Consider the following 56,338-nt stretch of genomic DNA (forward strand, 5'->3'; position numbering starts at 1 on the left):
CTTCTGGCGAGTCTCATGCGGTTAACTTCGGTTCTGGTTCTCCTTGCGGCAATTGCCGTCTCTGCCGCCCCCGTTTGGGCCGATGCCCCGGGCCGGTCGCTGCGACCGGTGGCCCGCCCGCTGACCGCCCCTGCCGATCCAACCCTGCCCGAGGCCCGCGCCGAGCGGGCGATCGTGGCGCTGTCGCCGCTTGCCGTGGCCCGGTCGTATCGTCCGGCCCGCCGCCCAACCGCGATAGAGCGCCGGGCCGAGGAGGCGCGTCTGGCCAGGCTGCGCGGACAGGTCTGCGGTGATCCGGACATTCAGGGCGAAGAGATCGGCACGGTCAGCGGCGCCGGGGCCTGCGGGGTAGAGGGCGCGGTTCGGGTCCGGTCCATCCTTGGCGTCCGGCTGAGCCAGCGCGCGGTGATGGATTGCACCACGGCGCGCGCGCTGAAGACATGGGTGGCGCGTGGCGCGATCCCGGCGGTCGGGAACGAAGGCGGCGGCATCGCGCAGTTGCAGGTCATGGGCCATTATGCCTGCCGGGGCCGGAACAATCAGCAGGGCGCGCGCCTGTCGGAACACGCCTTTGGCCGGGCGGTGGATGTGGGCGGCATGACCCTGCGGGACGGATCACAAATCTCGGTCCTGCGGGGCTGGGGCACAGGGGATGACGGGGCGCAACTGCGGCAGATGCACCGCGCGGCCTGCGGCACCTTCGGCACCGTGCTGGGACCAGAGGCGAATGCCTATCACCGGGACCATTTCCATTTTGACACGGCACGATATCGCAGCGGAAGCTATTGCAGGTGAGCGGGCACACAGAGGCCCTGACAGAGTTTGCGCCGGGCCTATGGCTGGCCGCGGGGCCCGTGGTGGACGGCGCGATGGGGTTCCGCTTTCCGACCCGCATGGCCGTCCTGTCGCTGCTGGACGGTGGGCTGCTGGTCTGGTCGCCGGTGGCCCTGACGCCCGGACTACGACAGGCGGTCGATGCGATTGGCCCTGTTCGCCAGATCGTTGCACCGAACGGGCTGCATTTCATGTTCCTTGGCGACTGGGCGGATGCCTATCCAGAGGCGGCAGTGATCGTTGCGCCCGGCGTCCGGGGCAAGGTGCCAGACCTTCGTGCCGCGACGGAGTTTGGCGCCGAGGCGCCAGAGGGGTGGGCCGGGGCAATCGACCATGTGCTGATCGAGACGAAGATCATGACCGAGGCGGTCCTGTTTCAGCGGCACAGCGGCACGGTTCTGTTTACCGATCTGCTGCAACAGCATCGACCGGGGTGGTTCCGGGGATGGCGGGGATTGGTTGCCCGGCTGGACGGGATGGTTGGGGCAGCGCCCGCCGTGCCGAGAAAATTTCGGGTGGCGTTGCGCGACCGGGCGGCCGCGCGGAATGCGGTGCGCCAGATCCTGAACTGGCGCACAAAGCGGGTCGTGATGGCGCATGGCGCACCTGTCACCCGGGACGCCCCCGCCTTTCTGGCCCGTGCCTTCCGCTGGCTGCGTCCCTAGCGCAGGCGCGGCGCGGGGCCTAGCGGGAAGGGACCAAGGCTCATCCTGCCGTTCTGAAAGATCAGGGGCAGGGTCACGGTTGGCCCGCCATTGGCCATGCTGCGGCCCATGTTGACCCACGTTGGGGCGACGCCGGGGTCGATCGCCCCTGCCGCGACGGCAAGGTCGATCATCCGTTCCCAGCCCGTCGCGCCAATCTCGATCCGCCCGTCGGGGGTGCCATCCGGGGCGATGGTCAGGTCACCCGTCGCGGCCAGCGTCATATCGGCCCAGACGATCCGCGCATCCCGCAGGGTGATCGCCTGAAGCGCCGGTGCCGGACCTGACCCAAGGTGCCGGTCCAGCGGGCGGTCAAGGGTCAGGGCGCTGTCGGCCCGGACCATGGCCACGGTGCCGGGCAGAGTGCCCTCTGGGTCGATCAGGGCCTTGACCGTCTCCGGCAGGGCGATGGCCTCCAGATCTGTGAACAGGTCATAGGTCGCGCCATCCTCTGCCGGGGTCGGGCGCAGGGCGGCAAGGCCGCGTGCGGCGGCCAGCGCGGTCCCATCGGGCAGCGCCAGACGGATCGGCCCGGTTTCTGCGGTCAGCGCGGTCAGGGGCAGATCGGTTGACAGATCAACCGACCCGCTGGCCCGCAGCCCGTCCGAGGTGACAGTGATCGACTGTCCGGGGGCGAGCGTGATCACCTGTTCGGGCGCGAAGGCGGCAATGACGTGATTGGGCCGGTAGGACAGGGCCAGGACCTGCACCCAGGGCGCGGACCAGCCTGCACCAGTGGTTGGATCGGCAATGGTGAAATCGGTCAGCGTGGTGTCGAACCGGCTTGGAAACCCGCGCGTGGTCAGGCCGGCATATTGCACAGTCAGCCCCTCGGCGGTCATCCCGTCCAGCGCGGTCTGCGCGCCGCCGCGGATCTGATTGGCACCAACGGCCCAATACCCGCCATAAAGCCCGGCAAGGACGAGGGCGAGAACGATCAGTTTGCGCATCGGGGCAGGGCCTTTCCCATTGGGTTCGAAACGTGTTTATAGGGGCCACTAAGCAAAGGGCCAGAGGCATGTGGGTTTTCGGATACGGATCGCTTTTGTGGAACCCCGGGTTCGACCCCGTGGCGCGGCGCCGCGCGGTTCTGGCCGATTACCACCGGTCGTTCTGCATGTTGTCGATCCATCACCGGGGAACGGTGGATCATCCGGGGCTTGTCCTTGCGCTGGATGAAAAGCCGGGCGCGACCTGCACCGGCGTCGCCTTTCAGGTGCGCCCGAGCGAGGAGGACACGGTTCTGTCCTACCTGCGAGAGCGGGAGTTGATCTCTTCCGCCTATGTCGAGCGGCATGTGGGCCTGACCCTGGACGACGGTGCCGAGGTCGAGGCGCTGGCCTATGTGATCGACGGCGCGCATGAGCAATATTGCCAGTTCCCGCTGGAACAACAGGCGCGGATGATCGCCAGCGCCGTGGGCGGGCGGGGGCCGAATACGGAATACCTGTTCAATACCGCCGACCATCTTGCGGAAATGGGCATCCGCGACGCGGAAATGGAATGGCTGACGACCCGTGTCCGGGGCCTTCTGGACGGCAAATAGCGGCGGAGGCCCTACACGATATTTTGGTTGGGTTTTGGGGGCATCCCCACTATGTTGGGGCCGAGCAGAAAAAAGCCGAGGATAAAGTCCTGTGACGGACATCCGCGAGACCGAACCGGACACCAACGTCTATTTCACCCAGCCCGTGCGGCAGATCATCTCGATGCTGGTCGCCCTGGGGCTTGTCGGTGCGGGGGCCTATGTGGCCTTTGGCGCGATTGCGGCCGTATTTCTGTCGAACGTCTATCTGAACGGGCTGATCCTTGCGGTCTTTGTTCTGGGGGTGCTGTCCTGTTTCGCGCAGGTGGCGCAGCTGATGTATTCCGTCCGCTGGATCGAAGGGTTCGCCCGCGCGCGCGATGTCAACGCGGCCCCGTCGCTTCTTGCGCCGCTGGCCACGCTGATGCGGTCACGTGGCGCTCGGGCGCAGATCTCGTCGACGTCCAGCCGGTCGATCCTTGATTCCGTCGCCAGCCGGATCGACGAGGACCGCGAGATTACCCGCTATCTGGGGTCGACGCTGATCTTCCTTGGCCTGCTTGGCACCTTCTACGGGCTGGCGACGACGGTTCCGGCGCTGGTGGAAACCATCCGGTCGCTGACCCCGGTCGAAGGGGAAACCGCGACAGATATCTTCGTGCGGCTTCAGGCGGGGCTGGAAAGCCAGCTTGGCGGCATGGGTACGGCATTTTCCTCATCACTCCTCGGGCTGGCGGGGTCCTTGGTTGTGGGGCTTCTGGAACTTTTCGCGGGGCACGGTCAGAACCGGTTCTATCGCGAATTGGAAGAATGGTTATCGTCGATCACCCGGCTGGGCTTTGCCAGCGGGGAAGAGGGCGGCGGTGCCGATACCAGCCTGCTGGCGCAGGTCGTGGACCATATGGCCGAGCAGATGGAATCCCTGGCCCAGATGTTCACCCAGTCCGACATCAGCCGCGCCGCTGTGGATGACAAGCTGGGCGAACTGGCCGGGGCCATGACGACCCTGTCGCGGAAGCTGGATCAGGATGACACCCGCGATGCGCTGGCCCGCGTGGCCGATGCACAGGAACGTCTGGTGGACAAGTTGAAGGACAGCGGCATGGAGGGGATCGACGCCGAAAGCCGGATGCGGCTGCGGTCGATCGACGTGCAATTGCTGCGGGTTCTGGAAGAAATGACCGCCGGGCGGCAGGAAAGCCTGACCGAGTTGCGCGGCGATATTGCAGCCCTGACCAGTGCCCTGCGCGCCACCGCGGCCGCGCCGCGCCCCGGCCGTCCGCCCCGTCCGAAACCCAGCGAAGAGGGCTAGGCCATGGCCCTGAGCCGCAGAGGGGCGAACCGGTTCAGCGCCGCCATCTGGCCCGGTTTCGTCGATGCCATGACCGGCCTCTTGCTGGTGCTTACCTTCGTGCTGGCCATCTTCATGGTGCTGCAATTTGTCCTGCGGGAAACCATCACCGGGCAGGAAAGCCGCCTGACCCAACTGACCGAGGAAATCGCCTCGCTCACCCAGGCGCTGGGGCTGGAACAGGCCCGATCCTCTGCCCTTGGCGGCCAGGTGGCGACGCTGACGACCGATCTGAACGCTCTGACCAATCAGGCCGACGCGCAGGCGGCGCTGATTGCCGCGCTGACGGCCGAGCGGGATGCGCAGGCGGTGGCGCTGGCCGAGGCGGAAAACCGGATCACCGGATTCGAGGCGCAGGTCGCGGGCCTTCTGGCGCAGCGGTCGGACCTGCAGGCACAGGTGGCCGGGCTGGAGGGGCGCGAGGCCGCGCTCTTGTCAGAGCAGGAGGCGCTGAACCTTGCCCTTGCCACCGCGCGGGACGAGATTGACGCCCAGACCGAAGAGGCCCGGCTTGCCGCTGCCCGGCGCGAGGCGCTGGAGGCGCTGGTCGCGCAGTTGGAGGCAGAAGGCGCCACCGACGCCGAGCAGATTTCAGAGCTAGAGGCCGCCCGTCTGGCGGACGCTGCCGCGGCAGAGGCCCTGCGCGACCGGCTGGCCAATGCGGATGCGGAACTGACCGCGATGACATTGGCGTTGGAACAACAGCGGCGCGAGGCCGAAACCACGCTAACCCTTCTGGCCGCTGCACAGGCCGCGCGGGATGAATTGGACCGCAACCTTGCCGCCGCCCTTTTGGCCCGGCAGCAGGCCGAAAACGAACTGACCCGCGCGCTGAACGAAGGCGACGATCTGGATGCGCGGCTGGTCGCGGCGCTGTCCCTGCAGGATCAGACAGCCGCGGAACTGGCCGAGGCGCGCGAGGCGTTGGCGCTGGCCGAGAGCCAAAGCGAGGATCTGGCAACACGGTTGGCCGCCGCGCTGGCCGCCCGCGACATCGCGGCCGGTGATCTTGAAGCTGCGCAGGCCGCGCTGGAGGAGGCGCTGTCAACCTCAGCGCTTGAGAGATCCGAGATCGAGGCGCGCCTTGCCTCGGCGGTTCTGGCGCGTCAGGCGCTGGAGGCCGAACTTGAGGCCGCCCGTGCCGAGGGCGGCGAGGCTGAGGCGGCGCGTGCCACGCTTGAGGAACGTCTGGCAGAGGCGCTTCTGGCGCAGCAGGCGCTTGAGGCGCAGGTAGCCTCCCTTTCTGAAGCGCGCAGCGAAACCCAGCAGGACCGCGCCACGCTGGAGGCCCGTCTGGCCGAGGCGCTGGCCGCAATCGCGGCCGCGCAATCGACGGCCGAGACCCAAATGACCGAGGCCGAGCGGCAAGCCGCGCTTTTGGCGCAGGCCAATGCGGCGCTCGCCGAGGAAGAGGCCCTGTCGGCGGAAAGCCAGCGGCAGGTGCAGGCCCTGAATGCGCAGGTGTCCGAACTGCGGCGGCAGGTCACCAACCTGCAATCGCTGCTGAACATCGCGGACGAGGCCGACCGCGAGGCGCAGGTGCAGATCGAACAGCTGGGCGCACAGTTGAATACCGCGCTGGCCCGCGCCGCCGCCGAGGAACGCCGCCGCCGCCAGTTGGAAGAGGCAGAGCGCATCCGGTTGGAGGAAGAACGCGACCGTCTGGCCGCCGAGGCGCAGGACCTTGCCCGCTACCGGTCTGAATTCTTTGGCGAATTGCGGTCGATCCTTGAGGACCGCGACGATATCCGTGTGGTCGGCGACCGGTTCGTCTTTTCGTCCGAGGTGCTGTTCCCGCTTGGCTCTGCCACCCTGTCGGAGGCCGGGCAGGCGCAATTGTCCAGCGTCGCCGGGGTGTTGCGCGATATCGCCGCCGATATTCCAGACGGAATCGACTGGGTGATCCGTGTGGACGGCCACACCGATGACACGGGCCCGGCAGAGCTGAACTGGCGGTTGAGCCAGGATCGGGCGCTTGCCGTGGTTTTGTATCTGATCGACGCCGAAGGGATCGCGCCCAACCGGTTGGCGGCGAACGGGTTCGGGGAATATCAGCCGATCAATGCCGAGGACAGCGATGACGCCCGCGCCCAGAACCGGCGGATCGAACTGAAACTGACCGAGCGTTAGGGCAGGTCTGACTGCACGGTCATTTGACCAAGAACCTGCGCGCCCCGCAGATGGGTCACCGTGCCGCTGTAGGTGCCGGGTGCCCAGCCGCCCGCGGGGGCGCGGCGGCCCGAGGCCCGGAACATCTGGGCTTGCGCCCGCTCCAGCGTTTCCTCGTGCAGGTGAACCCGGCCGTCCGGCCCGTCGATGACGATTTGCAGAATGTCACCGGGCCGGGTGGCAAAGGCATAGCCCCACAGGACAATCGGCGCATCCGCTGCAAGGCTGCGGTCGGCGGTTCCCGCCTTGACCGCGCTGTAGTCCGGAACGTCGGTCGAAAACCCGACGGCGATCAGCCCGCCGGCGGCGGGGTCTGCCGGCGTCAGCCAGAGCGTGTCCTCGGGGTCGAGCGTGCAGCTTTCGTCGCTGTCGGGGTCGAAGGGATCGACCCGCGCGCCGTCGCGGCGCAGTTCAAAGTGAAGGTGCGGGAATTCGGATTGCCCCGACAGGCCGATCCGTCCAAATGGCTGGCCCATTGCCACGCGGTCGCCTGGCTGGACCGTGATGCTTCCCAGCGCCATGTGGCAATATTGGCTTTCCCAGCCGCCGCCGTGGCGGATCACTACGCCGTTGCCGCATTCGCGCCCCGTGGTGTCCGGTGCACCGGGCTGCCCTTGCAGGATGTCCGGCATGTCGTCCCGCACGGCCCGCACGGTGCCGGGGGCGGCGGCCAGAACCGACACCCCCGCCGCCTGCGCCCGCAGATCAGGCAGGGCGATGTCGGTCCCCTTGTGCCCATCATATCCCTGCGCGCCGCAGCGGAAATCGGCGGTGCCCGGCCCGGGATCATGATCGACAAGGTTCTGGACATAGCAGGTCTGGTCCAGATTGCAGTCGACCGGCCAGCCGAACAGGGGCGATTGCGCGACGGCGGGCAGGGCCGTGGCCAGAGACAGAAAACAGGATAAGCGCAGCATTTTTGTCCATCACACAGGAAAACGGCCCCGCGTGGGGGCCGTTGCCGTTTCGATCAGTCCGCGGTCAGCAGGGGCGGCTTTTTCGACTTGCCGATCTTGCCCTGTTCCGGCGCCTCGATCCGCAGGTCAAGCGCGCCGTCCTTTACGCCCACCTTCACCAGACCGCCCTTGGTCAGCTTGCCGAACAAAAGCTCTTCGGCCAGGGGCTTCTTGATGTGCTCTTGGATCACGCGGGCCAAAGGCCGCGCGCCCATCTTGTCATCATAGCCCTTGTCGGCCAGCCATTCGGCGGCGGGCCGGGTCAGTTCGATGTGCACGTTGCGGTCCATCAACTGCGCCTCAAGCTGGAGGACGAATTTCTCGACCACCTGCAGGATCACCTCTTTGCCAAGCGGCGCGAAGGCCACCACCGCATCCAGACGGTTCCGGAATTCGGGGGTGAAGGTCCGTTCGATGGCGGCGGTATCTTCGCCCTCGCGCCGGTCACGGCCAAAGCCGATCGCCTCTTTCGCCTGTTCCGCCGCCCCGGCGTTCGAGGTCATGATCAGGATCACGTTCCGAAAATCAGTTGTCCGGCCGTTGTGGTCGGTCAGTTTCCCGTGGTCCATGACCTGCAGCAGGATGTTGTAGACATCCGGGTGGGCCTTTTCGATCTCGTCCAGCAGAAGCACGCAATGTGGGTTCTGATCGACCCCGTCGGTCAACATGCCGCCCTGATCGAACCCGACATAGCCGGGAGGGGCACCAATCAGGCGCGAAACCGCGTGTTTCTCCATGTATTCCGACATGTCAAAGCGCAGAAGTTCCACGCCCAGCGTATCGGCCAACTGCTTGGCCACTTCGGTCTTGCCAACACCGGTCGGCCCGGCAAACAGGTAGTTGCCGATGGGCTTTTCCGGTTCACGCAGGCCCGCGCGGGCCAGCTTGATCGCCGCGGAGAGGGTTTCGATCGCCGCATCCTGCCCGAAGACCACGCGCTTGAGGCTGCGTTCGAGGTCCTTGAGAACCTCTGCATCGTCCTTCGAGACGTTCTTGGGCGGGATCCGGGCGATCTTGGCCACCACGGCCTCGATCTCTTTCAACCCGATGGTCTTGCGCCGCTTGCTTTCGGCCACAAGGTGCTGCGCCGCGCCGGCCTCGTCGATCACGTCGATGGCCTTGTCGGGCAGCTTGCGGTCGTTGATGTAGCGGGCCGAGAGTTCGACTGCCGCCTTGATCGCGTCGGAGGTGTATTTGATGTCGTGGTGTTCCTCGAAATAGGGTTTCAGGCCCTTGAGGATTTTCACGGTATCTTCGACCGAAGGTTCATTGACGTCGATCTTCTGGAACCGGCGCGACAGGGCGCGGTCCTTTTCGAAATGCTGGCGGAATTCCTTGTAGGTTGTGGAACCCATGCAGCGCAGTTTGCCGCCCTGCAGCGCGGGCTTGAGCAGGTTGGAGGCATCCATCGCCCCGCCAGAGGTGGCCCCGGCGCCGATCACGGTGTGAATCTCGTCGATGAACAGAACCGCGTCGGGGTGGTCTTCCAACTCGGTCACCACCGCCTTCAGCCGTTCTTCGAAATCGCCGCGATAGCGGGTTCCGGCCAGAAGCGCGCCCATGTCGAGCGAGTAGATCGTGGTTTCCGACAGGACATCGGGGACCGCGCCGTTGACGATCTTATAGGCAAGCCCTTCGGCGATGGCGGTCTTGCCCACGCCGGGATCCCCCACCAGAAGCGGGTTGTTCTTGCGGCGGCGGCACAGAACCTGAATGCAGCGTTCCACCTCGCTGTCGCGCCCGATGAGCGGGTCGACATCGCCCTTGCGGGACTTGGCGTTCAGGTCGACGCAATACTTGCCAAGGGCGCTTTCCTTTTCCTCGACCTCGGTGGCGGAGGAGGTCTCGGACCCATCCGCGCCCGCCTCGGCCCCGGTGATCGGCCGCGCCTCGCCATAGGCGGGGTCCTTTGCCACGCCGTGGGCGATGAAATTCACCGCGTCATAGCGGGTCATGTCCTGTTCCTGCAGGAAGTAGGCGGCGTTCGATTCCCGTTCGGCAAAGATCGCGACAAGGACGTTCGCCCCCGTCACCTCGGTCCGGCCCGAGGACTGGACGTGGATCGCGGCGCGCTGGATCACCCGCTGGAAGGCGGCGGTCGGCACCGCTTCGGACCCTTCGACGTCGGTGATCAGGGTCGACAGGTCATCCTCGATGAACTCTTCAAGGGTGCGGCGCAGGTCATTCAGATCCACGGCGCAGGCCTTCATGACGCGTGCGGCGTCGGGTTCATCGATCAGGGCCAGAAGAAGATGTTCAAGCGTCGCCAACTCGTGCCGTCGCGCATTCGCAATGGCGAGGGCTGCGTGGATGGACTGCTCGAGCGTGGTCGAAAAAGACGGCACGTTGCGTGCTCCTTTCGTGTCGGGGTCGGGAAGGGACTGGCCCCGTCCTGACCGTGGCCTCATACCTCTTAAAGTTTGGTTTTCTGACCGAACCTTCAAGGAGTTTTTTCGAAAATCTGGTCACAAATCACGACAACGGCACCCGATATCGTGATTTGACCCAAGAAATCGCCTAGAAATTGTCCTTCCGGGTCCGAACCTCGGCAAAAACATCCGCCGGGTCGGCCCCAACCATGCCAATCGCGGCCTGAAGGTCCGGCGCATCAGCGCGAAGAAAGGGGTTTGTCGCCTTTTCTTCGCCGAGGGTGGTCGGAACGGTCGGGCGGCCCTCGTCTCGGGCTTCCTCGATTGCGGCGGTGCGCAGTTGCAGTGCCACGTTGTCCGGGTCGACGGTGAGGGCAAACCGGGCGTTGCCAAGGGTGTATTCATGGCCGGAACAGACGGTCGTGCTGTCCGGAAGCGCCCGCAGTTTCAACAGGCTGTCCCACATCTGCGCGGCGGTGCCTTCGAACAGGCGGCCGCAGCCCAGGGCCATCAGGCTGTCGGCCGTGAACACCAGACCGGAGGCTGGGAAATGCACGGCGATATGGCCGACTGTGTGGCCGGATACATCGAACACCTGCGCTGTCTCTCCGCAGACCGTCACGGCGTCGCCGTCGCGCACGGCCAGATCAAGGTGCGGCAGGCGGTGCGCGTCCGCCGCAGCACCGATGACGCGGGGGGCGAAGGCCTCGACAATCGGGGGCAGCCCGTCGATGTGGTCCCAATGGTGATGGGTCAGGATCACATCGGTCAACTTCCAGCCACGTTCGGCAAGGGCGGCAAGGATCGGGCCGGGTTCGGGCGCGTCGATCAGGGCGGTTTCACCAGTTTCCGCGTCGTGGATCAGGTAGGCGTAGTTGTCAGCAAGGCACGGAATGGTCACAAGGGATAGCGGCATGGCTTGTCGTTCTCCGGTCTTGAAGGCAGGGTAAGGCCAAACTTGGCGCAAAGGACCGGCAAGAGCAATGCATCTGGACGTGCTCGACCTTCGGAACTTCTACTATCGCAGCGCGCTGGGGCGGGCCGCGCAAAAAGTTGTCCGCGACGAATTGCTGAAATTCTGGCCCGAGGCCCATGGGCAAACGGTGGCTGGATTCGGTTTTGCCGTGCCCCTGTTGCGGCCCTACCTTGGCGATGCCCGGCGGGTGATCGGGCTGATGCCGGGGCCGCAGGGGGTGATGCCCTGGCCCGCGGGTCTGCCGAATGTCAGCGTGCTCTGCGAAGAAACGCTTTGGCCCTTGTCCACCGGGCTGGTGGACAAGCTGGTTCTGATGCACGGGCTCGAAACCTCGGAACAGCCGACCGCCGTTCTGGAAGAATGCTGGCGGGTGCTCGGGCCGGGGGGCAAGATGATCGTCGTGGTGCCGAACCGGGCCGGGATCTGGTCCCGCTCGGACAAGACCCCCTTTGGCTATGGGCGGCCCTATTCGCTGGGACAGTTGGAAACTCAGCTGCGGCGACATGGATTTGTGACCGAGCGGGCGATCTCGACCCTGTATCAGCCACCGTCGACCAGCCGGTCCTGGCGCAGAATGGCCGGGATGGTGGAAACGATGGGACGCCATGTGCCGTTCTTCCGGGCCGGGGGCGTGCTGATGATCGAAGCCTCGAAACAGGTGCTGTCCCCCCGACGGCCAGGTCTGCCCGAAGCGGTGAAACGGCCGCTGCAGGTGCTGGCACCGCCGCGCGTCGAACCGGCGCACCGGGGCGTCGAACCGACCAAATAAAGGTAAGGTGGGTCAAGACCCACCCTACAACATCGGCATGCTCCGAGACCTCGTGGCCAGCCTTGGCCCAGATCCCCAGACGGTCGTAAGGTGGGTCTTGACCCACCATGGCCCTCTCCGGTCTCAGGCCGCGTCAAGCGACCGTGCAAGGGCGCAGAAGGCCTCCAGCCCGATCTGTTCGGCCCGTTCCGTGGGCGGGATGCCTGCCGCGGTCAGATGCGCCTCGATATCTGGCGACACGCCCTTGAGCGAGGATCGCAGCATCTTGCGCCGCTGATTGAAGGCGGCGGCAACCACGCGCGACAGCGTCGCGGCGTTGGCCGGGAACCTCGGTTCGGGCAGTGCCTTGATATGCACCACGGCAGACCAGACCTTTGGCGCGGGGTTAAAGGCCTCGGGCGGAAGGTCCATGACAATGCGCGGATCGGTGCGCCATTGCGACAGGATCGCAAGACGGCCATAGGCCTTGCTGCCCGGTTCCGCCACGATCCGCTGTGCGACCTCGCGCTGGAACATCAGGGTCAGGCTTTCCCAGACCGGGGGCCAGTCTGGCGGGGTCAGCCAACGGACCAGAAGTTCCGTGCCCACATTGTAGGGCAGGTTGGCCGCGATCTTGATCGGCGGCGTCAAATGAGCCAGCGGGTTCACGTCCAGCGCGTCCGCATTGATCACCTCAAGCCGCCCCGGGTAGGCCGCTTCGATTTCGGCCAGCGCGGCCATGCAGCGGGCGTCTTTTTCGATCGCCAGAACCTTGCGCGCGCCTTCGGCCAGCAAGCCGCGGGTCAGACCACCGGGACCGGGGCCGACTTCCAGCACATCGGCCTGGGTCAGGTCGCCCGCCATCCGGGCGATCTTGGCGGTCAGGTTCAGGTCCAAAAGAAAGTTCTGCCCCAGAGATTTCTTCGCCGAAAGCTGATGGGTCGCGATTACGTCGCGGAGAGGCGGGAGGCTGTCAATCTGGCTCATGGGATTCAATTTATGAGATGGGTTGAGATGACAAAGACGGCCAGTGTCGCGATCGGCGCGGCAACCAGCCCGAAGACCGTCCAGGCCAGCATCGCGATCCGTCGAATGTCTAGGGTTCTCAATACCCAGATCGCCGCAGGCCCCTGAAGCAGAAGCCCGCTTGCCGCACCCGGCATGATGCTGCCCCGTCCGGCAGAGACGAGGATCTGGGTCACCGAATTGGCCAGCAACATGGCTGCCGTAGCAATCAGCAAGAGCCGTGTAATCGGCCCGCCCCGAAAGCAGGCTGTCGCGACAAGTGCTGCGACCAGCCCAGTCAGGATCAGGGTAGCGAGGGTGAATTGCGAAGCGGTTACTGGCAGTCCCGGTGGGATGAAGCGCCTCATCCAGGACGGCAGAAAAAGGATTTCTTCGATGTTTTGAATGGCGAATGCCAAAAGCAGAGCGAGGGCTGGTTTGCAGATGTCGCGGGTCATGGTCTTGCTGCCCCCATTTTCGCGGCCATGCGGAGGGCGGCGATCATCGACGATGGGTTGGCGATGCCCTTGCCCGCGATGTCGAAGGCGGTGCCATGGTCGGGCGAGGTGCGCACGAAGGGCAGGCCCAGCGTCACGTTCACCCCGTCGTCAAAGGCCAGCGTCTTGATCGGGATCAGCGCCTGATCGTGGTAGGCGCAAATCGCCACGTCATAGCGGGCCCGGGCGGCGGCGTGGAACATGGTGTCCGCGGGCAGGGGGCCAGCGATATTCAGCCCCTCGGCCCGCAGCGCGTCCAGCGTGGGGATAATCAGGTCGATTTCTTCCTGCCCCATGCGCCCGCCTTCGCCCGCATGGGGGTTCAGACCGGCCACCGCGATCCGGGGTGCCGCAATGCCAAAGTCCCGGCGCAGGGCCGCGTGGGTGATCAGGATCGTATCGGTCAAAAGCCGGGCGGTCAGCGCGTTTGGAACCTCGGCAAGGGGGATGTGAATGGTCGCGGGCACGACCCGCAACAGATCTGAGGCGAGCATCATCACGACCCGTTCCACTCCGCCCAGATGGGCCAGAAACTCTGTATGCCCCGGAAAGGCAAAGCCGGCCCCATCGGCCAGCGCCTTCTTGTGGATCGGCGCGGTGCACAGGGCTGCGCATTGTCCGGTTAGCACCAGATCGACAGCGGTTTCGATTGCAGCCACGACCCCCGCGGCATGGGCGGGGTTTGCCGTGCCGGGCGTCACATCCGGCCCGAAGTCACGGGCGAGGACGGGCAGGGCACGGGGACTGATCCTTGTGGCATCCGCCGGGGTGTCGACGGCGTCCCACGGCGTGCCTGCGGGCAAATGCGACGGGTCACCGATCCAGAGAACCGGCACTTCGTCCCGCAGCACGGCCCAGGCCCTGGCCGCGACCTCGGGTCCGATCCCGGCGGGTTCGCCGCAGCTGATCGCGATGGTCATTGTGTGACGATGGTCGCCGAGGCCCTCAGGTCCGCGATCAGCGCATCGGCCAGACCGGTCAAACGCTGGCCGCGCAACTGGTTGCGGATCGCGCCACGGTCCACTTCGCCCTCCAGCACCGGGGTCCGGCCACACAGCATGAGGAAGACAAGCGTCTGCCCATCGGCGCTGGTCAGGGTGGTCGACACCTCGCCCGGATCAAGACGCGCCAGTTCGATGGCCACGTCGGACGGGATTTCAGCCGGGGGTAGGGTGATCCGCTCCAGCGCCTCTTCGGGCATGTCTTGGGCAATGCCATAAAGGTCGTCGCAGGTATCGGCGGCGTCGCGCACGCGGGCGGCGGCGGCAAGGCCCGCCTCGGTCCGGCCGCCCGGCAGGTAGAGGGCGGCATATTCGATGGCGCCGAACTCCGGTGCGGGGCCTGTGACCTCGCGCACGCCGCGCATCTGGAATAGGGCAATGCCGTTGGGGATCGGCAGCGGGGCGGTCACAGCGTTCTGGTCCAGCGACAGGATCAGGCCACGCAGTTGCGGCGGGTAGTTGGTGATCGGCAACCACCCCAGCCGCCCGCCGTTTTCGCGCGTCGGCAGCGCCGAATATTCGCGGGCCGCGGCAGAGAAGGCCGCCGTGGACGTCATCTGGGCGATGTCATTTGCAATCGCGGCGGCCTGCGCGGCCATCTCGGGCCGCTCTTCCGGGGCGGGAAGGATAATCTCGGACAGCAGAACCTGGATCTGAATGCCGTTGCCCGCCGACTGGCCAAGGGCCCGGTCGATATCAGCCTCGGTGATTTCGACCCGGGCGCCATAGCGGGACCGGATGTATTCGCGCCAGGCCGCGCCCGTGCCGACGAAATCGCGGATGGTCGCCTCGGCGATGCCGGCGCTGGCCAGCTGGGCGATGAATTGATCCAGCCCAAGGTTGGCGCGCTGGGCAAAGGCCGTCATCTCGGTCTCCAGCGCCTCTTCGGAAAGGCGCAGACCTGCGCGGTCCAGTTCCTGCGCCTTCAGGCGATCGTCGATCAGCTGTTCGCGGGCCAGTTCGGGCAGGTTTCCGGGGGTGCGGAACAACTGCAACAGCAGCACCCGCTGATTGATCTCGTAATTCGTGACGACCTTGTCGTTCACCGTGATCGCGGGCGAAAACAGGCCCTGCGCCATGGCCGGAACAGGCATGGCCAGAAGGCCGATCATCAGGAGGCGGGGGAACCAGTTCATTTTACCCTCGTCGTCATCGTCGTTCAGTTCGTACAGGACCGGGCCGGGATTGCCCCCACACCCTGCGCCGAGAAACCGGCCAACCCGATGGTCAGGCCGAAATCCGTGGATGGTTGCACCGTAGTCGAAGAAGTAAAGCGGCGCGAGGCCGAAAGCTCGACCGTGACACATTCGTTTTGCCAATTTACGCGCAGCCCGGCTTCGGCAGGTTCGTCGGCGGCCACGTCGTAGCGGCTGGTCAGTCCGACCTCCCAATTGGTGTTGATCCGATAGGCCCCTTCGATTTCCCATTCGGATACCGCTGTTGGCCGGTCTTCTTCGGTGTCAGCATCAAGCCAGGTATAGGCGGCGCCCAGATCGAAGCGCGGAGCCTGCCAATCCACCCTGACTTCCGACTTGGTCGGGCGGAACCCGGCATCGAACAAGGCCCGGCCATCAACGGACAGCCCGTTCGGCAGCGCAAGCTGACCCGCGATCAGGAAGTCTGAATACATTCCGTCCAGCCCGGATGACAGCGTGTAGTCATCGGCCGGCGTGTCCTGCCAAAGCTTGCCCAGTGTAAGGCGGGCCGACCAGCCATCCGGGGACAGCCGGCTCCAGCTTCCACCGGCGGCGATCCGGAACCCTGTCTCGGACCGGTCCTCCCCGCCGAACCGGGACAAGGCGATCAGATTGGCCTCGTCGAACTCGCTTCGGGTGCCGTCTTCGTTGATCGGGGTTCCGCCAAGGGACTCGGACCAGCTAAAGGCAATAACCGGTTCGATGACCTGCGTCGCGCCGGTGGCCTCGGTCCGGGCAAGGGGGAAGGACACGACCGTGGTTGCCCAGGGCGTTGCCCGGCCGATAAATTCCTCTGCCGACGGATCATCCCAGGTGGCATAGGCATCAACGGCAAGGCCTGCCCCATACCTGAAGGCCAGTCCGGATGAGGTGGTCCGGCTTCCCGTCCAATCCGCGCCGATCCCGAAACGCGCCACATCCCGCTCGACGCCGACATCGTCGGTCCGGATATGGGTTTCGAAATCCCATGACAGCGTCGCCCGACCGCCCAAGCCCGGATAGATCGCCCGTTCATAGTGCAGATCGCTCAGGACCTGTGGTGTGCTTTCCGACGTCGTCAGCGGAATGAGGCCCTGATAGGTGACGCCCTTTCCCAGGAACATGTCATTCTGGCGAACCCGCGAGATGGTCGCGCCGCTTTCAAGCCGGTCGGCGGAGGAATAGCCGTAATCCAGAAGGTAGCCGTCGTCCGACACGTTCTGCACCGTGAAATCCAGACGGAAGTCGTTGCCAAGGTCAAAGGTTCCATCGGCGAAAAGGTAGTAGCGGGTCTCGTCCGGGCGCAGGGTGTCGTCACTGATCGCCGCATCGACCTGAATATTGCCTGCCGCAAAGGCCTGACGGTAGCGCAGTTCCAAGGTCCGGGTTTCGGGCGATAGGAAGGGGGTCAGGGTCAGGTCCCGATGGTCGCCCAGCGTGATGAAATAGGGCAGTTTGATCCCGATCCCCAGAAGGTCAGAGGACCGGATCTGCGGGATCAGCAGCCCGGTGGCCCGCTCTAGCGTCGGGTCGGGCAGGCGCATCCGCGGCAACCAAAGGATCGGCACGCCGCGCACCCGGAACTGTGCATCCTCGAAGTAAAGCTGCTGTTCGTCCTGATCGTGGATGACCCGGCGGGCGCGGATCTCCCACAATGGGTCTTCCGTTCCGCAGACCGCGCAGGACGAGGCCGAGGCGCGGGTCATCTGCGTATAGCGGCCATCGACCCGGTCGATCCGGTTGGCGGCGATCTGCAACTGGCGGTCAAGGATCAGGCGTGCGCCCAGCAACAGGCCGTTTTCCAGCCTTGGGTCAATCTCGGCCCGGTCGGCGATGAAAACTTGCCCGTCGGCGGTTTCGATCAGGATCGGCCCGACGATCTGCAGCGTATCGGTGGCCGGATCATACATCACCTGGCTGGCGGATAGGCGGGTTCCGTCAAAGAAGACCTCGACATTGCCCGAGGCGATCAGCCGGTCGGCAGCATCCACCGTCAGCGCATCGGCGACCATGGTGGCGGGCGGCTGGGTCTGGGCGCGGGCGGCGCCAAGGGGCAGGGCAAGGATCAGCAGGGCGAACAGCAGGGCGCGCATTATCCGTCCTCCAGATGCAGCAGCAGGCCCAGCGACAACCCGATCCCGACCAGCGGCGGCGCCCATGCAGCCAGCGCGACCGGCAATTGTCCGTTTTCACCAAGAACGGCGGTGAAGTTCCGGAGGAAATACAGACCGAAGGACAAGAGAATGGCGAGAAGCACCATCAACCCGGTTCGGCCGCCGCGCTGGTGGCGCATCGTGAACCCCGCCGCGATCAGTACCATCGCCACCAGAAACAGCGGCTGGGCCAATTCGGAATGGAACCACATCAAGTGCCTGCGCGCGGCGAACCCGGCGGTTTCCAGCCGGTTGATGAACCCCGGCAAGTCCCAGATCGCGATAGAGGAAGGCGTGCCGAAACTATCGCGGATCTGGTCCGGGGTCAGGGTCGATGGAACGGTGAAGCTGGCATGGGTCTCGGCGACGGCCTCGGGGTTCGGGGTGTCGCCAAGGGGCCAGATTTTCACATCGGTCATTTCCCACGCGCCGTCGGTAAGGGTTGCGCGGGCCGCTTCGATCCGACGAATTGGGCCGTCTTCGAAGGTGATGAACGTCACCCCGCTAAGCTGGGTTCCGTCGACATTTGTCGCCACGGCCCGAATAACCGATTGCCGTTCAGCGCTGCCCTGACGCAGCCAGAACCCATCGGACGAGATGCGCAGAACGCTTGAGACACCGCGCAGGCCATCCACGCGGCGGTCATATTCCTTGCTGGTGGCCGCGACGATCGGGTTCATGACCGCCACCCCAAGGATCCCGATCACCAGCGCGACAGCCAATGGCGCCAGCAAGGCCCGCAGCGCCGACCGCCCCGCCGCCCGCGTCACGACGAGTTCCGATGTCCGCGCAAGGTTCAGGAAAAGCGCGATGGTGGTCAGGATCATGATGAGCGGAAGCATCCGATACAGCGCCTGCGGCGCCGACAGCAGTGTGAGGCTGAGAACCTCCCGAAACGAGGCGTCCGCCGAAAAGCTGCGCAGCTGGTCGATCAGGTCCAACAGGGTCAGCATGACGATGAAAACCCCCAGCACGCCAGCGAAGGTCATCGCGAACCGTTGGGCAAAATACCGGTGCAGGATCATGCCGTGTCCCCCTCAACCGGGGCGAAGGGGCGGTAGCGGCGGAACAGGTAGGGACGCCCGGCCCAAAACAGCTGGAACCACGAAATGCTCAGACCCACGACCAGAGTGACGTAGCTGAGCGGCCAAAGCGATGGTGTGGCGCGGATCGCGGAAACAAACGCGGTTTCCACCACCTTGACCGCGATCATCAGCAGAACCGCGATCAGGATTTGCCGCCAGACCCCGAACCGGCTGAACCCGCCGAGAACGAGCGTGGAAAACCCGATGAGGACGGCCACGATGGGCAAGAGCGCCTCAGCGATCCGTTGATGGGCCGTCGCAACCAGCGTCGCGCGATCCTGCGCGGTTTCGGCGATGATCTCCTCGGACGGTGACAAGAGGAACCATGTGGGCAATTCCCGTGGGGCCCGCGAAATCGTGGCGTCTGTTTCAATGAAATCGCTGATATCATACGAAAAATCATCGAACCGGGTAACGATCAGCCGCTGGCTCGGGTGGCGCAGGGTCTGGGCGGTCCCCTCGATCATGACAAGTTGCGGACCGGCCTCGGCATTCACGACAAAGGCGCGCGAGGCCATGTAGGTCACGCTTTCTTTCGGATTGCGGGTGTCGGACAGGAATACATCCAGCAATTCGTCCTGCGGGGTGATATCGCGGATATAGAAGGTCACGCCTTCGGTCGGGTTCAGGAACTCCCCAGCGCTGAGCAGCCGGGCGATCAGGTTCTGGCTCACCTCGCGGTAGCGTTCGGTGTAGACTTTGTTCGACAGCGGCACGAGGTAATGCGCGAGGATCGACATCAAGACCGCGACGATCACGCCGAAGACCACGTAGGACCGGGCCAACCGGAACCCTGAAAACCCGGTGGCCTGAACTACGGTCAGCTCAGATTCCACGCTCATCCGGTTGGTGACATAGATGGCCGCCACCGCCGCCGCGATCGGCAGGACAAGGCGGATGATGCCGGGCAGCGACAGGGCGGTGAATTCCAGAAAGACCCAGGTGGACTGCCCGTCGCCGATCAGCCGGTCGAACAGGATCACGGCCCGGTTGACCCAATAGACAAGAATCAGCACGAGCGAAAAGAACCCGAACAGGACCATCAACTGCGACAGCAGATATCTGTCGAATCGCGACACCCCTGTTGATCCCCCCGAAGACATACTAAATCTGGTGGGACATTAGACGATCCCGACAGGGGATTGAACTGCCAATCACAGGCTGGCAGGCTGCCGCCGATCCGTCCTCACTGCCCGCCGGGCCGCCATTTCCAAAGGAACCGCACCATGACCAGACCGACCCCGATCCAGTTCGAAGAGGCCCGGACAGACGACCTTGCCCAATTGGCCGGGCGCGTGGCCATTTTCGCCAGCGAGGATGGCAGGATCGGGCCGGACGGGCGCAAGCTGAACAGCCTGACCCGCAAGGCGGTAGAGCGGATGATCGACTCTGACCGGTTCGAACGGATGAAAGCGGGCGAGGTTGTCGAAATCGCCGTGCCGGGCGGCATGCAGGCCGGGGCCGTGCTGATCGTGAAATTGCCGCGCCGGGCAAGCGTGGAGGACGGGCGCAAGGCCGGTGCCGCCCTTGCCGCCGCACGGGGTAAAGGGGCGCTGCATGTGTTGTGCGCCGGGGTCCGCGCGCCTGAGGAGGTCGCGCTGGGGCTGGTGCTGAAATCCTATACGTTCACAAAACGGAAATCCGCCCCCGATGCCGGGCCCGACGGGGCCGTGACCTTCCGGGTCAAGGATGTGGAAGAGGCACAGGCGGCCTTTGCGCCGCTGTCCGCCATTGCCGAAGGGGTCTATTTTACCCGCGATCTGGTCAACGAACCGGCCAACGTCCTGACGACGACCGAATTCGCCAAGCAATTGAAAGGGTTGGAATCCCTCGGTTTGACGGTCGAAGTGCTGGAAGAAGACCAGTTGGAAAAGATGGGGATGGGGTCGCTTCTTTGCGTGGGGCAGGGGTCGGCCAGCCCGTCCAAGGTTGTCGTCATGCAATGGAAGGGCGGCAAGAAGGACGATGCGCCCTTTGCTTTTGTCGGCAAGGGGGTCGTGTTCGACACCGGCGGGATCAGCCTGAAACCGGCCGCCGGGATGGAAGACATGACCATGGATATGGGCGGCGCGGGTGTCGTCGCCGGGGTGATGAAAACGCTGGCCCTGCGCAAGGCCAAGGCCAATGTCGTGGGGCTTGTCGGGCTTGTCGAAAACATGCCGTCGGGCACGGCGACCCGGCCCGGGGACGTGGTGACCTCGATGAAGGGCGATACGATCGAGGTAATCAACACCGATGCCGAAGGGCGTCTGGTTCTTGCGGATGTGCTTTGGTACGCGCAGGAACGGTTCAAGCCGCGCGGCATGATCAACCTTGCCACCCTGACCGGGGCAATGGTCATCGCGTTGGGCCATGAAAACGCGGGCGTGTTTTCCAACAACGACGATCTGGCAGGGGACCTGATCAAGGCGGCCGGGACCGAAGGCGAAGGCGCGTGGCGTCTGCCGATGGGGCCCGCCTATGACAAGCTGATCGACAGCAACATTGCCGACATCAAGAACACGGGCGGCCGGCCCGCCGGGTCGATCACCGCCGCCCAATTCCTGCGCCGCTTCGTCAAGGATGAAACGCCTTGGTGCCATATCGACATCGCCGGGGTTGCCTCGCTCAAATCCGCGTCGACCCTTGCGCCCAAGGGGGCGACGGGCTGGGGCGTGATGACGCTGAACCGGCTGATCGCCGACACCTGCGAAGGCTAGGGGCATGGGGGCCGCGTTCTTCTACCACCTGACCGAAAGCCCGCTCGAGGCGGCGCTGCCGCTGTTGCTGGGCAAGGCGCGGGAACGGGGCTGGCGGATCGAATTGCGCGGCACCGACCGGGCGCGGCTGGACCGGCTGGACCTGATGCTGTGGGAACGGCCCGAAGACGGGTTTCTGCCGCATGGGATGGCGGGTGGGCCGCATGACGCCGACCAGCCGATCCTGTTCACACTGGGACAGGGGGCGGCGAATGACCCCGCCTGTGTCATGGCTGTTGATGGGGCCGAGGTCTCGGCCGAGGAGACGCAGGCGCTGGAGCGGCTTTGCGTGATCTTTGACGGAGCCAACCCGGATGCCGTGGCCCATGCCCGCACCCAATGGAAGGCCCTCACCGATGCGGGCTGCGCCGCGCAATATTGGGCGCAGGACGGCGGGCGCTGGGTCAAGAAGGCCGAAAAGGGCGACAGCTGACTCCGGAAACGAAAAAGGCGCGCCAGACCGGCGCGCCTTTCCCAATGGGGTTTCCGCGTGGTTTAGGCGGTTGCGCCTTGGTTGTGCTTGCGGGCCACCAGCGTTTTCGCGGTTTCCACAGCCACGGCGGCGTCACGGCAATAGGCGTCGGCACCAATGGCCTTGCCGAATTCTTCGTTCAGCGGCGCGCCGCCAACCAGCACGATGTAATCGTCGCGCATCCCCTTTTCGATCATCGTGTCGATCACGACTTTCATGTAGGGCATAGTGGTGGTCAGCAGGGCCGACATGCCAAGGATATCCGGGCCTTCGGTTTCCAGCGCTTCAAGATAGTTCTCGACCGGGTTGTTGATGCCCAGATCGACCACTTCAAAGCCTGCGCCTTCCATCATCATCGACACGAGGTTCTTGCCGATGTCGTGGATGTCGCCCTTGACGGTGCCGATGACCATCTTGCCGACGCGCGGGGCACCGGTTTCGGCAAGAAGCGGCTTGAGGATGGCCATGCCACCCTTCATCGCGTTGGCGGCCAGCAGCACTTCGGGAACGAAAAGGATACCGTCGCGGAAGTCCTGACCCACGATGGTCATGCCGCCAACCAGCGCCTCGGTCAGAACCCGGTAAGGGGCCCAGCCACGCTCCAGCAGGATATTCACGCCCTCTTCGATCTCTTCCCTGAGACCGTCGTAAAGGTCGTCGAACATTTGCTGCACAAGCTCTTCGTCGTTCAGTTCGGAGAGGATGATTTCATCTTCGTCGGACATGGGTCGTGATTCCTGAAAAGTTGTAGGGCCGGGGCCGATTAATCCGGGTTTGCGCCCGTTTGCGCCATTGGTCTGAACCGATTGCGACACTGCCTGCCCCTGAACCGACGAAGGATCAAATGAAAAATTCGGGCTTTGAACGTGAGGCCTGTTCATATGTTCTTGTTATGTTCTATATTGGGGCATGGTGGAAAAACACGTTGAACATTTGCTGGGCGCGCGGGCGCGGGGCCGCGCGGCGGGGTCGAACCCACAGGTCCGCTTTGATCCCCTGGCGCGGGTCTGGGCGGATGACGGCTGGGACCGGGCCGAGGATGATCTGCCGGTCTTGCGGACCGAAGTGTCGGACGAACGGATCGGCCGGGTGATTACCCGCAACACCTCTCCGGACTTGAATTTCGACCGCTCCATCAATCCCTACCGGGGCTGCGAACACGGCTGCATCTATTGTTTTGCACGGCCCAGCCACGCCTATCTTGGCCTGTCGCCGGGGCTGGATTTCGAAACCCGGCTGGTGGCGCGTCCGGGGGCGGCGGCCCAATTGGAAAAGGAACTTCGGGCCAAGTCCTACCGGGTGGCGACCATTGCCATCGGCACCAATACGGATGCCTACCAGCCGATTGAAAAAGAACGGGAAATCATGCGCGACTGCCTGAAGGTTCTGCGCGATTTCCGCCATCCCGTCGGCATCGTGACCAAGGGCAGCCTGATCGAGCGCGACGTGGATATCCTGTCCGAAATGGCGGCAGAGCGGCTGGTTCGGGTGGGGATTACCGTCACCACGCTTGACCCCGCCATATCGCGGAAAATGGAACCGCGCGTGCCCGGTCCGGCCCGGCGATTGCAGACCATCCGGCGCCTGACCGATGCGGGCATCCCGGTCCGGGTCATGGTGTCCCCCATCGTCCCGGCCCTGACCGATCACGAGATGGAGGCGATCCTAGAGGCGGCCCGCGATGCGGGCGCCATTGCGGCGTCGTCGATCGTGTTGCGCCTTCCGCGCGAGGTGGCGGGCCTGTTCCGCGACTGGGTCGAGGCAGAGTTTCCCGACCGCGCGGCCCGGATCATGGGCCGCGTGCGGGACCTGTACGGCGGGCGCGACTATGACCCGGAATGGGGCACCCGGATGCGCGGGCAGGGGCATTGGGCCGCGTTGATGAAATCCCGCTTCGATGTCGCGGTGCGGCGGTTGGGGCTGAAAACGACCTTGCCACCCTTGCGGACCGATCTGTTTCGTGCGCCACCCCGCCCCGGTGATCAACTCTCTCTGCTTTGATCCGCGCGGCACAGGGTTCGTGGCCCGAACCCTACCGCGACCACGGCCACGGTTGCGCCCATCAGAATGAAATAGACCAGCCCGCCTGTGTCGGTTTCCAGCGTCGTGAACAGGTAGTTGGCGAAGTTGAACGAAGTGTGCATCAGCATCGCGGCAAACAGGCTGCGCCCGGTGTTTAGGTAGACCCAGTAGATCAAGACGGACAGCAGCGCGGTCGACCCCATCAGGCCGAACATGGGTCGGTTGTAATAGATGTCCTCGGTCGGGATGTAGAACAAGGGCAGGTGCCAGAGGCCCCAAAGGACGCCGGTCAGTAGGCTGGCACCCAGCGCGCCAAGCCGGGGCGACAACCCTGCCGCCGCGATCCCGCGCCAACCTGCTTCCTCCTGAAGCGGCCCGCCAAGAAAGAAGATCCAGAGGAAAGCGAAGGGTAAGGTCGCGGGGGCATCAAGCGCGGGCGAGGGGGGCGGCGCATCACCAAGGGCCGTCGCCACCAGCCCGGCCAGCCCGATGATTGCGGGCAGCAGTCCCAATGCGACAAGATACCAAGCGGCGCTAAAGCGCAGGCGCACCAGCCGCGACAGAAGCGACCGTAGCCCGGCTGACCCCTGATAGGCCCAGGTCACGACGAGGGCGGCGATCAATGGCCCCCAAGCGGCCGGGGTGGACCCGGATAAAAAGCCTCTTGCCGCGTCCGGCAGGGTGATCACCCCTTGGGCCAAGAGGGCGGCAGGCCCCCAGAAGGCCCAGGAAAACCCAAAGGCGATGGCATAGAACAGGATGATGCGGGACAGGCCAGAACCGTGATTGGTCGTCATATCTTGCCCGTCCTCTGGTTGCGATCTGCGCAATCCAACGGCGTCGGCACCTATTCGTCCTTGATCTGGCGCAACCGCAGCGCCCGCCGGTCAGCCCCGGCCGCGTCGCCGGCCACCGCCACGCCGGGCCGAGGCGGTCGCGTCGTCACCGGTCCCGTCCGAGGCCGAGGAGAAGCCGCCGAGCGCTGCCGCGATCGCCTCGAGCGTGGGGCGGTCGCCGCGCGGACGGGTTTCCAGCGCCTCGCGCATGGCGCGCAGGTGATCGGCGGTGGTGCCGCAGCAGCCGCCGATGATCGTCGCGCCCGCATCGCGGGCCAGAATGGCGTATTCGGCCATCAGCTCGGGCGTGCCGTCATAGTGGATATGCCCGTCGTGATATTTCGGGATGCCGGCGTTGCCCTTGGAAATCAGCGGCAGTTCCGGCCCGGCGGCGGCAAACCCCATGACCGTGCGCAGAAGGTCCGCCGCGCCAACGCCGCAGTTGGCGCCAAATGCAAGCGGCTGGTGGTCCAGTTTGCCGACCATCTTGACCATATCGGCCGAGGTGACGCCCATCATGGTGCGCCCGGCGGTGTCAAAGCTCATCGTGCCGCACCAGGGCATATCGGCGCGCCTGAAGGCCTCGGCGGCGGCGGCGAATTCCTCGGATGCGGAAATGGTTTCGACCCACAGCACGTCGGCGCCGCCCTCCTTCAGGGCTTCAGCCTGTTCGTGGAACATTTCGACCGCGATGTCGTGGGTCAGGCTGCCCATGGGCGCCATGATTTCGCCGGTGGGGCCGACCGATCCGGCAACCACGACCGGACGGCCCGCCTTATCGGCCACCTCGCGCCCGATCTCGGCGGCGATGCGGTTCAATTCGCCGACCCGGCCCTCGGCCCCGTGCAGTTTCAACCGGCTTGCATTGCCGCCAAAGCTGTTGGTCAGGAACAGGTCCGAACCGGCATCGACCGCCCCCTGATACAGCGCGGTAATCCGGTCGGGATGGTCGATGTTCCACATCTCCGGCGCGTCGCCAGAGCTGAGCCCCATGTTGAACAGCGTCGTGCCGGTGGCCCCGTCGGCCATCAGCCAGTCGCGGGTTTCAAGAAGGCGGGAAAGGGCGTTCGACATGGGGGTGTCCTGCGCGTTGCCGGGCGGTGGCCCGAAGGTCATGGTCATCAGCCAGCACATCGCACGAAGCGCGGTCGGGATCAAACTGAAAACCGGGGGCAGGACGGGGGCGCGTCGCGGGCAGGGGGCCGGGGCGGTGGATCGCCCGGGCAACCGCAATCCCGGCCCGAAGCAGGTCAGCGCGGGTCGGGGCGGCAATGTAGCGGGGCGCCCATTCGGGGCCGAAACTTTGCTTGAACTGACGCAGGCCTGCGCTGCGGCGGTTGGCGATCTGGCCGGCCAAGCCCGGGAACATCTGCACGGCGGCCAGCGAGACGACTGGCACCCCCTCGGTCTGGGCGGCCTCGAGCCCGGCGACGATCAGCGCGTGCATGGTGCCGTCGGGCAGGTCGGCGCGGTGCCGCATCAGGTCGAGCGTCCAGTCGGACCGGCCCCGGTGAAAGCTGACAAAGCCCAGAAGTTGCCCGTTGCGGCTGGCCAGAAACACGGCCTGACCGGCCAGAAGCGCAGGATCGAACAGCCCCATCGACCAGCCCCGTTCGCGGCCCTGCGCGCGGGTCCAGTCCTGATGAACGGCGGCCATCTGGGCGATGGGCAGCGGGCTGGCCGCCCGCAGCACCCGGATATCGGCCTTTTCTGCGTGGCGCAGCTTGCGCCGCAATTGCCGATGGGCGGGGCTGCAAAGGTCGAACCCCGACAGGTTCACTCGTGCCTCATCCGCGCAATGCAGGACCGCCCAGCCAAGCGCGCGGGCGCGAGCGGCCTCGGCCCGGCTGCATTTGTAGAGGATCGGGGATAGCCCATCGGTCCCGGCCAATCGGGCGAAACCCGCGATGTCCGGCTGCCCCCAGCCCGGTCCGATCGCCGCCCTGTAGTCGGCAAGATCCCGAAACAACCAGCCCGACTGGCCATCGGGCATCATGGCGATGGTCCCGCCCTGTCGGACCAAGCCCCATTCCGACGGCGCGCCGGTCTGCGCCGGAAGCCTCTCTGCCCCCGGTCCCATCGTGTCAAGCCGGGACGGGATCGGTTCCCGGGGCTGCGGGATCAGTGCCAAAAGCCCAAGGACAGCAGGCACGAGGTAATAGACGACCCGGAATGCCAGAACCGCCCCCAGCAGGGTTTCGGCCGGGACGTGCGGCAACAGGGCCAGCAGGGTCAGTTCGAACGCCCCCACGCCGCCCGGGGCGTTCGACAACAGCCCCGCCCCCAGGGCGAGGAGATAGGCCGCGAAGATGACCGGAACCGGCGGCAGCAGGTCCGCAGGCAAAAGGCAGGCCAAGGCCAGCGCGGCGCAGCCGGTGTCGACAACGGTCCAAAACAGCAGTCGTCCTGCATCCGCCCCCCGAAACCTAGACAGCCATCCAAGGGACAGGACCTGCCGCAGCGCCAGAAGGATGCAAACCCCGGACAGGGCAATCCCGGCGCCGATCCGCAGGGCCGGGTGCAGCGCCAGGGGCGCCCCGGCGATCAGGACAGCTACGACCGTAACCATCGCCCAGGAGGCAAGGAAGGACAGGGCGACCATCGCCGACAGCCGGGTCGCCTGCCAAAGGGACAGTTGCGGCAGCCGCCGCCAGCGGACCAGCGCGCCGGTCAGCACACCGAATCCCAAAAACTGTGATACCGCGATGGCCTGCATCCCGGTCCATCGCGCCGCGCGGCCACCCACCCTTGTGCCCATAACCCGGTGCAGCACCGCGTCGTAATGTCCAAGGGCCGCGAAACTTCCCGCCGTGGCCAGCACCGCGCCGACCCAGCCGGTCAGGCTGACAGCGCCGATGGCGTCGCGGATGTCCGTAGGGTCCAGCCCGTCCACCTTGCGCCACAAAAGCCAGCCGAAGACGACCAGCGCAAATGGCGGCAGGCCACGGGACAGGAGGGCACGAAGCGGCGGAAGATAGGGGGCCGTGGCGGCAAGGGCGCGGGCAGGGCGGCGGCGTGTCGGCATCTTCGGCTCCGGTCAGGGCCGGCAAGCCCGGCATTGCCACAACCGTCTATCGGGCGTGGCGTGAACAGGGCGTTAAATATCGAATTTTACACAAGGAAATGGCGCCCGAAACCGGACGCCATCCTTGTCTTTTGGGAACGTGGCCTAGTGCTCTTCCATCAGCTGGGCCTTGGCGATCGGCAGCAGTTCCGCCAGCTTGGCGCGGATCTCGTCCGGGCTGGACAGATCGCCAAGATCGCCCGCGACCTTGCGGACCACGTCTTCGTGCCCGGCTTCCTCGAAATCGGAAACAACGACTTCCTTGGCATAGGCGGCGGCATCATCGCCGGTCTTGCCCAGTTTTTCGGCTGCCCAAAGGCCCAGAAGCTTGTTGCAGCGGGCTTCGGCCTTGAACTGCATCTCGGCGTCATGGGCGAATTTGTTCTCGAAGGCGTTCTCGCGTTCGTCAAAGGTGGTCATCGGCCTTGGTCCTTGCGCTTGCGTCTGTGTCAGGACTGATATGCCCGCGGATGCGCTTGCCCGCAAGAGGGGCTTGGCTTATGAGGCCGCATACCGCGCCTGAACGCGACTCTGCCCGAGGGTCCGATTGCGCGGACAAGAGGTGACCATGGCCCGGCGCAAGAAGATTTACGAAGGCAAAGCCAAGATCCTGTATGAAGGCCCGGAACCGGGCACGATCGTGCAATATTTCAAGGATGACGCAACTGCCTTCAACGCCGAGAAAAAGGCAGTGATCGAAGGCAAGGGCGTGCTGAACAACCGCCTGTCCGAGTTTTTCATGACCGGGCTGCAGTCGATCGGGGTGCCGACCCACTTCATCAAGCGGCTGAACATGCGCGAACAGCTGGTCCGGCAGGTCGAGATCATCCCGCTGGAAGTGATCGTGCGCAATTTTGCCGCAGGGTCGATGGCCAAGCGGCTGGGCATGGAAGAAGGCACGCCGCTGCCGCGCCCGATTGTCGAGTTCTCCTACAAGAACGATGCACTGGGCGATCCGCTGGTCCCCGAGGAATATATCATCGCCTTCGGCTGGGCCGCGCAGCAGGATCTGGACGATATCGTCGCGATCGCCCTGCGGGTGAACGATTTCATGTCGGGCGTGATGCATGGGGTCGGGATCAAGCTGATCGACTTCAAGATCGAGATCGGCCGGATCTGGGACAATGATTTCATGCGCCTCGTGGTGGCCGATGAAATCAGCCCCGACAGCTGCCGCCTGTGGGACATCGAGACCGGCCAGAAGCTGGACAAGGACGTGTTCCGCCGTGATCTTGGCAACCTTGCCGATGCCTATACCGAAGTGGCCCGCCGCCTTGGGGTTCTGCCGTCCAACGTGACGCATACCCACAAGCCGACGCTGGTCAACTGACCGCACCAACACACGACCCGAGGGGGAACTGACCGATGAAAGCCCGTGTTCATGTCATGCTGAAGAACGGTGTCCTTGACCCGCAGGGCGAGGCCGTGCGCCACGCGCTTGGCTCGCTCGGGTTCGACGGGGTTGGCGGTGTCCGTCAGGGCAAGATCATCGAACTGGATCTTGCCGATGGCACGACCGAGGACACCGTGAAAGAGATGTGTGAAAAGCTGCTCGCCAACACGGTGATCGAAAGCTACCAGATCGAAATGGCCTAAGGCCTGTCGCCGGGGCTTGCCCCGGCGCCCGCCGCCCGCCACTCTGCCGCTGACCAAAGCGGAGAGGAATGATGCGCGCGGCCCTGTTGACCACCTACAATTCCCCGCTCGAGATAACATCCGTCGCGGACCCGGGCTGTGCGCCGGACGGTGTCGTGCTGCGGGTCATGGCCTGCGGGGTCTGCCGGTCCGACTGGCACGCCTGGACCGGGGCGGACCCGGATGTGGTGTTGCCACACATCCCCGGGCACGAGTTTTGTGGCGAGGTGGTCGAGATCGGCCCGCAGGTGAGCCGCTGGCGGGTCGGGGACCGGGTGATCGCCCCCTTCATCCTTGCCTGCGGTTCGTGTCCCGCCTGCGCGGCGGGGCAGCAGACAACCTGCCCAACACAGGTCGTGCCGGGTTTTACCCAGAATGGCGCCTTTGCCGAGATGATCTCGGTCCCGCATGCCGACCACAACCTGACCGCCCTGCCTGACGGGATGGACCCCGGCCTTGCCGCCGCGCTGGGCTGCCGGGCCACGACCGCATGGCATGCGCTGACCGGGCGGGCGGCGCTGGCGGGCGGCGAATGGCTTGCCGTGTTTGGGGGCGGCGGGGTCGGGACCTGTGCGCTGATCCTCGGCCGGGCGCTGGGCGCGCGGGTGGTCGTCGTTGATGTGGTCGAGGAAAAGCTGCAATTTGCCAAAGGGTTGGGGGCCGATGCTGTGGTGAACGCCGCACGGGTCGACGCGGCCGAGGCGGTGCGGGACATCACCGGCGGCGGTGCCCATGTGGCGATCGAGGCGCTGGGCATTCCGGCGACCACGATCCCCGCCCTGAAATCCCTGCGCAAACTGGGGCGGATGGTGCAGGTGGGGATGCCGGCGGGCGATCATGCGACGATGCCGATCCCGATGGACACGGTCTATTCAGGGCAATTAGCGATCTTCGGCACACGCGGAATGCCCGCCCATCGCTACCCGTCGCTTCTGTCGTTGATCGAGGCCGGACAGGCGGACCTGTCGCCGCTGGTGACGCGGCGGATCGGCCTGTCGGGGGTGAACGCGGAACTGGAGGCCTTCAATCACCCCGCACCGCCCGGCGTGGCCGTAATCACCGACTTCCAGTCCTGACACGGGCGGGGTGGGTTGAAACGCACCTTACCCGGGGGCGCTTCGCCCCCCACCAGATCGCTCATGGCCCCCCAGAGGATATTTTTGACCCAAAGAAGAAGGGACGTTGAGTCCAGTCCCCTTCTTTGGGTTGCAAATATCCCGGGGTGAATGGCCCGAACGGGCCAGAGGGGCAGCGCCCCTCATGTAAGGTGGGTTTTAACCCACCGCCCCTTTGCCTTTGCAGCAAAAGCGGCTAAACGCTCGCCCAACGACTCGTGCTTCCCGAAAGGACCCGCCATGAAAGCCGCCGTCCTCGTTTTCCCCGGATCGAACTGCGACCGCGACATGAAGGTCGCGCTGGAACAGGCGGGGGCCGATGTGACCATGGTCTGGCACAAGGATGCCGAGCTTCCCAAGGGGTTGGACCTTGTGGCGGTTCCGGGTGGGTTTTCCTTCGGCGACTACCTGCGCTGCGGGGCCATCGCGGCCCAGTCGCCGGTGTGCAAGGGGCTGGTCGAACATGCCAACCGTGGCGGATATGTTCTGGGCGTCTGCAACGGGTTTCAGGTCCTCACCGAAACCGGGCTTCTTCCGGGTGCGCTGATGCGCAACGCGGGGCTGAAGTTCATCAGCCGCGTGGTGCCTTTGCGGGTGACCACCTCTGCCTCGGCCTTCACCGAAGGGTATAATGCGGGCGACGTGATCAATATTCCGGTCGCCCACCACGACGGGAATTACTACGCCGACGCCGACACCCTTGCCCGGCTTCAAGGCGAAGATCGGATTGCCTTCACCTATGAAACCCCGATCAACGGGGCAGTCGCCGATATCGCCGGGATCCTGTCGGACAACCGGCGCGTGCTGGGGATGATGCCGCACCCGGAACGCGCGGTGGACGAGGGCCACGGCGGCACCGACGGGCAGGCGCTTTTCCGCGGATTGATCGGGCAGCTTGCCTCTGCCTGACGGCCCTGTCTTGTGACGGGCGGGGCAGGCGCCTAGGATCGTTACATGGCACGCGCATCGCAGGCACGTTTGGACCGCACCCGCCGGACCGTCTGGGGTCTCCGGCTGGCGATGATCGCCTTTGTCGCGATTGCGGTCGCCGTGATTTACGTCACCAACCAGCTTCTGACCGAACGGTTTACTGAGACCACCCGCAACCGGGCCGAGGTTCGGATGACCCTTTACGCGGGCAACCTGCTGAGCGAGTTGCAGCGCAATTCCATCGTGCCACAGCTTCTGGCGCGCGATCCCGAGTTGATCAACGCGCTGCGGTCGGCGGAATATTCGCGCTCGACCCAGCGGCTTTTGTCCTTTGTGGACGAGATCGGAGCGGCATCCCTTATGCTGCTGGACCGGGACGGGCGCACCGTGGCCGCGACCGACCGTAACCGGCTGGGTGAAAACCACCGGGCCGATGCCTATTACGTCAATGCGCTGCGGACCAATACGACCGTCTTTACCGTCAGCCCCCGTGACAGCGGTGGCTATTCCTTCGTCTATTCCCGCCGGATCGATGACGCGGGCACCGGGCTGGGCGTCATCACGGTCGAGGCTGACTTGGCCAAGCTGGAACGCAGCTGGGCCAATATTTCCGACGCGGTGCTGGTGACCGACAGTGCGGGCCTGATCATCCTGTCCACCGAACCCCGCTGGCGCGGGCTCGAGGAGGCGGCGGCGCTGGACCGTCAGTCCGCGCCCTCGGCCATCGAACGGGCGGTCCGCGCCACGCAGGACTGGGCGGCGATCCCGATTGATGCCTACCTGTTGGGTGAGGCCGTATTGCGCCGCGAGGCCCGCATCCCGTTTCAGGGCTGGAAGATGGTTACCTACACCACCTACGCCAGCGTCCGTGAACGGGTGAACGGCATTCTGGCGCTTGAAATCATGGGATTCGCGATTCTTCTGGCGCTGGTCTTCTGGGTCTCGTCGCGCAAGGCCGCGTCGCGCCTGATCTTCTTCCAGCGTGAGTCGGCGGAGCTTCGCCAGTTGAACATCCGGCTGCAGCGGGAAATTGCCGAACGCGAAAAGGTCGAAAAGACCCTTGAAGTGGCGGAACAGACGCTGGCGCAAAGTTCCAAGCTGGCGGTGCTGGGCGAGATGTCGGCGGCGGTCAGCCACGAGTTGAACCAGCCCCTGGCGGCGATGAAGACCTATCTTGCCGGGGCCCGCCTGCTGCTTCAGCGCAAGCGCCCGGACGAGGCGCTGTCGTCCTTCCAGCGGATTGACGATCTGATCGACCGGATGGGGGCGATTACCCGGCAGCTGAAATCCTATGCCCGCAAGGGCGCGGATGCCTTTGAACCTGTGGATACACGGGATGCGCTGTCGTCCGCACTGGCGATGATGGAACCGCAGTTGAAGGTTCGAAAGGTGGAAATCACCCGCACGCTGCCCACCGAACCGGCGATGATCCTTGGTGACCGGTTGCGGCTGGAACAGGTTATCGTGAACCTGCTGCGCAACGCGCTTGACGCCACCAAGGCGGCGGACGACCCCCATATCGACATCCTTTTGGCGGTGGGAGAGACCGTGCGGCTGACCATCCGCGACAACGGCCCCGGCATCGACGATCTCGATGCGCTGTTCGAACCCTTCTACACCACAAAGCAGCCGGGCGAGGGGGTCGGGCTGGGGCTTGCCATTTCCTCTGGCATCGTCAACGACCTTGGCGGACGGCTGACCGCACGCAATGCAACGGCCGGGGGGGCTGTATTTGAACTGCAGCTTCCTATCTTGAAGGCAGGGGCCGAAGCGGCCGAATAGAACGAAGAAAGGGACCGCGCCATGAGCAAGGCCATGAAGATCGCCATCGTCGACGACGAACGGGATATGCGCCAGTCCATCAGCCAGTGGCTGGCCCTCTCGGGGTTCGATACCGAAACCTACGCCAGCGCCGAAGACGCGCTGAAGGGGTTGGGCCCGGATTATCCGGGGATCGTGGTCAGCGATATCAAGATGCCGGGCATGGATGGGATGCAGTTCCTGAAAAAGCTCAAGGGCGTCGACAGTGCGCTGCCGGTGATCATGATCACCGGCCATGGCGACGTGCCCATGGCGGTCGAGGCGATGCGCATCGGCGCTTTCGATTTCCTTGAAAAGCCGTTCAACCCCGACCGGATGACCGAACTGGCCAAGAAGGCCAGCAATGCCCGCCGCCTGACGTTGGACAACCGTGCGCTGCGCAAGGAACTGTCGGACGGGTCGGCCCTGATGAAAAAGCTGATCGGCACCAGCCCGGTGATGGAGCGGTTGAAGGAAGACATCCTCGACCTTGGGCAGGCGGATGGCCATGTGCTGATCGAAGGGGAAACCGGCACGGGCAAGACCCTCGTGGCCCATGCGCTGCACGCGGTTGGCGCGCGGGCGTCGAAGAAATTCGTCCTGATCTCCTGTTCCGCCTATGACGAGGACAGCCTTGGCCGCCGCCTGTTTGGTCCCGCGAACGAGGATGAACCGATCCCGGCCGTGGAAGAGGCGCGCGGCGGCACCCTGGTTCTGGAGGATATCGAGGCGCTGTCGACCAGCCTTCAGGCCCGGCTTTTGACGGCGATCAACGATCAGGGCACCCCGGCCGAAACCCGGATCGTCGCCATTTGCAACCTTCAGGACGAAGGCAAGACCTGCGAAAGCGTGCTGCGCCCGGATCTGTTCTACCGGCTGGCCGCGCTGCGGATCACCGTGCCGCCCCTGCGCCAGCGGGGCGAAGATATCCTGACCCTGTTCACAAAGCTGGGCGAACAGTTTTCCGAGGAGTACGGCTGTGACGCGCCGCAGGTCAGCGCACAGGAAGCCGCGCAGCTGTTGCAGGCCCCCTGGCCCGGAAACGTGCGCCAGCTGATCAACGTGGCGGAACGCGCGGTGCTGCAGAACCGGCGCGGCACCGGGACCATCGCATCGCTGCTCATGGCTGATTCCGATGACAGCCAGAAGCCCGCGATCACCACCGAAGGCAAGCCGCTAAAAGAATTCGTCGAAGCGTTTGAACGGATGCTGATCGACAACACGATGCGCCGCCACAAGGGGTCGATCGTGGCGGTGATGGATGAATTGTGCCTGCCGCGTCGGACCCTGAACGAAAAGATGGCCAAATACGGCCTGCAGCGGTCCGACTACCTGTAGCCATGTTTGGCGGGCTGTTCCGGCGCGGCAAGGCCGGGCAACTGGCGGATGCAGCCCATCTGCGGGCGCTGTTCGATGCGCTGGCGGCCTTGGCGCCTGCGCCGCGGAAATGGCAGGCCGAGGCGGTGCGGGGCGACGACGGTGTGTTCTGCGTTCGCTTCGACGGAGAGGATGAACCACTGGACCCGGAAACCTGCGCGGTTCTGTCCCGCCACCTGACCGAGATCCGCGAGGCGCAGCGCAGCCCGTCAGGGCAGGCGTTTTCGCGGGTGGTGATGCGATCCAAAGGGCGGGATTTGTCGTTCGAACGCCACGACTGGACCTGAGGCGCCCAAAGATTGCCCATTGTCAATTGCCGGGTTCCTCCCCTATGAAGAGGATACGGACGTTCGCGCGACGCTGTGCGATGCCGCCCGGAGTGATTGCCTGCTTGTCGGGTGTTCGCGGGCCATGACCCGGCGGACCTTGATCAGCGGAAAGGATTTGGCCCCAAAAGGCCAGAAGGACGCCCTGGAGTGCGCGAGGATTGATCGGACGCGCCCGGGCCAGTGAAATGGTCCCTTCGTCGTTTTCGGCAGGGATCGGAGAAGAAACGCGATGCACCGCGCAGGTGATACAGGCAGGATGCAGGCGGCCCTCAGTGGCGCGTCCCCTGTTGTGTTGTCTTACTGCGCAAACCCGCTCGCCCTAATCAGACATGCCGCAAGATCTTCCGCGCCCCCCGGGGCGCGCGCTGGTTTGCGCCATGCAATTGGACAACATGGCAAAGAAAATGCTGATCGATGCCACGCACGCGGAAGAAACCCGCGTTGTCGTGGTGGACGGAAACAAGGTCGAAGAATTTGATTTCGAAAGCCAGTCGCGCAGGCAGCTGGCCGGTAACATCTACCTTGCAAAGGTAACACGGGTCGAACCGTCGCTTCAGGCGGCGTTCGTGGACTACGGTGGCAACCGCCACGGGTTCCTTGCCTTCGCGGAAATTCATCCCGACTACTACCAGATCCCTGTGGCCGACCGCGAGGCGCTTCTGGCCGAGGAACGCGCCTATGCCGAAAGCCTGAAGGCCGAGGAAGAGGGCGAAGAGGAAAAGAAGGCCAAGAAGGTCAGCCGGTCCCGTCGCGGGCGCGGCCGGTCCAAGGCCAAGGCCGCCGATGCGACCAATGGCGACGCAATCGCCACCGCCGAGGTCGATCTGCCCGAGGAAGCGCCGGAAGAGGTGATTTCCGGCGATATCAAGGGGATGGAAGTCCTTGATCTGGGCGAGGACGAGTCCGAAGCCGGTGAGATGGTCGTCGAAGAGGGCAGCAGCCCGATGGAGACCGTCGCCGAGACCCCCGTTGAAACCCCCGCCGCAGGCGAGGAGGAGGACGAGGACGCCGACGCCGACGATGACGCCGTGGTTCAGTCGGTCGACAAGGACGACACCATTGAAAGCGTCGCCGAGGAAGACGACAGCGAAGAGGTGCGCCCGGTCCGCAAGCCGCGCCCCCGCAAGTACAAGATCCAGGAAGTGATCAAGGTCCGGCAGATCATGCTAGTTCAGGTCGTCAAGGAAGAGCGCGGCAACAAGGGCGCAGCCCTGACCACCTATCTGTCGCTGGCTGGCCGCTACTGCGTGCTGATGCCGAACACCGCCCGTGGCGGCGGCATTTCGCGCAAGATCACCAATGCCGCCGACCGCAAGAAGCTCAAGGAAATCGCGGCCGAGATCGACGTGCCCGATGGCGCCGGCCTGATCATCCGCACGGCGGGTGCCCAGCGGACAAAGGCCGAGATCAAGCGCGACTATGAATATCTTCAGCGGATGTGGGAACAGATCCGCGAACTGACGCTCAAGTCCATCGCACCTGCGAAGATCTACGAGGAGGGCGACCTGATCAAACGCACGATCCGCGATCTCTATTCGAAAGAAATCGACGAAGTGATCGTCGCGGGCGAGGCGGGCTATCGCTCGGCCAAGGACTTCATGAAGATGATCATGCCGTCCCACGCCAAGAACGTGAAGTTCTACAGCGAACAGCTGCCGCTGTTCGCCCGCTATCAGGTCGAAGGCTACCTTGGCGGGATGTTCAACCCGACGGTTCAATTGCCTTCCGGCGGCTACATCGTGATCGGCATCACCGAGGCGCTGGTTGCCATCGACGTGAACTCTGGCAAGGCGACCAAGGAAGGGTCGATCGAACAGACCGCGCTCAAGACCAACCTTGAAGCGGCCGAGGAAGTGGCCCGCCAGCTGCGTCTGCGCGACCTCGCCGGGCTGATCGTCATCGACTTCATCGACATGGACGAGCGCAAGAACAACGCCGCCGTCGAGAAGCGCCTGAAAGACAAGCTCAAGACTGACCGCGCCCGTATTCAGCTGGGCCGCATTTCGGGCTTTGGCCTGTTGGAAATGTCGCGCCAGCGTCTGCGCCCCGGCATGCTCGAGGCGACGACCCAGCCGTGCCCGCATTGCCATGGCACCGGCCTGTTGCGGTCGGATGACAACGTGGCCCTGGGGATCCTGCGTCAGCTGGAAGAAGAAGGCGTGCGTGGCCGGTCCCGCGAGGTTCTGGTCAAGGCCCCGGTGGGCATCGCCAACTTCCTGATGAACCAGAAGCGCGAACATATCGCCGAGATCGAAGCCCGCTATGGCATGGCCGTCCGGATCGAGGCCGATCCCTTCATGGTGTCGCCCGACTACGCGCTTGAAAAGTTCAAGACCGCGACCCGCATCGTGCCCGAAGCCGCGCCGGTCGTCACCGGCGCCGCGGCCCTGATGGAAGAGGTCGAGGATGCGCTGGCTGCCGAGGAGGCCGAAGAGGCGCAGGACGCGCCCGAGGTGACCGAGGCCGCCGAGGCGGAAGATGACAAGCCCAAGAAGAAGCGCCGTCGCCGTCGTCGCCGCCGGGGTGGCGCGAAGGACGGGGCCGAAGGGCAGGACGGGCAGGCCGAGGGCGACGAGTCCGACGCAGAGGACGTTGCGGCGGACGACGCCACGACCGAGGCTGCGCAGGACGCGGAAGCTGATGCGCCTGCCGCCGCTGAGGAAGAGCCAAAGCCCAAGAAGCGGACCCGCAGCCGCAAGAAGAAGGTTGAAGACACCCCGGCCGAGGCCGAAGCCGTGACCGAGGCCCCCGCCGAGGCGGCAGCACCCGCAGCCGTGGCCGATGAGGCCCCGAAAAAGCGGACCCGCAGCCGTAAGAAGAAGGTCGAGGAAGCCCCGGCCGAACCGGCGGTAGCGGAAGTGGACGCCGCCCCGGCAGAAACCCCGGCCGAGGCTGAGGAAAAGCCGAAGAAACGGACCCGCAGCCGCAAGAAGGCCGAACCCGCGCCCGAACCGGTGCAGGTAGCGGAACCGGAAGCCGAGACGCAAGCCGAGGCAGAACCTGTGGCGGAACCGGTGGTCGAACCCGCCGCCGAGCCGGCCCCCGCAGCCCCGGCCGAACCCGAGCCTGAACTGGCAGAGGCGATGGCCGAAGAGGCCCCCGCCGATAAGTCAGACAAGCCGAAACGGCGCGGCTGGTGGTCGATGAGCCGCTGATCGCGGACCAAGGACAGGAAACGCCGCCCCGACCGGGCGGCGTTTTTTCTTTCAAGCCGTCGCTTTCTTGTGACCCGATGCGACCAACTGACCCGTGACCTCTGCCCAACCATCGCCTATGTGAGGGAAAACAGGAGCTGCTATGCTGGACGCCGCGACATTCATGGATGCCTCACTTCTGCCCGCGCTGGTCATTGCGCTGGCAGCCGGAGTATTGTCCTTCCTGTCGCCCTGCGTGTTGCCCATCGTGCCGCCCTACCTGGCCTATATGGGCGGGGTATCGGTGCGGGATATGGACGACGGCGGCGGACGTGGGCGCGTGTTCCTTGCGGCGGTGTTCTTTGTCCTTGGGCTGTCGACGGTGTTCCTGCTTCTGGGGTTCGCCTTTTCCAGCATCGGGCGGATGTATCTGTCGGCGCAGGACTGGTTCTACTATGGTGCCGCGATCCTGATCATGGTCTTCGGGGCACATTTCATCGGTGTCTTCCGTATCCCCTTCCTTATGCGCGAGGCGCGGGTGGACGCGGGCGACCGGGGCGGTTCGGCGCTGGGGGCCTATCTTCTGGGTCTGGCCTTTGCCTTTGGTTGGACCCCCTGCCTTGGTCCGATCCTTGGCGCGATCCTTGGGCTTGCCACCTCCGAAGGGGACGTGGCGCGCGGCACCACGCTGCTGGCGGCCTATGCGTTCGGGCTGGGTATTCCTTTCCTTCTCGTCGCGGCCTTCTTCCCGCGGTTGAAGGGGGCGATGGCCTGGATGAAACGGCATATGGACCGGATCGAGCGGGTGTCGGGCCTGTTGCTGTGGACCGTTGGGCTGATGATGCTGACGGGTCAGTTTTCCACCTTCTCCTACTGGCTTCTGGAAACCTTCCCGGGGCTTGCCGCGCTCGGCTAGGCCCACCCGAAATGCCGTCTTAATCCTGCCGGGTTCTTGGGCTATCCTGCTGCCAAAGGCAGCCAGGGCAGACACATGGCAGAGCAGGCAAGACGGCAGGTGCGGCGGCGCAGGGTATTCTATATTCCGGGCTACGATCCCATTCATCCGCGCCGCTACCGCGAGCTTTACCGCAAGGAAAGCGCGGCGCAGGCCGAGATCTCGGGCTATGACATCGGCATTTCCCCCAAGCAGGGCGATGGCGCCTATGGCTGGGAGGTTGAGGCCCGGATTGACGATACACCAGTCGAGGCCTCGGTCGAGGTCTTGGTCTGGTCCGACATCGTGCGCGGGTCGATGTCCAACACGATCCCGGCCACCTACCTGCAACTTGTCCGCACGGCCTGGACCTATATCGCCAGCGGCACGCTCCGGCGGCTGATGTGGATGCGCAAAGGGCCGGTGATCGCCGCGCTTTACCCGGTCGGGATGCTGATCTTGCAACTGCTGATCGCCGTGGTGCTGGGCTTCATCGCCGGGCGGATCGTGGGCGCGGTCCTGGGGTTTGTCCCGATCTGGGGCGAGGGGGGCTTTTGGCGCGCGCTGCGCGTGTTTCTGGACACGGCGGGGTTCTGGGTGCCCTTTCTTGTGGTCGTCCCGCTTGTCCTGCGCTGGTTCAAGGCCCGCGATGGCAAGCTGTTCGCCTATTACCTGATGCACGACTACGCCTATTCCGCCCGCTGGAAGGGGGAAAACCCGCCCGAGTTGGAAGCGCGGATGGCCGAGTTTGGCGACCAGATCGCCGATGCGCTGCATGACCCGTCCGTGGACGAGGTTCTGGTGGTCGGCCATTCGTCCGGTGCCCATCTGGGGGTGTCGATCCTGGCCGACCTGATCCGGGCCGGCCGGGTGCCTGCCACGGGCCCGGCGCTTGGGTTCCTCAGCCTTGGGCAGGTGGTGCCGATGGTGTCCTTCCTGCCACGGGCATGGCGGCTGCGGGCGGACCTGATGTTCCTGTCGCAACGGCGCGAACTGGCGTGGATCGATGTGACCGCGCCGGGGGATGGTTGCGCCTTTGCGCTCTGTGATCCGGTGGCGGTGTCAGGGGTGGCCCCGCGCGGGCAGAAATGGCCCCTGGTCCTGTCGGCGGCCTTTACCCAGACCCTCAGCCCGGAACGGTGGAAAGAGCTGCGCTGGCGGTTCTTCCGGCTGCATTTCCAATATCTTTGCGCCTTCGACCGGCCCGGCGACTATGACTATTTCCAGATCACCGCCGGGCCGGTCACATTGGCCGACCGGTACGACGGTCGCGCCCCGTCCCAAAGCCGGATCGACGTGGCGGCATCGAAATACACCACGGTGGTCGCCCCGTGACCCTTCCGCCAAAGCCCCCGTCGCGGCCCGACCGGGTGTCGCTTTGGCGCTATATGCGGCTGTTTCGGCAGGACATCCTGTCGGCCCAGCCGGCCAAGCTTTACCGCGCGTGGATGGCAGAGTTTCGAACGCCGTTCTTTCGCAGCTACATGGTCAATGACCCGGCGCTGCTGAAACGGGTGCTGAATGAACGGCCCGACGATTTCCCGAAGTCGGACCGGGTTGGCGCGGGGCTGCGCCCGCTTCTGGGCAATTCGGTCTTCCTGACCAATGGCGCAGTCTGGAAGCGGCAGCGGCGGATCATCGACCCGGCCTTCGAAGGCGGGCGGCTGCGCGATACCTTCCCGGCCATGTGGGCGGCCGGAGAGGCGGCGAACGCGCGGCTTGCTGACAAGGCGGGGGGCGCCCCGGTCGAGATCGAGGAAGAGACCAGCCACGCCGCCGCCGATGTGATTTTCCGGACCCTATTTTCGATCCCGATTGACCATGACATTGCGGCGCGGGTGTTTCGTGAATTTCGCGCCTATCAGCGCGAACAGCCAATCCTGAACCTGCGGGCCTTTATCGCGGGCCCCCGCTGGATGCCCCGGTTCTTCAGCCGTGAAACCCGGCGCACGGCCCGTGTCATCCGGGGGCTGATCGGTGAATTGACCGAGGCGCGCCTGCGCGAGATCGAGGCCGGGACCGCCCCGGATGATCTGGCCACCAAGATCATGACCACCACGGACCCGCAAACCGGTGACCGGTTCGATGTGGCCGAAATGATCGATCAGGTGGCGATCTTCTTTCTGGCCGGGCACGAGACATCCGCCTCGGCCCTTGCCTGGACGCTGTATCTTCTGGCCACGCACCCCGACTGGCAAGATCGCGTCGCGGCAGAGGCGCAGGGTCTGACGCCCGAGTTCTCAGCCGTGTCCCGCCTGCGGGTGGCGCGCGATGTGTTCCGCGAGGCGCTGCGCCTGTATCCTCCGGTGCCGATGATGGTGCGCGAAACCACCTGCCCAGAGGAGTTCCGGGGCAGGGCGGTCAAACCCGGATCGCAGGTTGTCTTGTCGCCCTGGCATCTGCACCGGCACGAACGGATGTGGGACAACCCCGATGGGTTCGACCCGGCGCGCTGGGGCACCGAGAACGGCAAGACCTGTATGCGCGACGCCTATATGCCGTTTTCCACGGGGCCAAGGGTTTGTACCGGGGCGGGTTTTGCGATGGTCGAAGGGCCGCTTTTGCTGGCGATGATCCTGCGGGAGTTCCGGGTCACCACGGTCGAAGGGCGCGTCCCGGTCCCGGTCGCGCATCTGACTGTCCGGGCGGCTGATGGCATCTGGCTGCGGCTGGACCGACGCGGGGCCGAATCTGGGCGGTGATTCGACCGCTAGTTTCCTGATCCACGACGATCCTTTGGGTCCGGGAAGAACTGTTTCCAACCATCCAACGGCAAAACGGGGAAAGATTGGCGGGATCGGTCATCTTTTGCCGTCATTTCTTGGGCGGAAGTCGGTAAATGTAAAGTAAATCAATATGTTAAGGAAATACTAACGCGACCGGTGCGCATCGCACCTGAAATTAGGCGGTTTCATGGCCGCATTTTGGGCTAATGTTGGGGCGTGGGGGCCGTACCAGTAAGTGGGGACCGGCCAATGGCAGTTCAGTTTTTCGAGCTTATCAAGGCAAGCGCGGCGTCGCTGACCGACCGTTTTATGCTGTCTGACAAATCGGATGACGCGGATCTGGGGCCGCGCCCGGTTGTGCGGGATGTCGAACGGGAAAACGCCAAGGGACGCAAGGAGTTGGATAGCCTTCGTTCCGCGCTTTATCCGCAGGAAGCAGCCTGAGTGATCGTTCGGCGCGGTTAGGACCGCGCCGACCTATACCTGTTCAGAACCCAGACCCGTATGGCAGAGGCGAGGCCGACATCGCCCCGGGTCGCGTCGATTTCAGCGGCAAGTTCGTTGATCGCCTTGCCCTCTTCGTCGGCGGCCAGCCGGAAGGCAGCCCAGAATTCCGCTTCAAGTGATACGGATGTGCGATGCCCGCGCAGGGTCAGTGAATGTTTCACCGGGCGGCCTGCGGGCGGGGTGGTCATTCGTCTTCGAACTTCAACTGGTCCAGCCGCGCGCGCGCCTTTTCCTCAAGCGCGGCTTCAAGCAGTCTTTGGGCCTTGGTGCGCCCGTGCTTGACCGCATTCGCATCGGCCTGCGCCTTTTCTTCGGCCTTGGACACCTGCTTGCGGAACCGGTTCAGATTGACGATCTCGGACATGGGGGGACCACCTTGTTGCGGGAAGATCAGGGAACATCGAAACCGCGCCACATTCAAGAGGCATTCTTCGTGCTTTGAATGAGGTTTGGGTCAAATCCTTATGAAATAAAACAAAAAAAACCCGCGCCGGTTGGCGCGAGTCTGTGATGTGATTTTGTCTGTTGTCAGCCTTTCGGGCCGATCATCTGTTCGGGGCGCACGACCCGGTCAAAGGTCTCTTCATCCACGAACCCCAGCTTGACAGCCTCTTCCCGAAGGGTGGTGCCGTTCTTATGCGCGGTCTTGGCGACGGTCGTTGCGTTGTCATAGCCGATGGTCGGCGCCAGCGCGGTCACCAGCATCAGCGATTCCTTCATCAGCTTCTCGATCCGCTCTTCATTGGCGCGGGTGCCCATCAGCATCCGTTCGGTGAAACTGTCCGCTGCGTCGCCCAGAAGCTGCATGGATTGCAGCAGGTTATAGGCCATCATCGGGTTATAGACGTTCAGCTCAAAGTGCCCCTGCGACCCGGCAAAGGAAATCGCCGCGTCATTGCCAAGGATATGGGTGCAGACCTGGGTCATCGCCTCGGCCTGGGTCGGGTTGACCTTGCCGGGCATGATCGACGATCCGGGTTCGTTTTCCGGCAGGATCAGCTCTCCAAGGCCGGAGCGGGGGCCAGAGCCAAGGAAGCGCATGTCGTTGGCGATCTTGTAGGCGGCCATGGCCACGGTCTTGATCGCGCCGGACATGAACACCATGGCGTCATGGGCGGCCAGCGCCTCGAACTTATTGGGGGCGGTGACGAAGGGCAGGCCGGTGATCTCGGCCATGTTGGCGGCGACGGTGGTGTCCCAGCCCTTGTCGGTGTTCAGCCCGGTGCCGACGGCGGTGCCACCCTGCGCCAGTTCGTAGATGCCGGGAAGGGCCAGCTTGATCCGCTCGATCCCGTTGCGGATCTGCTTGGCATAGCCGGAAAATTCCTGCCCGAGCGTCAGGGGTGTCGCATCCTGCGTGTGGGTGCGCCCGATCTTGATGATGTCCTTGAATTCCTCGGCCTTGGCTTCCAGCCCGGCGGCGAATTTCTCAAGCCCCGGCAGCAGTACGTCGCGCGCTGTCATGGCGGCGGCGATATGCATCGCGGTGGGGAAGGTGTCGTTCGACGACTGACCCATGTTCACATGGTCGTTCGGGTGCACCGGATCCTTGGACCCGATCACGCCGCCCAGAAGTTCGATCGCCCGGTTCGAGATCACCTCGTTGGCGTTCATGTTCGACTGGGTGCCGGAGCCGGTCTGCCAGACCACCAGCGGGAAATGATCGTCCAGCTTGCCGTCGATGACTTCGCCCGCGGCTTCAATCATCGCGTCGGCCAGCTGCGCGTCCAGCTTGCCGCTGGCCTTGTTGGCCATTGCGCAGGCTTTCTTGATCACGCCAAGGGCGCGGACGACCGCGACGGGCTGTTTTTCCCAGCCGATGGGAAAGTTCATCAGGCTGCGCTGGGTCTGGGCGCCCCAATAGCGGTCTACAGGGACTTCCAGCGGGCCAAAGCTGTCGGATTCGGTACGGGTCTGGGACATGTCATGATCCTTTGGTATGCCGTTGCATGCCGTTTAGCGCTGCGCGGCCCACCGGGCAACGGGCGAAATGCCGCAAAGGTTATTTCCGGAACTTGTCGAGGCTGACAACCTCGGCCTCGCCGCGCTTGGGCGCGGCATCGGGTTCCACCATCTCATCCATCGGGGCTTCGTCGTCCTCGTCCTCGATGTCATCCTCGTCCTCTTCGTCCGAGGAGTCCTGGCTTTCAAAGCGCAGGCCAAATTCGACCGACGGATCGACGAAGGTCTTGATCGCGTCAAAGGGAACATAAAGCGGTTCCGGCTGATTGCCGAAATTAAGCGTGATGGCAAAGCCGTCGTCCGTCACCTCCAGCTTGTCGAACCAGTGCTGGATGACGATGGTCATGTCCCCCGGATACCGGTCAGACAGCCAATCGGCCAGTTCCACATCGGGATGGAGCGTGTCGAAGGTGATGAAGAAATGATGGTTGCCCGGCAGGCCCTCGCGCTGCACCCGTTCGAGGACTTCCTGGATCAGGCCGCGCATGGCCCGATGCATGAGTGATCCGTAGTCGATGGAGTGTCGCACGCATTGGCCCCCTGTTGGTCGCTTGGGTGCAGCATACGGGATTCGGAACCGGATGAAAGGGGGCGTCTTCGGCCCAGGCCGGACGCATCAGCCGAAAATCCGGCTGACCTCTCGCAGGATCTTGGTGCGGATCGCTTCCGGGTAGTCGCGATAGCCACGCGCGGTGATCACAAAGCCGTCGCGGGTGATGATTGCCCGCTGAAAAAACCCGGTGATGGCAAGGCCCATGGACTCGATCGCGATCCCGTTGATGGTGATTCCGCGCCGTTCCGCCTCGGTCCGGAGGCGGCGCACGTCGGCCCCCGCGTTTGCCGTGCCGTCGCCCGACACGTCGATGATGTGGCGGCGGCAATCCCGAACCGCGTCGAATTGCGAGATGGAGAAGGTGATTGCTTCGGCTGGGGCGGTGTCGGACATCACAAAGGCCCGCGGCATGATCCGGGCACGGTTGGAAAACAGCTCGACCTCGGTCGGGCTGGACATCCGTTCCCACGGGATGGTCAGCTCCTGCCGGTCGACGCCGGACCATTGCACGACCGCCAGCGCCACCTGTCCCTGTACCAGCGCGTCGATGATTTCCGGGTCGCGCAGCGCATCGGCCAACCCGTCGGTCTGAAGCCGGTATTCCGCCACGTCGATGGAGTTCGACACGTCGATGGCCAGCAGAAGCGCGGTTTCGCACGCACGGACCGGCCCGAAGGGCAGGGCAAGGGCAAGCAGTGCGGCGCGCAGTAGCATTTTCGATCCTCACATCTTGGATCAGCCGGGGGACGGCCCGTCCCAGTGGTCGCGGTAGGAGGCCGCGTCATTCGCGTGGGGGAAGGGGGCATCGGGAACGGGCACGTCCAGAAAGGCGCAGAGCGGGCCCCAGCCTTCAGCCACCTGATAGACCAGCAGCCGGTCGGCTGGCACCGTATCGATGACGTTTTGGGTATGTTGCCGGAAGCGGGCGATCATGTGGTCGCGGTCCGGCCCGCGCCCGCCGAAATAGGCCTCGCCGACCAGCCGGTCCGACAGGTCCAGAACGGCCCGGTGGTGTGGGTTGGTCAGCGTCTCGCGTTTGTTCATCAATTCCAGAACCGAGGCCAGTACGCTGTCGTACCATTTCTCGGGGTCGCGGATGGTCAGGATCACGCGGGCGTCGGGATACTGCACGATCAGGTCCCGCCAATAGGCCGCGCCGGGAAAATCCACCTGCGACCGGAACCCGTCAAACAGGCGGTCCCAGTCCCGATGCTTTCCGTCCGCAAACTCTTGCCACGCGGGCAGCAGGGCGGGCGTGTCGCGGATGGCGTGCATATGGTGGCAGGGACCAAAGCCCAGCACCTCCAGCGCGCTGCGCAGCGACTCCGTTCCGGTGCGGCCGTATCCGGCGCCGATGATGTCCAGTGCCATGCAATCCCCATCCTGATGTCCTGACTATGCAGGGGATGCGGTTTTGGATCAACGCTGGCCTTTAGTATGTTGGGAAAGTGGAGGTTTCTGTTGCCAGGTACCTCCGAACCCCGCCTTAGGCTGCAAAGCCCAAGGACTTAATTTTCGATCTTTCGGACTGCTTAGGCAGCCAGAGCGATCGGAGCACGATTGTCGTTGGCAATTGTACTTTTCGCACCGATAACGGTGGTAGCTCACCGGGACAAAGCCACGTCTTTACACGTTCGTCGATCCTATTTCGGCCCCATCTGCCCCCAACGAGGGATGTTTGGTGGAGCCGCCGGGTACCGCCCCCGGGTCCGATCCGCTTATTTCACGCACGTTTATGCCCATAGTCCCCCGAAGGAGACAGGTTAGATATAGGGGGCGTGGGGGTGTTTGAAAAGGGGGCGATTGAAAGCGCCCCGACTGTGCAAGAGCGTAAGCACTAGCATAGCGATGAATGCCAGAACAAAGATCTGGCAGCGCCCGAACCGCCCCCGCGGGGCGGGCGCGGCGACAGTCCCCGTTGCCGCTGGAGGATACCCCGAACAAAGTACGGTCTGCGCGTTCAGCCGTTCTTCGCCGCCCGTGCCTCCATTGCCGCGACCCCAAGCGTGATCGTGTAGTCGCAAAGCGCGGCGAGGTTTTCGTCCACCGCCTTGCCGTCCCCGGCTTCGATCCCGTCGGCGATGGCCGTGTGCAGGTCCACGATCCGGGCACGGTTGCGTTGGGTGAAGGTAATCATGTTCATCAGGGGCTGCATCGCTTCGACCGCGCCGGCCAGCTGATAGGACAGCACCGGGTTCTGCGCCCCGTCCACCAGCGCCCGGTGAAAGGCCACGTCCGAGGCGCAGAAGCTTTCGTCGGACAGCCCCGGCTGGGCCTGCCGGTGAATTTCCGCCCGCATGGTGGCCATCTGGTCGGCGTCATGCCGTTCCGCCGACAGCCGGGCAACGGCCCGTTCCAGCGTATAGCGCGCCTCGCAGGCGGTTTCGAAATCGACCTGGTTCATCGACAGAAGCAGGGTCGATGTGGTGATCTGCTGGCCATAGGCCTCTTGAAACGACAGCCGGTTGACAAAGGCCCCGCCGGTCGCGCCGCGCTGGGTGCGGATCAGGTTTTGCGCGGCCAGCCGTTTCAGCGCCTCGCGCACGGTGGGCCGGGAGACCCCGAACTCATCGGCCAGTTCGGATTCGGATGGCAACCGCTGATCGACGATCAGCCGCCCCTCGACAATGGCATCGCGGATGGCGGCGGCGATGCGGATCGGCAGCTCGCCTTCTTCCTTGCCCAGTTTGTAGATCGGCGCCATCCGGCCCCCTTCAATTGTCAGACATTAATTGTTTGACATTTCTGCCATATGGGCAGAGCCTAGTTTCAAGGCGGCAGCCCGACAAGCTGATTCCGCACCTTGGGAGGGTTCATGTCCGATACCAGCGCCACCCTGAAACGGCGTTTGCCCCGCATTGGCGGGGCCGGTTTCGTGTGGTTGGGTATCTATGCCGCGATCCTTCTGGGCTGGGCTGGCGTGGTGATCATGTCGCGCGGGTTGCCCGGCGCGGACCTTCCGGCGGAGATTTGGGAAAGCCTGTGCGCGGCGGCGGCCGAGGCCGATCTGGGCGCCCTTTTCCTGATGTGGGCGCTGATGGTGCTGGCGATGATGTTGCCCACCGCCGTGCCCGCCTTTCGCACCTATGATGACCTGCGGCAGGCCGGGGCCGGAACCACGGCCGGGTTCGTGGCGCTGGTGACCGGCTATGGTCTGGTGTGGTTGATTGGTGCCGGGGCAGGGGCCGTGGCGCAATGGGCGCTGTCCCGCGCGGGTCTTTTGTCGCCGCTGGGGCAAAGCCTGTCGCCCTGGCTGACCTCGGGCCTTTTGATCGTGGCGGGCGGCTATCAATTCACCCGTTTCAAGGACGCCTGCCTGTCCAAATGCCGGATGCCGATGACCTTTTTCATGGAACGCTGGAAACCCGGTGCCCGCGCGGCCCTGCGCATGGGCGTTGACCTTGGGATCGTCTGTTTCGGATGCTGCTGGGCGCTGATGCTCTTGGCCTTTGTCGGCGGCACGATGGCCCTGTGGTGGATGGGCCTTGCCACCCTTTTCATGACTTTCGAGAAGCTGCCCGGCCTTGGCCGCTTCCTGACCCGCCCTGCCGGGATCGTGCTGATCTGCGCGGCCCCGCTTCCCTTTGTTGTCTAACCGAAAGGATGCCCCATGGCCTCTGACAAGATCAAAGCCCCCGCCAAAATCTCGAACCGCCATCCGGCGGCGGGCCCGGTGGACCAAAGCCAGACGCCCTGGGCGATCAAGGGCGAGTTGATCCTGAACTGCAACTGCACGGTCTTCTGTCCCTGCGTGATCAGCCTTGGGGAACATCCGCCGACCGAAGGGTACTGCATGGGCTGGGCCGGGATCCGGATCGACAGCGGCCATTATGGCGACGAAGATCTGTCGGGGCTGAACGTCGGCCTTCTGCTGGAAATTCCGGGCAAGATGGGGCGCGGCAACTGGAAGGCCGCCGCCTATATCGACGAACGGGCCAGCTATGACGCCTACGAGGGGCTCTTGCGCATCTTCTCGGGCAAGGCACGTGGCACCACGGGGTTGTTCAAGGTTTTGGTCAGCGAATTCCTTGGCGCCGAACGCGCGCCGGTGGTGTTCGAGACCGAAGGCAAGACCCGCCGCCTGATGGTCGGCAAGAAGATTCAGGGGTCGATCACCCCGGTTCCGGGCAAGGGCGGCGAGGATATCGTCGTGCACAATACCGAATACTGGATGGGCCCCGACATCACCGTCGCCAAGGCCGATCTGGGCAAGGTCCGCGCCTTCGGCCGGGTCTGGGACTTTGACGGACGGTCGGCCGAGATCTGCCAGATCGACTGGCACGGCCCGCGCTAATTCTTTCAACACAGGTGTAAAATGGCATCCATCTTTCCGTCCCGCCGCGTTCGGTCCACCCCCTTTACGCCGGGGGTGACAGCCGCGGGCATGTCTGTCTGCACGGTTTACAACCGGATGATCCTGCCGTCGGTGTTCGCCGGGCAGGAAGAAGACTATCGCCACCTCAAGACCCATGTGCAGGTCTGGGACGTGGCCTGTGAACGTCAGGTCGAGGTGGTTGGGCCGGACGCCCGCCGCCTTCTGGACCTGATTAGCCCGCGCGATCTGGACAAGATGGCGATGGATCAATGCTACTACATGCCCGCGATTGACCGGGACGGTGGGATGCTGAACGATCCGGTGCTGGTCAAGCTGGCAGAGGACCGATTCTGGATTTCCGTCGCTGACAGCGACTATCTGCAATATGTGGTCGGTGTGCGCGACGCGCTGGGGCTGGATGCGCAGGTGTTCGAACCTGACGTCAGCCCGCTGGCGGTGCAGGGCCCGAAATCGGATGACCTGATGGCCCGCGTCTTTGGCGACATCGCGCGCGACATCCGGTTCTTCCGCTACAAACGTTTGCCGTTCATGGGGCGCGAACTGGTCGTGGCCCGGTCGGGCTATTCCAAACAGGGCGGGTTCGAGATTTACGTGGATGGGTCGGACATCGGTATGCCCCTGTGGGATGCCCTGTTCGCGGCGGGTGCAGACCTGAACGTGCGGGCCGGCTGCCCCTCGACCATGGAACGGGTCGAAGCGGGGCTGCTCAGCTATGGCAATGACATGACCCGCGACAACACGCCGTTTGAATGCGGCTTGGGTAAATTCGTCAACTCGCCGCGCGATTACATCGGCAAGGCGGGGCTCTTGGCCCGGTCGGAACCCACGCAGCAAATCCGCCCGATCGAAATCATGGGCGACATTCCCCCGATCAACTTTGCCTGGCCGTTGCGCGCGGGCGGCAAAGAGGTTGGCCAGGTCACGACGGCGATCTGGTCCCCCGATTTCAAGACAAATGTGGCCATCGGCATGGTGGACCGCGCCCACTGGGATGCGGGCACCGCGCTGGAGGTGGAAACCGTCGCCGGGCCGCGCAAGGCGGTCGTGAAGGATAAATTCTGGATCTGACGGGCGCAGTCACGCGTCCACGGGTCCAGACCAATGCAGGTCAGCCTGCACAAGAAGGAGATTGATATGTTCAACGCGCTGGTGGTGCGGAAAGACGAAGAAAGCGGCAAGACCTCGGCCCAGGTCGAGGAGGTCTCGGTCGATCAGCTGCCCGAGGGCGAGGTTCTGGTCGCGGTGGATTATTCGACCGTGAACTACAAGGATGGGCTGTGCATCGGACCGGGCGGCGGGCTTGTCCGCAGCTACCCGCATGTGCCGGGGATCGACTTTGCCGGCACGGTCGAGGCATCGGAGGATGCCCGTTACAAGCCCGGCGACAAGGTGGTTCTGACCGGCTGGCGCGTCGGCGAAAACCGCTGGGGCGGCTATGCGCAGAAGGCGCGGGTCAAGGCCGATATGCTGGTGCCGCTGCCCGAGGGGCTGACCACGCGGCAGGCAATGGCCGTGGGCACCGCCGGGCTGACGGCGATGCTGGCGGTCATGGCGCTGGAAGATCAGGGGATCACGGATGGTCCGGTTCTGGTGACAGGTGCCGCTGGCGGGGTCGGGTCGGTCGCGACCGCGATCCTGGCCAAGCTGGGCCATCAGGTTGCCGCCGTCACCGGGCGCCCGGAGCAGGCCGACTATCTGACCGGCCTTGGCGCGAGCGAGATTATCGCCCGTGACGAACTGACCGAAGTGACCCGCAAGCCGCTGGAGGCCGAACGCTGGGGCGGCTGCGTCGATGCGGTTGCTGGCGCGATGCTGGGCCGGGTGCTGAAGCAGATGCAATACGGGTCCTCCGTGGCCGCCATCGGCCTTGCCGGTGGGGCGGCCATCGACGGCGCGTTGATCACCCCCTTCATTCTGCGGGGCGTGAACCTATTGGGGATCGACAGCGTGATGCAGCCCTATGACAACCGCGTCCGCGCCTGGCAGCGGATCGCCAGCGATCTGCCGATGGACAAGCTTGAGGCGATGGTGCAGCCCGCCACCCTGTCCGACCTGCCGGGTCTGGGCCGCGACATCCTGAAGGGTCAGGTTAAGGGCCGGGTCGTGGTGGATGTGAACGCCTGATCGCAAATCAGAGTGCCAAAATGAAAACGGCGCCGGGAGACCGGCGCCGTTTCGCGTTTTCAGGTCGGGTCGGGGCTATTCGCCCGCAACCCCGTGCTTTTCCCGCAGGCTGTCGCGATACAGCGCCTTGGCCAGCGCCACGCACATCAGCCCCATGACCATGGTAAAGGGCAAGGCGCCGATGATCATCGCCGATTGCAGCGCGTTCATCGGGTTTTCCTCGCCCGCGGCCAGTAGCAGCGCGCCGATCACGAGGGTCAGCAGGATGCCCCAGATGATGCGGTGCTTGATCCCGGTTTCCTGTTCGCCGCCGGACATGATCGTGTTCATCACAAGGATGCCCGAGTCCGCTGAGGTGACAAGGAAGGTCATCACCAGAACCACGCACATGACGGTGATCCCGCTTAGGAACGCCCCGTCTCCCAGCATGATCTGGAGCGTCACGAACAGTTTGTTTGTGTTCGATGCGCCGGTGATCGCGCCCTCTGCCGCGCCCGAAAGTTCAAGGTCGATCGCGGTGCCGCCAAGGATGGTCATCCAGGCAAAGCAGACCAGTGCCGGAGCGATGACACAGCCGACGATGAATTCACGCACCGACCGGCCCTTGGAAATGCGGGCAAGGAACAGGCCGACGAAGGGCGAGAAGGCAATCCACCAGGCCCAGTAGAAGGTAGTCCAGCCCGCCTGCCAGCCGAACTGGCGTCCGGCATTGCCCGCCTCGTAAACGGCGGCAAGGGTTTCCGGCGGCAGGGCGGCGGCGTCGCCTTCCAGACCGGCGACAAAGCTATCGAACGATCCCCAGGGGTTCTGCGCGCCTGACAGGCTTTCGGCCAGCGGTTGCGCCTCTGCCGGAAGCAGAGAGGCGAAATCGACGGCGGATTGCGGCCCCCATGCGCCGAAGGACAGCTGCACGAAGTGCAGGATGTAGTCGACCAGAGCACTGCCATAGGTGGTCATCGCAAAGACGAATGACCCGAAGACAACGAAGGTCAGCAGCAGGATGATCGACATCACAAGGTTCAGGTTGGACAGGTATTTCACCCCGCGCCCGACACCCGAGACAGCCGAGATGATCGACAGCCCCATGATCACGACCAGACCGGCAATCAGCCCGACCTTGGACGGGGTCGGCACCTCGGCGCCCATGTTCATGACCCATTCCATACCAGTGACCGCATAGACCCCGTCGATGAACTGGCTAACGCCGAACCCGATGGTGACGGACACGCCAAGGATCGTGGCGACGATACCCAGAACGTCGACGATATGGCCGAAGAAGCCGTTGACATAGCGACCAAACAGCGGCGTCAGCGCCGAGCGGATCGTCAGGGGCATGTCACGCGTATAGGCGTAATAGGCCAGCGACAGGCCTGTCACGACGTAGATCACCCATGCGTGGAACCCGTAGTGCAGGAAGGTATAGCGATAGCCCGATTGCAGGGCCTCTTCGGTGCCGCCTGCAACCGCGCCGGAGATGACAACAGGGTTCGACCCCCAGAGGCCCAGCGGTTCGGCAGTGGCAAAGACCATCAGGCCGACGCCCAGACCGGCGCCGAACATCATCGAGAACCACGAGAAGTTGGAAAACTCCGGCTTTTCGCCTTCGCGACCCATGACCTTTCGCCCCGAGGGCAGTACGGCCACGGCCAGCAGGAAGAAGGCAAAGAACCCGACGATGATGATGTAGAAGCTGTTGAATGTTTCCAGAAGCCGCCAGTTCAGGCTGCCCAGCGTGCTGCCGGCGTTGGCGGGCCAGACAAGGGCCCAGATCACCAGCAGCGACATGGACACCTTGGAAATAAGCGCGATGGGCAGGCTGTGCCCTTCGTAGAACCCCGAAGGCGCCTTCGGAATATGCAGTTCGGTAAATGGTGGTTTAATCGCCATTTTGTCCCCTCTTGAATGAATCACGCCGCCGTTGGCCGGGGTCTTGAAGATTTTGAACAGGGTGGGTCTTGTGGGCGCGGTCGGGTGGTTCGGCAACGCCCCATGATGTTCGCAATGCGACAGTTTGGCCCAATTGCGGGTATTGTCGCCCCATGGTTGCGCAAACGGTTTTCGTGTTTTTTTGCGATCCACGGGGGGACGCCGGACGTAAGTAAGAAAAACGGGCAGGGTTTACGCGTGTCATCATCCCCAATCATTCTGTGGTTCCGCCGCGATCTGCGGCTGTCGGATCATCCGGCCCTGCACGAGGCGGCGCAAACGGGCCGCCGTGTCATTCCGGTGTTTCTGGATGATGAGGTCACTGCGACTTTGGGCGCCGCACCCCGGTTCCGGCTTGGGCTGGCGGTTGAGTCCTTCGGCGATGCGCTGGGCCGGCATGGCAGCCGCCTGATCCTGCGCCGGGGCCGGGCGCTGGAGGTGCTGCGGGCGCTGATCGCTGAAACCGGGGCCGGGGCGGTCTGGTGGACCCGTGCCTATGACCCGGACAGCAAGGCCCGCGATACAGAGGTTAAGGCCGCCCTGAGGGCCGAAGGGGTCGACGCCCGGTCCTTTGGTGGCGCGGTCCTGTTCGAACCCTGGACCGTCGAAACGGGGCAGGGCGGGTATTACAAGGTCTATTCGCCCTATTGGCGGGCGGTGAAGGACCGCGACCCCGGTCTGCCCATGCCACGCCCGGCCCGGATTTTCGCGCCAGAGGTCTGGCCCGCCTCGGACAGTCTTTCTGATTGGCGGATGGACGTGCCGATGCGCCGGGGCGCGGACATCGTCCGGGGCTGGCAGTCGCCGGGTGAAGACGCGGCGGCGGACATGCTGGGCAGCTTCCTGGAACGACGCGTCGAAGGCTACAAGGCGCGGCGTGATTTCCTTGCCGAGGATGCAACATCCGGTCTGTCCGAAGGGCTGTCCTATGGCGAAATATCGCCGCGCACCATCTGGCATGCGGGACGCCGGGCGATGGAAGAGGGCGCTGCAGGGGCGGAGCATTTCCTGAAGGAACTGGTCTGGCGCGAGTTCGCCTGGCATCTGGCGCACCATTGCCCGGGGCTGGCCACGGAAAACTGGCGCCCGGAATGGGCGGGCTTTCCGTGGGATACGGATGAAGACCGGCCCGAGGTGGTGGCGTGGAAACAGGCGCGCACCGGGATCCCGGCCGTGGATGCCGGGCTTCGGGAAATGTATGTGACTGGCCGGATGCATAACCGGGCCCGGATGATCGTTGCCTCTTACCTGACCAAGCACCTGATGGCGGATTGGCGGATCGGGATGCACTGGTTCGCCGATTGCCTGACCGATTGGGACTGGGCTGCCAATGCGATGGGCTGGCAATGGGTTGCGGGCTGCGGGCCGGATGCCGCCCCCTATTTCCGGGTGTTCAATCCGGTCGGCCAACAGGAAAAATTCGACCCCGACCAATCCTACATCCGGCGCTGGATCGCCGAGGAGCAGGGGCAGCCGCCAGACACCGCGTTGGCCTATTTCGATGCGGTTCCGGCCTCGTGGGGGCTGGCGCGTGAGGCCCGGTATCCCGCGCCCGTCGTGACGCCCGAGGCAGGCCGAAAAAGGGCGCTTTCAGCCTATGAGGCATGGAAGGCCGACCGCGAGTGATGCCGGTAGTGACTTTTTTGCCGGTCGTATTAGAATTTGAAGAAACAGCCGGGACACATCGGCGACAAAGACAGGAGTGGGGATGATCCTGACAACCACCAAAGGGCAGAGCGATCTGCCGCGATACTTCGCACCCGTTTTCGAAAAGGTCAGCCAGATTAAGCGGGGACGTCTGGATATGGTCCTGCCGGATGGGCGCGTGTTCCGGGCGGAGGGCGCAGAGCCGGGCTATGTCGCCGAACTGCATATTCATAATCCGGATTGCTTTGCCCGCCTGATCCGCGAGGGCGACCTTGGGTTTTCCGAGGCCTATCTGGACGGTTGGTGGTCCACGCCGGACCTGATGACCTTCATGGACCTTGTCCATGATGAGGCCGAGGAGATCTATGACGGGTTCCCCGGTCAGTTTCTTGTGCGGGCCTACGAGAAGCTTCGGTTCTGGATGCAGTCCAACACCAAGTCGCAGGCAAAAAAGAATATCTCTTACCACTATGACCTTGGGAACGACTTCTACAGCCTGTGGCTGGACGAAAGCATGACCTATTCCAGCGCCAAGTTCGAAACGGGGCAGGAAAGCCTTGAGAAGGCGCAGGAGCAGAAATACGCCTCGATGTTGGACCAGATGGGCGCGCAGGAAGGCGACCATATTCTGGAAATCGGCTGTGGCTGGGGTGGCTTTGCCGAATATGCGGCGGCCAAGCGCGGCATGAAGGTCACCTGCCTGACGATTTCCAAGGAACAGTTCAAGTACGCCGTTGACCGCATTGAAAAGGCCGGGCTTTCCGACCGTGTGACCTTCAAGTTGCAGGACTATCGGGACGAGGTGGGCCAATACGATGGCATCGCCAGCATCGAGATGTTCGAAGCCGTGGGCGAGAAATACTGGCCGGTCTATTTCGAAAAGGTTCGCCAGTGCCTGAAACCGGGCCGGAATGCCACGCTTCAGATCATCACCGTTCAGGACAAACGGTGGGAGGTCTATCGGCGCGGGGTCGATTTCATCCAGAAATACATCTTCCCCGGCGGGATGCTGCCCTCGCCCACGGTGCTGCGGGCCGAGGTGGAAAAGGCGGGGCTTTCTGTCGCCCGGTCGGTCGAATTCGGCGAAAGCTACAGCCAGACGCTGCGGCGCTGGCACGAGGTCTTCAACGACAAATGGGATCAGGTCGCGGCGCTGGGCTTTGACGACCGGTTCCGCCGGATGTGGAACTTCTACCTCACCTCTTGCGCGGGGACCTTCCATAGCGGAAACTGCGACGTGACGCAGATTACGGTCAGCCGCCCGGCCTAGGGCCAGAACAGAAGGCGGCGACCGACAGCAGAGGAGGGCAGTCCATGCCAACCATGGGCAAACTTGTCGCCGCCGTGCTTTTCGGGGCATTGGCCTGGTATGTTTCGCAGTTGTGCATCCCGATCTTTCCCGAAGGAACGATGCCGACCTTTTGGACCGGCATTAACACGGGCTTTGGCATCCTGATGGGCTGGGTCGTGGCGGGCAAGCGGGCCGGAATGGGGCTGAACGCCGCGCTCAGCTACGGGGTCACCACGGCGGCGGCCATCATCTTCTGGGCTTTGTTCGGAAACTCCGCCGTCGAGATGGTCGAACGGTCGCTGGACAAACGCTATGATGGCCCGGTCGAGGCT

52 protein-coding genes and 1 other RNA gene (1 of these 53 running past the window's edge) are annotated in these 56,338 nt (G+C 64.4%); 28 read left to right on the top strand and 25 right to left on the bottom strand.

Annotated elements, in window-relative coordinates; all coding sequences use genetic code 11:
- Positions 1-15: 15 nt before the first annotated feature.
- Together EU803_RS05135 and EU803_RS05140 are read left to right on the top strand one after the other, a co-directional pair.
- The gene (locus tag EU803_RS05135) at positions 16-795 is read left to right on the top strand and encodes an extensin family protein (protein WP_129680476.1); all 780 of its coding nucleotides are present in this window, start codon (positions 16-18) and stop codon (positions 793-795) included.
- Positions 792-1,499, top strand: a complete 708-nt coding sequence (locus EU803_RS05140) for a DUF4336 domain-containing protein (protein WP_242494285.1) — start codon at positions 792-794, stop codon at positions 1,497-1,499. Before EU803_RS05135 ends, EU803_RS05140 begins: the two co-directional genes overlap by 4 nt.
- On the opposite strand, the gene EU803_RS05145 is transcribed toward EU803_RS05140, so the two are convergent.
- Positions 1,496-2,488 carry a DUF2125 domain-containing protein gene (locus tag EU803_RS05145; RefSeq protein WP_129680478.1) on the bottom strand — a complete coding sequence of 331 codons (993 nt, stop codon included), beginning with the start codon at positions 2,486-2,488 and terminating at the stop codon, positions 1,496-1,498. The two genes, EU803_RS05140 and EU803_RS05145, sit on opposite strands and share 4 nt — an antisense overlap.
- Positions 2,489-2,556: 68 nt before the next feature.
- Here EU803_RS05145 and EU803_RS05150 point away from each other — a divergent pair, with 68 nt between their 5' ends.
- The 3 genes from EU803_RS05150 (at position 2,557) to EU803_RS05160 (ending at position 6,544) form a co-directional block, all read left to right on the top strand.
- Positions 2,557-3,084 (top strand): gamma-glutamylcyclotransferase, encoded by a 528-nt coding sequence (locus EU803_RS05150; protein ID WP_129680481.1) that lies wholly within the window; start codon positions 2,557-2,559, stop codon positions 3,082-3,084.
- 163 nt (positions 3,085-3,247) lie between these two features.
- Entirely contained in the window at positions 3,248-4,375 is a 1,128-nt protein-coding gene (locus EU803_RS05155; protein WP_129681562.1) for a biopolymer transporter ExbB, read from the top strand.
- A 3-nt stretch (positions 4,376-4,378) separates the two neighbouring features.
- Positions 4,379-6,544 carry a peptidoglycan -binding protein gene (locus tag EU803_RS05160; protein ID WP_129680483.1) on the top strand — a complete coding sequence of 722 codons (2,166 nt, stop codon included), beginning with the start codon at positions 4,379-4,381 and terminating at the stop codon, positions 6,542-6,544.
- Here the strand turns inward: EU803_RS05160 and EU803_RS05165 are convergent.
- From EU803_RS05165 to gloB, 3 genes are all read right to left on the bottom strand, one after another.
- A complete protein-coding gene (locus EU803_RS05165) occupies positions 6,541-7,500 on the bottom strand; it encodes a M23 family metallopeptidase (RefSeq protein ID WP_129680484.1) in 960 nt (319 codons plus the stop codon). The two genes, EU803_RS05160 and EU803_RS05165, sit on opposite strands and share 4 nt — an antisense overlap.
- Before the next feature lie 53 nt (positions 7,501-7,553).
- Positions 7,554-9,884: an ATP-dependent Clp protease ATP-binding subunit ClpA gene (gene clpA / locus EU803_RS05170; protein ID WP_129680486.1), complete on the bottom strand. Its 2,331-nt coding sequence runs from the start codon at positions 9,882-9,884 to the stop codon at positions 7,554-7,556.
- Positions 9,885-10,056: 172 nt separating this feature from the next.
- Positions 10,057-10,824 (bottom strand): hydroxyacylglutathione hydrolase, encoded by a 768-nt coding sequence (gloB, locus tag EU803_RS05175; protein WP_129680488.1) that lies wholly within the window; start codon positions 10,822-10,824, stop codon positions 10,057-10,059.
- A 67-nt stretch (positions 10,825-10,891) separates the two neighbouring features.
- Here gloB and EU803_RS05180 point away from each other — a divergent pair, with 67 nt between their 5' ends.
- The gene (locus EU803_RS05180; RefSeq protein WP_129680490.1) at positions 10,892-11,653 is read left to right on the top strand and encodes a methyltransferase domain-containing protein; all 762 of its coding nucleotides are present in this window, start codon (positions 10,892-10,894) and stop codon (positions 11,651-11,653) included.
- A gap of 123 nt (positions 11,654-11,776) precedes the next feature.
- On the opposite strand, the gene rsmA is transcribed toward EU803_RS05180, so the two are convergent.
- The 7 genes from rsmA to lptF are packed head-to-tail and all read right to left on the bottom strand — an operon-like array spanning position 11,777 to position 19,627.
- Entirely contained in the window at positions 11,777-12,619 is an 843-nt protein-coding gene (gene rsmA, locus EU803_RS05185; protein WP_129680492.1) for a 16S rRNA (adenine(1518)-N(6)/adenine(1519)-N(6))-dimethyltransferase RsmA, read from the bottom strand.
- A gap of 5 nt (positions 12,620-12,624) precedes the next feature.
- Complete coding sequence (locus EU803_RS05190; RefSeq protein WP_129680494.1) at positions 12,625-13,095, bottom strand: HXXEE domain-containing protein; 471 nt, start codon at positions 13,093-13,095, stop codon at positions 12,625-12,627.
- Positions 13,092-14,054 carry a 4-hydroxythreonine-4-phosphate dehydrogenase PdxA gene (pdxA, locus tag EU803_RS05195; protein WP_129680496.1) on the bottom strand — a complete coding sequence of 321 codons (963 nt, stop codon included), beginning with the start codon at positions 14,052-14,054 and terminating at the stop codon, positions 13,092-13,094. The genes EU803_RS05190 and pdxA overlap by 4 nt, the downstream gene beginning before the upstream one ends.
- Positions 14,051-15,271: a peptidylprolyl isomerase gene (locus tag EU803_RS05200; protein WP_242494286.1), complete on the bottom strand. Its 1,221-nt coding sequence runs from the start codon at positions 15,269-15,271 to the stop codon at positions 14,051-14,053. The genes pdxA and EU803_RS05200 overlap by 4 nt, the downstream gene beginning before the upstream one ends.
- 23 nt (positions 15,272-15,294) lie before the next feature.
- Positions 15,295-17,403: an LPS assembly protein LptD gene (gene lptD, locus EU803_RS05205; RefSeq protein WP_129680498.1), complete on the bottom strand. Its 2,109-nt coding sequence runs from the start codon at positions 17,401-17,403 to the stop codon at positions 15,295-15,297.
- The gene (gene lptG / locus EU803_RS05210) at positions 17,403-18,488 is read right to left on the bottom strand and encodes an LPS export ABC transporter permease LptG (RefSeq protein WP_129680500.1); all 1,086 of its coding nucleotides are present in this window, start codon (positions 18,486-18,488) and stop codon (positions 17,403-17,405) included. Before lptG ends, lptD begins: the two co-directional genes overlap by 1 nt.
- On the bottom strand, positions 18,485-19,627 hold the full coding sequence (gene lptF, locus EU803_RS05215; RefSeq protein ID WP_242494287.1) for an LPS export ABC transporter permease LptF: 1,143 nt from the start codon (positions 19,625-19,627) through the stop codon (positions 18,485-18,487). The genes lptG and lptF overlap by 4 nt, the downstream gene beginning before the upstream one ends.
- A gap of 147 nt (positions 19,628-19,774) precedes the next feature.
- On the opposite strand from lptF, the gene EU803_RS05220 reads away from it, so the two are divergent.
- Complete coding sequence (locus EU803_RS05220) at positions 19,775-21,247, top strand: leucyl aminopeptidase (protein WP_129680504.1); 1,473 nt, start codon at positions 19,775-19,777, stop codon at positions 21,245-21,247.
- Between the two features lie 4 nt (positions 21,248-21,251).
- The gene (locus tag EU803_RS05225) at positions 21,252-21,719 is read left to right on the top strand and encodes a DNA polymerase III subunit chi (protein ID WP_129680506.1); all 468 of its coding nucleotides are present in this window, start codon (positions 21,252-21,254) and stop codon (positions 21,717-21,719) included.
- Between the two features lie 62 nt (positions 21,720-21,781).
- On the opposite strand, the gene EU803_RS05230 is transcribed toward EU803_RS05225, so the two are convergent.
- A complete protein-coding gene (locus EU803_RS05230; protein ID WP_129680508.1) occupies positions 21,782-22,483 on the bottom strand; it encodes a B12-binding domain-containing protein in 702 nt (233 codons plus the stop codon).
- Between the two features lie 184 nt (positions 22,484-22,667).
- Between EU803_RS05230 and EU803_RS05235 the strand changes: the two genes are divergently transcribed.
- On the top strand, positions 22,668-23,759 hold the full coding sequence (locus EU803_RS05235; RefSeq protein WP_129680510.1) for a PA0069 family radical SAM protein: 1,092 nt from the start codon (positions 22,668-22,670) through the stop codon (positions 23,757-23,759).
- On the opposite strand, the gene EU803_RS05240 is transcribed toward EU803_RS05235, so the two are convergent.
- The 4 genes from EU803_RS05240 to EU803_RS05255 form a co-directional block, all read right to left on the bottom strand.
- Entirely contained in the window at positions 23,741-24,577 is an 837-nt protein-coding gene (locus EU803_RS05240) for a CPBP family intramembrane glutamic endopeptidase (protein ID WP_129680513.1), read from the bottom strand. The genes EU803_RS05235 and EU803_RS05240 overlap by 19 nt on opposite strands.
- A gap of 90 nt (positions 24,578-24,667) precedes the next feature.
- A complete protein-coding gene (bmt, locus tag EU803_RS05245) occupies positions 24,668-25,690 on the bottom strand; it encodes a betaine--homocysteine S-methyltransferase (RefSeq protein ID WP_129681566.1) in 1,023 nt (340 codons plus the stop codon).
- The gene (locus EU803_RS05250) at positions 25,662-27,641 is read right to left on the bottom strand and encodes a phosphatidylglycerol lysyltransferase domain-containing protein (RefSeq protein ID WP_129680515.1); all 1,980 of its coding nucleotides are present in this window, start codon (positions 27,639-27,641) and stop codon (positions 25,662-25,664) included. Before EU803_RS05250 ends, bmt begins: the two co-directional genes overlap by 29 nt.
- Positions 27,642-27,785: 144 nt before the next feature.
- On the bottom strand, positions 27,786-28,100 hold the full coding sequence (locus EU803_RS05255; protein WP_129680517.1) for a DUF1476 domain-containing protein: 315 nt from the start codon (positions 28,098-28,100) through the stop codon (positions 27,786-27,788).
- A gap of 148 nt (positions 28,101-28,248) precedes the next feature.
- Here EU803_RS05255 and purC point away from each other — a divergent pair, with 148 nt between their 5' ends.
- The 12 genes from purC to EU803_RS05315 all read left to right on the top strand — a co-directional run bounded on the left by purC (position 28,249) and on the right by EU803_RS05315 (position 42,104).
- A complete protein-coding gene (gene purC, locus EU803_RS05260) occupies positions 28,249-29,010 on the top strand; it encodes a phosphoribosylaminoimidazolesuccinocarboxamide synthase (RefSeq protein ID WP_129680519.1) in 762 nt (253 codons plus the stop codon).
- A gap of 35 nt (positions 29,011-29,045) precedes the next feature.
- Positions 29,046-29,276 (top strand): phosphoribosylformylglycinamidine synthase subunit PurS, encoded by a 231-nt coding sequence (purS, locus tag EU803_RS05265; RefSeq protein WP_129680520.1) that lies wholly within the window; start codon positions 29,046-29,048, stop codon positions 29,274-29,276.
- A 71-nt stretch (positions 29,277-29,347) separates the two neighbouring features.
- Positions 29,348-30,391, top strand: a complete 1,044-nt coding sequence (locus EU803_RS05270) for a zinc-dependent alcohol dehydrogenase family protein (protein WP_129680522.1) — start codon at positions 29,348-29,350, stop codon at positions 30,389-30,391.
- A gap of 279 nt (positions 30,392-30,670) precedes the next feature.
- A complete protein-coding gene (purQ, locus tag EU803_RS05275) occupies positions 30,671-31,339 on the top strand; it encodes a phosphoribosylformylglycinamidine synthase subunit PurQ (protein WP_129680524.1) in 669 nt (222 codons plus the stop codon).
- Positions 31,340-31,384: 45 nt separating this feature from the next.
- Positions 31,385-33,142, top strand: coding sequence for an ATP-binding protein (locus EU803_RS05280; RefSeq protein ID WP_129680526.1), 1,758 nt, complete (start codon positions 31,385-31,387; stop codon positions 33,140-33,142).
- Positions 33,143-33,163: 21 nt separating this feature from the next.
- Entirely contained in the window at positions 33,164-34,498 is a 1,335-nt protein-coding gene (locus EU803_RS05285; RefSeq protein WP_129680528.1) for a sigma-54 dependent transcriptional regulator, read from the top strand.
- A 2-nt stretch (positions 34,499-34,500) separates the two neighbouring features.
- Positions 34,501-34,824 carry a hypothetical protein gene (locus tag EU803_RS05290; RefSeq protein WP_129680530.1) on the top strand — a complete coding sequence of 108 codons (324 nt, stop codon included), beginning with the start codon at positions 34,501-34,503 and terminating at the stop codon, positions 34,822-34,824.
- Between the two features lie 434 nt (positions 34,825-35,258).
- Complete coding sequence (locus EU803_RS05295; RefSeq protein ID WP_129680532.1) at positions 35,259-38,021, top strand: ribonuclease E/G; 2,763 nt, start codon at positions 35,259-35,261, stop codon at positions 38,019-38,021.
- Between the two features lie 142 nt (positions 38,022-38,163).
- Positions 38,164-38,916, top strand: coding sequence for a cytochrome c biogenesis protein CcdA (locus EU803_RS05300; RefSeq protein WP_129680534.1), 753 nt, complete (start codon positions 38,164-38,166; stop codon positions 38,914-38,916).
- A 75-nt stretch (positions 38,917-38,991) separates the two neighbouring features.
- Positions 38,992-40,269, top strand: a complete 1,278-nt coding sequence (locus EU803_RS05305; protein ID WP_129680536.1) for a hypothetical protein — start codon at positions 38,992-38,994, stop codon at positions 40,267-40,269.
- 53 nt (positions 40,270-40,322) lie between these two features.
- Entirely contained in the window at positions 40,323-41,636 is a 1,314-nt protein-coding gene (locus EU803_RS05310) for a cytochrome P450 (protein WP_129681568.1), read from the top strand.
- A gap of 273 nt (positions 41,637-41,909) precedes the next feature.
- Positions 41,910-42,104: a hypothetical protein gene (locus tag EU803_RS05315; protein WP_129680538.1), complete on the top strand. Its 195-nt coding sequence runs from the start codon at positions 41,910-41,912 to the stop codon at positions 42,102-42,104.
- A gap of 17 nt (positions 42,105-42,121) precedes the next feature.
- Here EU803_RS05315 and EU803_RS05320 read toward each other — a convergent pair whose 3' ends face one another.
- From EU803_RS05320 to EU803_RS05355, 8 genes are all read right to left on the bottom strand, one after another.
- On the bottom strand, positions 42,122-42,355 hold the full coding sequence (locus EU803_RS05320; RefSeq protein ID WP_129680540.1) for a ribbon-helix-helix domain-containing protein: 234 nt from the start codon (positions 42,353-42,355) through the stop codon (positions 42,122-42,124).
- Positions 42,352-42,531, bottom strand: coding sequence for a DUF4169 family protein (locus tag EU803_RS05325; protein WP_129680542.1), 180 nt, complete (start codon positions 42,529-42,531; stop codon positions 42,352-42,354). Before EU803_RS05325 ends, EU803_RS05320 begins: the two co-directional genes overlap by 4 nt.
- A gap of 164 nt (positions 42,532-42,695) precedes the next feature.
- Positions 42,696-44,090: a class II fumarate hydratase gene (fumC, locus tag EU803_RS05330; RefSeq protein ID WP_129680553.1), complete on the bottom strand. Its 1,395-nt coding sequence runs from the start codon at positions 44,088-44,090 to the stop codon at positions 42,696-42,698.
- A gap of 79 nt (positions 44,091-44,169) precedes the next feature.
- The gene (locus tag EU803_RS05335) at positions 44,170-44,658 is read right to left on the bottom strand and encodes a ClpXP protease specificity-enhancing factor SspB (RefSeq protein WP_242494288.1); all 489 of its coding nucleotides are present in this window, start codon (positions 44,656-44,658) and stop codon (positions 44,170-44,172) included.
- Positions 44,659-44,745: 87 nt separating this feature from the next.
- Positions 44,746-45,396: a DUF1194 domain-containing protein gene (locus EU803_RS05340; RefSeq protein WP_129680555.1), complete on the bottom strand. Its 651-nt coding sequence runs from the start codon at positions 45,394-45,396 to the stop codon at positions 44,746-44,748.
- A 21-nt stretch (positions 45,397-45,417) separates the two neighbouring features.
- On the bottom strand, positions 45,418-46,053 hold the full coding sequence (locus EU803_RS05345; RefSeq protein ID WP_129680557.1) for a sulfotransferase family protein: 636 nt from the start codon (positions 46,051-46,053) through the stop codon (positions 45,418-45,420).
- A gap of 76 nt (positions 46,054-46,129) precedes the next feature.
- Positions 46,130-46,481, bottom strand: a transfer-messenger RNA (tmRNA) gene (ssrA, locus tag EU803_RS05350).
- Positions 46,482-46,642: 161 nt separating this feature from the next.
- Positions 46,643-47,386, bottom strand: coding sequence for a GntR family transcriptional regulator (locus EU803_RS05355; RefSeq protein ID WP_129680559.1), 744 nt, complete (start codon positions 47,384-47,386; stop codon positions 46,643-46,645).
- Between the two features lie 111 nt (positions 47,387-47,497).
- Between EU803_RS05355 and EU803_RS05360 the strand changes: the two genes are divergently transcribed.
- The 4 genes from EU803_RS05360 to EU803_RS05375 all read left to right on the top strand — a co-directional run bounded on the left by EU803_RS05360 (position 47,498) and on the right by EU803_RS05375 (position 51,142).
- Complete coding sequence (locus EU803_RS05360) at positions 47,498-48,277, top strand: DUF2182 domain-containing protein (protein ID WP_129680561.1); 780 nt, start codon at positions 47,498-47,500, stop codon at positions 48,275-48,277.
- Positions 48,278-48,292: 15 nt separating this feature from the next.
- Positions 48,293-48,976 (top strand): DUF1326 domain-containing protein, encoded by a 684-nt coding sequence (locus EU803_RS05365; RefSeq protein WP_129680563.1) that lies wholly within the window; start codon positions 48,293-48,295, stop codon positions 48,974-48,976.
- 21 nt (positions 48,977-48,997) lie between these two features.
- Positions 48,998-50,086, top strand: coding sequence for a dimethylsulfoniopropionate demethylase (locus EU803_RS05370; RefSeq protein ID WP_129680564.1), 1,089 nt, complete (start codon positions 48,998-49,000; stop codon positions 50,084-50,086).
- 66 nt (positions 50,087-50,152) lie between these two features.
- Complete coding sequence (locus tag EU803_RS05375; RefSeq protein ID WP_129681572.1) at positions 50,153-51,142, top strand: oxidoreductase; 990 nt, start codon at positions 50,153-50,155, stop codon at positions 51,140-51,142.
- Between the two features lie 75 nt (positions 51,143-51,217).
- On the opposite strand, the gene EU803_RS05380 is transcribed toward EU803_RS05375, so the two are convergent.
- Positions 51,218-53,029 (bottom strand): BCCT family transporter, encoded by a 1,812-nt coding sequence (locus EU803_RS05380; RefSeq protein WP_129680566.1) that lies wholly within the window; start codon positions 53,027-53,029, stop codon positions 51,218-51,220.
- Between the two features lie 237 nt (positions 53,030-53,266).
- Between EU803_RS05380 and EU803_RS05385 the strand changes: the two genes are divergently transcribed.
- The 3 genes from EU803_RS05385 to EU803_RS05395 all read left to right on the top strand — a co-directional run.
- A complete protein-coding gene (locus tag EU803_RS05385) occupies positions 53,267-54,694 on the top strand; it encodes a deoxyribodipyrimidine photo-lyase (RefSeq protein ID WP_129680568.1) in 1,428 nt (475 codons plus the stop codon).
- An 82-nt stretch (positions 54,695-54,776) separates the two neighbouring features.
- The gene (locus tag EU803_RS05390; RefSeq protein ID WP_129680570.1) at positions 54,777-55,985 is read left to right on the top strand and encodes a cyclopropane-fatty-acyl-phospholipid synthase family protein; all 1,209 of its coding nucleotides are present in this window, start codon (positions 54,777-54,779) and stop codon (positions 55,983-55,985) included.
- A 44-nt stretch (positions 55,986-56,029) separates the two neighbouring features.
- Positions 56,030-56,338, top strand: partial view of a TrgA family protein gene (locus EU803_RS05395; protein ID WP_129680572.1) — the 5' portion only. 132 nt of this gene lie beyond the right edge of the window; 309 of the gene's 441 nt are visible here — the first part of the coding sequence; its start codon is at positions 56,030-56,032; the stop codon falls past the right edge of the window.

This window comes from Loktanella sp. IMCC34160 (genome assembly GCF_004145845.1).
In the GTDB taxonomy this organism is placed as follows: domain Bacteria; phylum Pseudomonadota; class Alphaproteobacteria; order Rhodobacterales; family Rhodobacteraceae; genus SELP01.

What these genes read in the sequence shown, in the direction of transcription:
- EU803_RS05135 (WP_129680476.1), top strand. Translation starts at nt 16, where the DNA reads ATGCGGTTAACTTCGGTTCTGGTTCTCCTTGCGGCAATTGCCGTCTCT.
- EU803_RS05145 (WP_129680478.1), bottom strand. Translation starts at nt 2,488, where the DNA reads ATGCGCAAACTGATCGTTCTCGCCCTCGTCCTTGCCGGGCTTTATGGC.
- EU803_RS05150 (WP_129680481.1), top strand. Translation starts at nt 2,557, where the DNA reads ATGTGGGTTTTCGGATACGGATCGCTTTTGTGGAACCCCGGGTTCGAC.
- EU803_RS05155 (WP_129681562.1), top strand. Translation starts at nt 3,248, where the DNA reads ATGCTGGTCGCCCTGGGGCTTGTCGGTGCGGGGGCCTATGTGGCCTTT.
- EU803_RS05160 (WP_129680483.1), top strand. Translation starts at nt 4,379, where the DNA reads ATGGCCCTGAGCCGCAGAGGGGCGAACCGGTTCAGCGCCGCCATCTGG.
- EU803_RS05165 (WP_129680484.1), bottom strand. Translation starts at nt 7,500, where the DNA reads ATGCTGCGCTTATCCTGTTTTCTGTCTCTGGCCACGGCCCTGCCCGCC.
- gloB (WP_129680488.1), bottom strand. Translation starts at nt 10,824, where the DNA reads ATGCCGCTATCCCTTGTGACCATTCCGTGCCTTGCTGACAACTACGCC.
- EU803_RS05180 (WP_129680490.1), top strand. Translation starts at nt 10,892, where the DNA reads ATGCATCTGGACGTGCTCGACCTTCGGAACTTCTACTATCGCAGCGCG.
- rsmA (WP_129680492.1), bottom strand. Translation starts at nt 12,619, where the DNA reads ATGAGCCAGATTGACAGCCTCCCGCCTCTCCGCGACGTAATCGCGACC.
- EU803_RS05190 (WP_129680494.1), bottom strand. Translation starts at nt 13,095, where the DNA reads ATGACCCGCGACATCTGCAAACCAGCCCTCGCTCTGCTTTTGGCATTC.
- pdxA (WP_129680496.1), bottom strand. Translation starts at nt 14,054, where the DNA reads ATGACCATCGCGATCAGCTGCGGCGAACCCGCCGGGATCGGACCCGAG.
- EU803_RS05200 (WP_242494286.1), bottom strand. Translation starts at nt 15,271, where the DNA reads ATGAACTGGTTCCCCCGCCTCCTGATGATCGGCCTTCTGGCCATGCCT.
- lptD (WP_129680498.1), bottom strand. Translation starts at nt 17,403, where the DNA reads ATGCGCGCCCTGCTGTTCGCCCTGCTGATCCTTGCCCTGCCCCTTGGC.
- lptG (WP_129680500.1), bottom strand. Translation starts at nt 18,488, where the DNA reads ATGATCCTGCACCGGTATTTTGCCCAACGGTTCGCGATGACCTTCGCT.
- EU803_RS05220 (WP_129680504.1), top strand. Translation starts at nt 19,775, where the DNA reads ATGACCAGACCGACCCCGATCCAGTTCGAAGAGGCCCGGACAGACGAC.
- EU803_RS05225 (WP_129680506.1), top strand. Translation starts at nt 21,252, where the DNA reads ATGGGGGCCGCGTTCTTCTACCACCTGACCGAAAGCCCGCTCGAGGCG.
- EU803_RS05230 (WP_129680508.1), bottom strand. Translation starts at nt 22,483, where the DNA reads ATGTCCGACGAAGATGAAATCATCCTCTCCGAACTGAACGACGAAGAG.
- EU803_RS05235 (WP_129680510.1), top strand. Translation starts at nt 22,668, where the DNA reads ATGGTGGAAAAACACGTTGAACATTTGCTGGGCGCGCGGGCGCGGGGC.
- EU803_RS05240 (WP_129680513.1), bottom strand. Translation starts at nt 24,577, where the DNA reads ATGACGACCAATCACGGTTCTGGCCTGTCCCGCATCATCCTGTTCTAT.
- bmt (WP_129681566.1), bottom strand. Translation starts at nt 25,690, where the DNA reads ATGTCGAACGCCCTTTCCCGCCTTCTTGAAACCCGCGACTGGCTGATG.
- EU803_RS05250 (WP_129680515.1), bottom strand. Translation starts at nt 27,641, where the DNA reads ATGCCGACACGCCGCCGCCCTGCCCGCGCCCTTGCCGCCACGGCCCCC.
- EU803_RS05255 (WP_129680517.1), bottom strand. Translation starts at nt 28,100, where the DNA reads ATGACCACCTTTGACGAACGCGAGAACGCCTTCGAGAACAAATTCGCC.
- purC (WP_129680519.1), top strand. Translation starts at nt 28,249, where the DNA reads ATGGCCCGGCGCAAGAAGATTTACGAAGGCAAAGCCAAGATCCTGTAT.
- purS (WP_129680520.1), top strand. Translation starts at nt 29,046, where the DNA reads ATGAAAGCCCGTGTTCATGTCATGCTGAAGAACGGTGTCCTTGACCCG.
- EU803_RS05270 (WP_129680522.1), top strand. Translation starts at nt 29,348, where the DNA reads ATGCGCGCGGCCCTGTTGACCACCTACAATTCCCCGCTCGAGATAACA.
- purQ (WP_129680524.1), top strand. Translation starts at nt 30,671, where the DNA reads ATGAAAGCCGCCGTCCTCGTTTTCCCCGGATCGAACTGCGACCGCGAC.
- EU803_RS05280 (WP_129680526.1), top strand. Translation starts at nt 31,385, where the DNA reads ATGGCACGCGCATCGCAGGCACGTTTGGACCGCACCCGCCGGACCGTC.
- EU803_RS05285 (WP_129680528.1), top strand. Translation starts at nt 33,164, where the DNA reads ATGAGCAAGGCCATGAAGATCGCCATCGTCGACGACGAACGGGATATG.
- EU803_RS05290 (WP_129680530.1), top strand. Translation starts at nt 34,501, where the DNA reads ATGTTTGGCGGGCTGTTCCGGCGCGGCAAGGCCGGGCAACTGGCGGAT.
- EU803_RS05295 (WP_129680532.1), top strand. Translation starts at nt 35,259, where the DNA reads ATGGCAAAGAAAATGCTGATCGATGCCACGCACGCGGAAGAAACCCGC.
- EU803_RS05300 (WP_129680534.1), top strand. Translation starts at nt 38,164, where the DNA reads ATGCTGGACGCCGCGACATTCATGGATGCCTCACTTCTGCCCGCGCTG.
- EU803_RS05305 (WP_129680536.1), top strand. Translation starts at nt 38,992, where the DNA reads ATGGCAGAGCAGGCAAGACGGCAGGTGCGGCGGCGCAGGGTATTCTAT.
- EU803_RS05310 (WP_129681568.1), top strand. Translation starts at nt 40,323, where the DNA reads ATGCGGCTGTTTCGGCAGGACATCCTGTCGGCCCAGCCGGCCAAGCTT.
- EU803_RS05315 (WP_129680538.1), top strand. Translation starts at nt 41,910, where the DNA reads ATGGCAGTTCAGTTTTTCGAGCTTATCAAGGCAAGCGCGGCGTCGCTG.
- EU803_RS05320 (WP_129680540.1), bottom strand. Translation starts at nt 42,355, where the DNA reads ATGACCACCCCGCCCGCAGGCCGCCCGGTGAAACATTCACTGACCCTG.
- EU803_RS05325 (WP_129680542.1), bottom strand. Translation starts at nt 42,531, where the DNA reads ATGTCCGAGATCGTCAATCTGAACCGGTTCCGCAAGCAGGTGTCCAAG.
- fumC (WP_129680553.1), bottom strand. Translation starts at nt 44,090, where the DNA reads ATGTCCCAGACCCGTACCGAATCCGACAGCTTTGGCCCGCTGGAAGTC.
- EU803_RS05340 (WP_129680555.1), bottom strand. Translation starts at nt 45,396, where the DNA reads ATGCTACTGCGCGCCGCACTGCTTGCCCTTGCCCTGCCCTTCGGGCCG.
- EU803_RS05345 (WP_129680557.1), bottom strand. Translation starts at nt 46,053, where the DNA reads ATGGCACTGGACATCATCGGCGCCGGATACGGCCGCACCGGAACGGAG.
- EU803_RS05355 (WP_129680559.1), bottom strand. Translation starts at nt 47,386, where the DNA reads ATGGCGCCGATCTACAAACTGGGCAAGGAAGAAGGCGAGCTGCCGATC.
- EU803_RS05360 (WP_129680561.1), top strand. Translation starts at nt 47,498, where the DNA reads ATGTCCGATACCAGCGCCACCCTGAAACGGCGTTTGCCCCGCATTGGC.
- EU803_RS05365 (WP_129680563.1), top strand. Translation starts at nt 48,293, where the DNA reads ATGGCCTCTGACAAGATCAAAGCCCCCGCCAAAATCTCGAACCGCCAT.
- EU803_RS05370 (WP_129680564.1), top strand. Translation starts at nt 48,998, where the DNA reads ATGGCATCCATCTTTCCGTCCCGCCGCGTTCGGTCCACCCCCTTTACG.
- EU803_RS05375 (WP_129681572.1), top strand. Translation starts at nt 50,153, where the DNA reads ATGTTCAACGCGCTGGTGGTGCGGAAAGACGAAGAAAGCGGCAAGACC.
- EU803_RS05380 (WP_129680566.1), bottom strand. Translation starts at nt 53,029, where the DNA reads ATGGCGATTAAACCACCATTTACCGAACTGCATATTCCGAAGGCGCCT.
- EU803_RS05390 (WP_129680570.1), top strand. Translation starts at nt 54,777, where the DNA reads ATGATCCTGACAACCACCAAAGGGCAGAGCGATCTGCCGCGATACTTC.